This is a genomic window from Halomonas sp. AOP13-D3-9 (genome assembly GCF_052379125.1).
In the GTDB taxonomy this organism is placed as follows: domain Bacteria; phylum Pseudomonadota; class Gammaproteobacteria; order Pseudomonadales; family Halomonadaceae; genus Vreelandella.
Window position 1 is genome coordinate 1 of sequence record NZ_JBQSYH010000015.1, and the last position, 56971, is coordinate 56971.

Below are 56971 nucleotides of genomic sequence, written 5' to 3' on the forward strand. Positions count from 1 at the left end.
AAAGCCTCATATCGAGCAAGCCTTAGGCGACCTGGATGAGGTGACAATTGTTGTATATGAGCCCTCTGACCAGTATTAATTTTGACGTTTTATTGACCCTTTTTTTGACATTTATTGTCAAAAATGTGGTTTTAAATGGTTTTTGTGAATATTGAGTGCTAGATTTTGATCAGTATTGTCATTTTCTAGAGTCAGGGGTGTGTTTGATGCTCATTGAGATGAGTGTGGCCAATTTTCGATCATTTCGTGGGGAGCAGACGTTTAGCTTGGTGAAAGGCAAGGGTGATGAATTACTGTCCACCAATACGTTTGCGTCGACTGCGGTCAACAATATCGAATTGCTGCGTTCGGCAGCTATTTATGGCCCCAATGCCAGTGGCAAATCCAATCTCTTGTTAGCGTTGGGCACCATGAAGCAGGTCGTGCTGGAATCGGCGGCCAATCTGCAGCGGGGCGATAAGTTGCCGGTTATGCCGTTTCGCCTAAGCGCGGAAACGCGCCAACAGCCCAGCGAGTTTGAAGTGACCTTCGTAGTTGGGAGTGTGCGCTACCAGTATGGTTTTGCCGCCAGTACCGAGCGCATTCATGAGGAGTGGTTGTTAGCCTATCCGAAGGGCCGTGCCCAGCGCTGGTTTGGTCGTGCTTGGAACGTTGAAGAACAACGTTATGATTGGGAGCTGGGCAGCAATCTAACCGGGGAAAAGCAGCTTTGGCAAAAGTCCACCCGTGCAAATGCGCTCTTTTTATCTACCGCTGTACAGCTTAATAGTGAACAGCTACAGCCTATTTTCGACTGGTTTAACAATACGCTTCGCCTGGCTAATGTAGGAGGTTGGGGGCCTGGGTTCAGTGCCTCACTGTGCGAAGACAGTAGCAAATCAAAAGTGATGGACTTTTTGCGCGCTGCAGATTTGCATATCGACGATATTGTGGTTGAGTCCAAGCCATTTGATGTTGAAACGCTGCCGGAAGGAATGCCGGAACCCCTACGCGATGTTATCGTTGGCAATATGAAGGATAAAACGATTCTTGATATTAAAACGGTGCATAAGGATAGCGACGGTAAGGCGGTTACGTTTGATTTTGAAGACGAGTCTGACGGCACGCAAAAGCTATTTTCTTTCGCCGGGCCCTGGATCGACTCGCTGACTAACGGCTATGTTCTGTTTATTGATGAGCTTCACGATAATCTCCACCCGCGCTTGGTGCAGTTTCTGGTGCAGCTGTTTCATAACCCAGAGACCAACCCGAATAATGCACAGTTGGTGTTCACTACTCACGAAACATCTATCCTGAACCAAGAAGTATTTCGGCGTGATCAAATCTGGTTCTGCGAGAAGGACGCGAGCCATGCGACAGCGTTGTATCCGCTGACAGATTTTAGCCCGCGCAAGGGGCGCGAAAATTTGGAACTGGCTTATCTTTCCGGGCGCTATGGTGCTTTACCCTTTATTCGGTCGCTAGAGCGGGCCAGTTGATGGGTACGGATAATCTGTTTCATAAACGTAAAGCAAAAAGCGCTAAAGGGTTACAGCGCCGTGCAGCAAAGCGCGATGCGTATGCCAAAGTGCTGATTGTCTGTGAGGGAGAAAAAACTGAGCCTCACTACTTCCATGGTCTTAGAAATTACTACGGGCTGAATACGGCCAATGTAGAAGTGTCTGGTGAAAGTGGCTCAGACCCAAACAGCGTGGTGAGATTTGCAAAGCAACGCTTTCGAGAAGAAAAGGACGCGGGTGATGCCTTTGATAAGGTATTTTGTGTGTTCGATAAGGATACTCACCATCACTATGGTGAGGCGCTGGGTTCAATAGCGGCTGCACAGCCCCGCGACACCTTCATCGCTATTAACTCAGTACCCTGTTTCGAGTATTGGTTGTTGCTACATTTTGTTTATAGCACTAAGCCGTATGTGGCTTTATCGGGCAACAGCGCGGGAAACCAAGTGCTCTCTGAGCTTCAAGCTTATCTGCCAGCTTATGAGAAAGGTTCGGAAGATATCTTTATGAGTTTGCTGGGGCAGTTGGAGTTTGCGAAGAGTAACGCCGAGCGCTCACTGCGCCAAGCGGAGGCTAGTGGAACTGACAACCCGACGACCCGAATACATGAGCTGGTAGGTTTTTTACAGACGATCAATCAACCGATATGACACACAATAATACGCATAGATGTGGGAAGGGTGAACTTGTCTGAATACACAGAAGTAGAACAGCCGTTTCTGCAACAGTTGCTGGCGTTGGGTTGGGACGTCATTGACCAGGGGCAGGAAATTCCGTCCGACCCGACCCGAAGCCATCGCGTCAATTTTCGTCAGTGGTTACTGCCAGAGGTATTCAACCGTGCAGTAGCGGCGCTCAATGTTGGTATCGAAAAGGACACTTGGCTGACTAATAAGCAGCTACTGGATTTGCACGAACAGCTGTTGCGCCAACCGAATCGCACGTTGCTAGAAGCCAATGAGGCCGTGCAGAAGTCGCTGTTAAAAGCCCAGGTAGACGCCAACGAAGAGACCGGTGAACAAGATCCTGTCGTTCGTCTGTTTGACTTTGATTCCCCTGAGAACAATCACTTTCTGGCTATCAATCAGTTTCGTATTGATACCCCCGGCTGCGTCAAACAGTTCATCATTCCGGATGTTGTGCTGTTCGTGAACGGTCTTCCGCTGGCTGTGGTGGAGTGCAAAAAGGGTGGCCCCAATTGTGCTAACCCCATGGCTGAGGCTTATAGCCAACTTCAGCGCTATATGAACCGGCGTGAAGATACCGCTCGCCAGGGATTGAAAGAGGGTGAACCCCGGCTGTTTCATAGCAACCTATTGCTGATCCGCACAAGTGGCGTGAAAGCCGACTACGGCACGATCACCTCCGGCGAGGAGCATTTTTACCCCTGGAAAGTAGGTGATTCAAAAAAGAACAGATCCGGTGAGAATGCCGCAGCCGAGAGTCTGAACCAGCAACAGCAACTGATTAGTGGCATGCTCAATAAAGCTAATCTGCTGCGGATTTTACGTACCTCGTCAGTGTTTATGGATACTGACGAAGGTTCGCGCATTAAAGTGGTGTGTCGCTATCAGCAGTTCCGTGCGGCGAATAAGATCATCGAGCGACTGCGCAATGGCCAAACCGTAGAGGATCGAAGCGGGGTGGTTTGGCACACCCAGGGCTCGGGTAAAAGCCTGACAATGGTATTTGTGGCGCGGATGATTCGTGCCTCGAAAGATTTATACGATTACAAGTTGGTACTTATTAATGATCGCACTGATCTGGAAGAGCAACTGGCAGAAACCGCGGCCTTGATTGGGGGGCGGGTGAATGTGATTGAGAGCCGCCAAGCGTTACGCTGTGACCTAGCCACTGACCAGTCCGACGTTAATATGGTAATGGCGCACAAGTTTCAGGTTGCCGACCAGAGCCTGCCGCTGTCGGTTGCCGAAGCCTTGGGCACGTATCAAGCGATTCCGAGCAAGAGTACGTTCGGTGTGGTCAATTCATCGAGCCGCATATTGCTGATGATTGACGAGGCCCACCGTACTCAAAGTTCAGAGTTGGGCGAGAACATCTTCGAGGCCTTCCCGAACGCTGCACGCATTGCCTTTACCGGCACCCCGTTAATCACCGAGCGTCATGGCGAGAAACGCACGGTTAAACGCTTCGGTGACTACATTGATAAATACAGGCTGATGGACGCAGTAGAGGATGGCACGACGTTGCAGATTCTCTATGAGGGGCGTACTTCGGATGCTGCACTGAACGAGAAGCATGCTTTCGAAACCAAGTTCGAAAATTTATTTAAGGATCGCTCCGAAGAAGAGCTGCTGGCCATTAAGAAAAAGTACGGCGCTACGGGGGACATTCTAGAGGCTGAGCAGCGAATTGAGGCGATAGCGAAAGATATGGTCGCGCATTACCTAGCGCATATTTTTCCGAATGGCTTTAAAGCACAAGTGGTGTGCCACTCCAAACTGGCGGCAGTGCGTTACCAGAAAGCTATTCACCGGGCGCTTGCAGAGACAGTGGCAAAGCTGCGTGCTGAACCTGTACCCGATGAGGAACGAATTCGCCGCATCCAATTCATCAAAGCGGCCGTCGTACTTTCTAGCGATGGCACTAACGAGGCCGCCTACATCTCAGAAGCTCGCAAGCAGGCCCGGGCCTGGAATGCAGTAGAAAATTTCTGTAGACCCTTTGCTTTCGACGACCCGGATAAGCCTTATAGCGGCATCGCCTTTCTGGTCGTGTGCGACATGCTGCTGACAGGTTTTGATGCGCCTATTGAGCAGGTTATGTACCTGGATAAAAAAATTCGTGAGCACACGCTGTTGCAAGCTATTGCCCGAACCAATCGGGTGAAAAAAGGTAAGCAACGCGGCTATGTGGTGGACTATGTAGGGCTAACCCACAGGCTTACCGAAGCATTAACGCTGTATGCCACTACGGATGAGCAGCAGGAACTCGCCAGCGGCCTGAAGAATATCACTTCTGAAATGCCTGTATTGCAAGAGCGCTATCAGCGACTGTTGCAGCTGTTTGCTAATCATCATGTGGCCAGTGTGCAAGCGTTCGTAGAGGGCAAGTTGCCGGATGTTGAAGACGATGCCTCAGTCGTGCATGCGGCTGTTACACTGCTTAAGGACGAGAAGCTGAGAGCGGATTTTGATGTTTACCTGAAAAAGTTCTTGAGCAGCCTGGATATTATTTTGCCTCATCCTGCTGGTCAGGCGTATCGCGTACCTGCCAAACGACTAGGCTATATTCAACGCGTGGCCAAAGAACGATACAAGGACGACTCACTGAGTCTGGGTGATGCAGGACAGAAGGTACGCGATTTAATCAATGAGCACCTTATCAGCTTGGGTATTAATCCTAAGGTGCCTCCGGTGGAGCTGCTGTCTGAAGATTTTCTGGATCAGTTAAACGCACACTCAGGCGATAATGCCGAAGCTAAAGCCAGTGAGATGGAGCATGCTATTCGCAAGCATTGCACTGTGCATCACGATGAAGATCCAGCGTTTTATAAAAGTCTCGCGGAGAAAGTAGAGCAACTGATTGATCGCCACCAAGGCGAGTGGGATAAGCTTGCTGAAGAGCTGGTGAAACTGCGTAAAGTTGCGTCACAAGGCCGACAGGCTGGCGAGGAGGGGATGAGTAAAGAGGCGACCACTTTTTACGAGCACGTTGCCTTGGAGGCTTTCGACGAAGGCAAAATACCTGCCAGTGCACAGCCAAAGGTTAAAGCACTCATGGAAGCGATTGTAGAAACCTTGCAACAGAGCATCGGAAGCATCGATTTTTGGCACAATGCCGACAAGCAGAAGCGTACTAGAAGCGAGATTAAAACGGCGCTTACGCTCACTGGAATCGACGAGTTGAAAACCAGCCGAGAACGCCTTGCGATTGAAATTATGAAATTGGCCAAAAATCGGCACGAGGCTTTACTCAGCGGCGCTAAGAACGAAGGGAATCAGCCATGATCGCAAGAAAAGTAAGGGATATTGAGTATCATCTGCTTCCCAGCAGCACCCGGAAAACCACCGATATTGTGATTGAGCGTAACGGGCAGGTGGTGGTGCGTCCCCCGGTTAACTACTCGCTGGAGCAGGTGGATGCACTGGTGGTCAGCAAGCGGCTATGGATTTACCGCAACCTTGCAGAATGGAGAGATCTAAATGCCACCGCCGTTACCCGTGAATGGGTCAACGGTGAAACGTTTCTGTACCTTGGCGGCGCTTATCGGTTGGCTTTGGTATCACATCAGGATAAGCCGTTAAAACTCAAAGAAGGCCGCTTTTGCCTGAGCCGTGAACTCATCGAAACGGGTGGTACTGCTTCGGCAAGAGCCGCTTTCGAAAATTTCTATAGCGAAAAAGGCCAGCAGCGCTTTACTGATAGGGCGGCTTTTTTCGCCCCCAAAGTGGGCGTCGAAAATCCTGCTATTAAAGTGAAGGATATGGGCTACCGCTGGGCCAGTTGTGGCCGCAGTGGCACGCTGAATTTTCACTGGAAATGCATGATGGCCCCACCACGAATCATCGACTACATCACCGTCCACGAGCTTTGCCACTTTCACCACCGCAATCATTCAGACGCTTTTTGGAATGAGGTTGATAAAGTCCTCCCCGACTGGCGTGAGCGTAAAGAATGGCTTCGCAAGCGCGGAGCAGGTTTAGATATATGAGCGTAGATGTGTTTTTTGGCATTGAGGCTACCCCTTGGCATTGAGGCTACCCCTTGGCATTGAGGCTACCCCACATACATCTATTCTGCATTTTGTTTAAACATCGTATTTTCTTAAATACCGAAAATTTACTATAAATCAGCGCTTATATTGCGTCGGGCAGTAGCCCCGTAGCACATCGGGTGAACGCAATGCGGTATGTTTGGTGGCGCGGCCGGCGACGCGCTTACGCCATAGGCGAAAGGAAGCCGGTTTTAGCTGATCGCGCATCACTTCAATCACATCGGGTTCGGCAAGGCCATAGAGCGTTTCGATGGCTTCAAACGGTGTGCGGTCTTCCCAGGCCATTTCGATAACGCGCGACTGTTCGTCATCTGGCAAGCGGCGAAAGCGCTTAACGGGGGCTTTTGGCATCTTTCAATTCGTTCAATGGGGTTAGGCGGTGTGCGTTGTAGCGTTGTTTAACATACCAGCGCAGCGCATCAATCACGATAAAAACCGCAAGGCTGACGCCCAATACAGGCAGCGCCATGCCCAGCGCAAGAGCGACAAGCAGTACGCTTAGTTTGGCCGTGGTAGGCAGCATTAGCCAGGGCTCAGCCACCGTGGGAAAGCGCTGACCGCTTAGCGTGTGCAGTCGCCGCCATGCCATCAAATAGCCCCATACTATCAATGTCACAAGCCCCGCAGCGACCAATGCCAGCATGACTTGATTAACGATGCCAAACAGCACCCCCATATGCAGATCAATCCCCCAGCGGGTGAGCTTGGCTGCCAAAGGAAACGTGTTGAAGTCGGTTTGATCGGTCACTGCCATGCTATGCGGATCCAGCGCTACTTGGTCTACTTGGGTAGGCCACTGGCGGTCAATTTCGGCTACCCGCCATGCCTGTTGGGGGCCACTTGGGGGTGTTAGCTGGAGTCGTGCAGCGTTGATGCCCGCCTCACGCGCAGCACTCAGCGCCCGATCAAAGTCGTCTAACGTGATGGCTGTGGACACCATGGCCATGTGGCCGCGATGTTCTGCATGTTCATCGTGTGGTTGGGTATCGGTATCGATCAGCGCTGTTGAGGCGCTTGGCGTACTCCAGCCCCATGCATGCCGTAACTCGGCAATATTGCTGCCCGCCCACTGTGACCAAGTAAGCCCTGTGGCGGAAAAGAACAGGACCCCGAGCGATAAGACCCATCCAAGCGTTGCGTGGCGTCGGCGGGCTGTATGAGGCCTTGAACGCGCTTTTAGCGTGCGGCGTTGCCAAATCCACAGCATTACGCCACCCAGCGCGGCAACCCAGAGCCATGAGGCAGCCAGTTCACTATACAGACGGCCCATATCGCCCATTAATAGCTGGCGGTGAAAGTGATCGATTGTGGTGCGCAGTGGCAAGATGCCGCTGGTGCCGTAGACCGTTGTATCACCGGTCACTGCCAGGGAAATGGGGTCAACGAATACAGCACGGTGTTCCGAGGGGCCCAGGCCTGGCTCGCTAAACATCAGCCGGGTGGTGTCGCCTAGCGCCGGAGCTGGACGTACCGCACTGGGTAAGGTGGGGGCGCCTAGATAACGCTGCCCCGCAGCGATCTGTTTGGCAAGCGGTTGAGGCTCACCCTGAGTAACGCCATATAGGGTGTCATGGTAGAACCACTCTTCAAGTGGCGGGCTCAGCAAGTAAGCAATGCCGGATAATGCCGCGATAAGAATAAAAGGACCGATAAAGAGGCCAATATATAAGTGTAGGCGGCTAATTAGGGCAAAAAGCAGTTTACTGGTGCGGGTAGGGGAGCGGGCTGTCATTGGCTTGAATCCGAGTGGTATCGGTAAAATAGTCAGACAGCTTAGGTAGTTTACTTAGCGATCGCTAGCCTTGAGGCAGCGGTAAAAAGTCACACGTTTAACGGCTTGAAGGTGCTGGCTTGGCGGCTAGCAGTGCACGAAATAATCCATTCATCAGCACCGGCTCATCGTGGCGAATCTGGAACCCAGCCTCGCTGAGCAGTGACTGCGCTTGGCGGGTAATATCGGTTGCCAGTGCCGAGGTGAATAGGTTGAGAGTGCGCCTGCCTACACCTGCCAATTGAGCATCGGGTTGGAATTTATCCATTACACACAGTTGACCGCCTACTTTTAGTACCCGGTTTGCTTCGGCCAGCCCTCGCTGTGGGTCAGGCATAACCGCCAGAATCAAGTGCATCACCACTACATCAAAGTGTTCGTCGGGGTAGCTGAGTGCCTCGGCATCCATCACATCACACTCCACATCGCGGCGCAGTGCCTCGGCCCGTTTTGCGGTGCGTTTCACCATGGCAGGTGCAATATCGGTGGCGTGCACTTCGATATCATGGGGCAGAAAAGGTAAGTCTAACCCCGTTCCGGCGCCTACCAATAGCACTCGCATACCGGGCTCCCAGTCCACTTGGCCAAGTGCGATCCGTCGTGGCCGGCGAAACGCACGGGCGGCGACCGCATCGTAGAAGGGGGCGTAAGCGGTATAGCGTAGGCGGTTCCATGCGGTGGTGTTGAACATAACGCCTCTTTGCAGCGCAACGCTGCGATTGCGGAACGGCGGGTGTTGGCTCCTAACATCAGACTACCTATAGCATGAAAGCGATCATTCAACCAATCGCGAGAGCTCATGTTATGTCACTCATTTTATAAGGCCAGTGCTATAAATTTTATATATGTCAGCCATGTTTAATTCACTTTTTAACGTATAAGATGGCAGGGTGTATATCTCTCTATGTAGATATAAATAATGATTTTTAATTTTCATTAAAATAATAATAACGCAAGTTTGTCATTAGCTATCATCACCCTTTCTGAAAGCGTGCGGCTAGGTTTTCAACAATATCTATAACGAGCTTGCGATCATTTTGATTTAAAGGGGCTAAGAGGGTTTTCATTCTACTTGACTGATCATCGATATGAAAACTTGCTTGGCCAAGTAGCTCCGCAGCTTCGCAGTTGAAAATTTCAGCAAGCTCGATTAAGCGCACAATATTGGGTATCACCCGCCCGCGCTCAATGCGTGAAACGGCTTCATTGCCAACACCTAAGCGCTCAGCAACTTCTTCCTGGGTTAATTGACTGCGAACCCGCTGTTTTGCAATGGCCCGGCCAATACTGCCCGCAAGCCGTTTCTGTTCTGTTTTATTCACAATGCCCTCCATTAGACCTAGATGGTTGAGGAACGACCTATTGACATGAAGGACTGTTTAGGTTGAATATCATCTTCTAAGGTTGATTTGGATGCCGATAGTTACTTTCTGTTTCATTAGATTACTCTCTGAAATGTGTGGCGCAGCGATGGGAAGTTAATTGGGTGTCCAAATAAGCATAAGTACTTAGGTGTATATGGCTGCATGGATGAAGAACCTACAGCTATGATTTTAATAGCTGAACGTGTATCGGTAGGCATAATAGTTGAAAGGCTTTAAAGATTAATGTTTGAGTGGTTTTAGTCTTTTGGAAATTTGTTTAAGGGTTTAAGCGCGAAAAATTTTTAAGTATTGAGTGGTTTTTCATTTAGAGGTTCTAGCATTGGATCAGTTGCCGGAAGCGTTAATGGGGCGACAGGTGTGTTTTTTCAAAGAAACTTTTCAGGATGAGCGAGAGAAGCTTGATGTGTAAATCTGAAGGCGCTTAATAACATGCCACCTACTTCTGCACCAGAGATTTTTCGACAGTTGGCAGATAAGTTGTCCTGCGTCAGTGAAGAGGGATTTTTTCAGCACCTTGCGAGATCCTTGGCGGATATCCTTGGGGTTGATCATGCCGTTGTTGAACATGTCGATAGCCACCAGAGCATTGTAACCACGCTGGCAGCATGGTCGCAGGGTGAGTTCATTGAGACGGCTCCGTATGCGCTACGAGGCACGCCATGTCAGCAGGTCGCTGATCACTCACGCCTGTTTGTTGGCTCCCAAGTTTGCGAGCAGTTTCCAGATGATCAGCGCTTGGCTGCCCTGGGGGCGGAGGGGTATTTGGGCCTCTCTATCGCACCCCCTGATGGCGGTGTTTTGGGCGTTATTTCGCTGATGCACTCTTCTGTTTTGGGGCTTCCTGCGTATGCCGATGAAGTGCTACGTATCGCTGCGGCGTTAGCGGGCGTCGAGTTGGCGCGTCAGTTAGCAGAGAGTCAGACGCGCGAACGTCTGCTCTATAATCAGCGGGCGTTGCAGCGCATTGGTCAACGCAATGAAGCACTGATCAACACTATTAATGCTCAGCAACGTTTTCAACATGCCGTTGTCAGCGTAGCGACTGCTGTTTCGGCTGAAAATGGTGAAGCGTTTCTGCATCAGCTGACCATCCATATGGCTGAGGCGTTATCCGCTGAAGTGGGGTTTATTGCACTGCTGGACAAGCAGGATTCCGATATCGCGCGTACCTTAACGCTGTATGTAAACGGCCAGCTCCAGAGCAATTTTGATTACTATCTCCCCGGCGTTCCCTGCCACAAGGTGATGCTGGAGCAGGAGTGTATCGTGCACGAGGGCGCCGCCATTATGCTGCCTGCTGAAAGCAACGGGGCGCTGTCTTGGGTAAACGGCTATGTAGGTCGACGGCTGGATGATAGCCATGGTCAGCCCATGGGGCTGATTGGCGTCATGTTTAAAAAGCCGCTGGACGATGTGGAGGTTGTGCGCAACGTATTGCAGATATTTGCCGCACGGGCGGCGTCCGAACTTGAACGCCAGCAAGACGAAGTACGTATACGCCAACTCGCCTTTTGTGACCCCGGCACTCAATTGCCCAATCGCGCTGCCTTTATGCGTCATTTAGAGTGGGTGGTTGCTGATACCCAGACCTCTGAACTGGCGCTACTGTTGTTAGATCTTAACCATTTCAAAGAGATTAACGACACCGCTGGGCACGACCTGGGTGATTTAGTCCTTAAAGCCGTTGCCGAGCGCTTTGTAGCCGCATTAACGGAGGGGCAGTATCTGGCCCGGTTAGGTGGTGATGAGTTTGTAGTAGTTTGCCCAGGCGTCGAGGCAAACGGCGCGTTAGCCACCGCGCAGCGGTTGTGTGACAGTATCGCGCTGCCGTTTATTGTGGAGCAGCACTCTTTCGAGCTTTCCGTGGGCATCGGCCTCGCGCTTTATCCCCAGCATGCGGCAACGCCATTAGAGCTGCTGAAACACGCCGACATTGCCATGTACCAAGCCAAACGGCAGAAGCTTTCCGTGTGTGTATTTGAGCCTTGGATGGAGCGTGTCGTCGCTGAACAGCTGCATATCGCCAAACGCTTAGCGTTTGCCATTGCAGAAAAACAGCTGAGCCTGCACTTTCAGCCCCAGGTCGATTTACACAGCGGAAGGCTGATTGGTGCTGAAGCCCTTTGTCGTTGGCACGATGAGGAGCTGGGCGACGTTTCGCCGGGTAAATTTATTCCTATTGCAGAGGAGCGCGGCATGATCGTTGCGCTCGGCAGTTGGGTAATAGAGGAAGCTTGCAGGCAGCTGGCTGCATGGCGAGATCAGGGACACACAATGCCGGGACAGTTGGCGATTAATATTGCCGCCCAACAATTTGAAGAGGAGGACTTAGTCGCCAGTGTGCTCAATCGCTGTGTCCAATTTGGCATTGAAGCGTCACAACTGAGTCTGGAAATTACCGAAAGTGGCATCATGGAGAATCCTGAAAAAGCGATTGCTATAACCGAAGTGTTAAAGAGCAAAGGGCTAGGACTGTCCATTGATGATTTTGGCACCGGGTATTCGTCGCTTGCCTATTTAAAGCGCTTCGCTGCTGACAAAATTAAAATCGACATCTCCTTTGTTAGAGATATGCTTACCAGTGACAATGACCGTGTCATTGTGGCGACTATTATTGCCATGGCGAACACGCTAGGCCTTGAGACCATTGCAGAAGGCATAGAGAATCAAGACCAAATCACCGCGTTGCTGGCAATGGGCTGTGCTCAAGGGCAAGGTTACTGCTTTGACCGGCCATTGACAGCCGACCAGTTCTCCCAGCGCTGGCTTCGCTAAATCTGCAAGTCGACTTTGCCTTAAGCATTTGCGAAGAGCCCCGCCAAGCTGCTATCTATACAAGCTGAGCTATACTAGACAACCAAGGAAAATAGCGCCTGTTCACGCGGCTAAGCGACGTGGGCAAGTTCTAATTTTTGCCTCAGTCCTTTCAAAAAGCCCGGTCAGTCAGGGTGCCAAGTAGTCTAGACTCATGCTATACCTAAGCTGTAATCTCATCTTCATATGCGCTCACGGTGTGTGCATTAGCGATGGTGAGCAATAGCAAAAGGACGCATTTAGCTGATCGAATGGACTCTATCGTATGTCGGTTCGGCAAATAAGCGAATTTGAATTCAGTCAAAGGATTGTACAGGAGCATTACGCTAAATGAGTGGATCGACCCCGCGAAATAAACCTTCACGTCGCAAAGGTTTTTTGTCAGTAGCCGTGCTAGGCGGGCTACTGGTTGGAAGTCTCCCTGTTGAGGCTTTGGCGTTTGGCTTCGATGATGTCGCCAAAAAAGCAGAGGAACTCGCCCAGCAGGGCTACCGGGCTCCAGAAACGACGTTACCCAATGAACTGCGCGAACTCAGCTATGCAGAGTATTCGCAAATACAGTACAAGCGAGATCGCGACGTATGGAGCGGTAATAACGCACCGTTTACGCTGAGTTTTATTCATGAAGGGATGCATTATGACAGTGCCATCCAACTCAACAGTATTGACCAGGAGGGCGAGGTTCATGGTTTTGCTTACAACCCAGACGACTATACTTACGGTGATTTAGACATCTCCGACGATGTTAAGCAGAGCGATGGCCTGGGTATCGCTGGCGTCAGAATCAACCACTCACTCAATGGTGTTGATAGTAATGAGGTGATGGTATTTCTAGGCGCAAGTTATTTTCGCGCCGTGGGCAGTGGCCAGGTTTACGGTCTTTCAGGGCGTGGGTTGGCCGTTGATACGGGATTATCTTCGGGCGAAGAGTTCCCCCGTTTTAGCGAAATTTGGATCGTCGAACCAAGCCCAGAAAGTCAGTACTTGACGATTTTTGCCCTGCTGGACTCGCCTAGCGTTACCGGTGCGTACCGCTTCGTGCTACGTCCCGGAGAAGATGCCTTAGTCGACGTACAGTCACGGCTCTATCTGCGTCGGGCAGTTGAGAAGTTGGGAATTGCACCGCTAACCAGTATGTATCTCTACGGCCCGGAGCAGCCCTCATCGACACAACACTATATCCCGGCAATTCATGACTCGAATGGCCTATTAATCGATGATGCCCAGAATGGCTGGCTATGGCGCCCGCTAGCCAATCCGGCCAAATTAATGATGAATAGACATGCAACGCCTCAGTTACGCGGTTATGGCCTGATGCAGCGTGGCCACAACTTTAGCGATTATCAGGATATTGACGCACGTTATGATCTGCGTCCAAGCGCCTGGGTTCAGCCACAAAACGAATGGGGGGCGGGTAGCGTTGAGCTGATTCAGATTCCGACTGACAACGAGACCAACGATAATATCGTTTCGATGTGGCTGTCTGATGAACCCCATGAGCCGGGCACGCCGCTGGCGTTCGATTACCGCCTTATGTTCACTACTGATGAAAGCCGTCATCTTGATCCTCAGCTTGCCTGGGTTGAAGAGACGCGTCGCTCACGGGGCGAGGTGGTTCGCGATGACTTAGTGCGTGAGCCAGACGGTACACTCGCCTTCGTTCTCGATTTTGTCGGGCCCTCGCTTGAAGGTGTCGGCAACGGTGCCAATATGAGCGTAGAAGCAAGCGTTGGCGATAATGGCGAATTGGCTAATAGTCGCGTCGTTCAAAATCCAGCCACTAACGGCTGGCGTGTGTTTGTCAACGTGAAGCGCAATAATGGCAGCCAGCCTTTGGATATCAGGGCCAAGCTAATGCTTGATGGCAAGCCATTATCTGAGACTTGGTACTATAGGCTGCCCGCCAATGGTTGAAACAGTCTCTTCTTCGCAGGCAACGCCAACGGATATTTATTTAGAGCGTTTGGCGTTGGAGACCCAGGATCGTGAGGAGCGCTACAAGTTACTGGTCGGTGATCTTGATAAACACGAAATGGCTTCGCTGCATGCGGCGTTAGGCGGGGCTATTGAAGACCAAAGTGACGACAGCAATGACCCGGCGGCATTATCTGTGGGTCGGCGCTTGGCACTTGCCTATGCAGAGCCGCCGCTAGCGCCGCAGGAAGCACTGTCGACGGACACGTCGGGCATTACACGACTGCGCACTGCGCCAGCGATGAAGCGAACGCCGCTGGCCCCTCAACAGTGGTCGACCAATCCTTTTGTGAATATTGGTCGACGTTTCAAGCGCTGGGCTAACGGTGATTTCCGCCGACGCAAAAGAGCGTCACCCTCCGCGTCTTGGAAGTGGGTCGCCTCAAGGCGTCGTTGGATTTTGCTGGTGCTGATTTTTGGTCAAAGTATCATTGCCGCCAATCAGATGCGCACTGTACTCCCCGGCCAAGGCCTGCAGTGGCTTGAGATCACTATCCTATCGTTGTTTGTGCTGCTATTCGCCTGGGTATCCGCCGGGTTTTGGACGGCCTTGATGGGGTTTTTCCAGCTATTACGCCGCCATGACCGTTACGCCATTGATAGCGAGGTGGGTGACGAGCCGATTGATGATGAGGCACGCACAGCGTTGCTGGTGCCCATCTGTAACGAGGACGTTGCCAGGGTATTTGCCGGAGTGCGCGCCACCCTGGAGTCTTTGCGCAGCACGGGTAATGATCGGCATTTTGACATCTTCATCCTGAGTGATACGTCCGATCCCGATACTGCCATCCAAGAAACCTATGCCTGGTTGGTGTTATGCCGCGACCTAGAGGCCTTCGGGCAGGTCTTCTATCGCCGTCGACAGCGTCGTGTGAAACGTAAGAGCGGTAACCTTGACGATTTTTGCCGGCGCTGGGGGGCACTCTATCGCTATATGCTGGTACTGGATGCCGATAGCGTCATGAGTGGTCAATGCCTTACCCGGCTGGTGCAAATGATGGAGGTGCATTCCAAGGTTGGTATTATCCAAACGGCGCCACGCGCTTCCGGACGTCTCAATTTGTACGCTCGCATGCAGCAGTTTGCGACGCGGGTTTACGGGCCACTGTTTACCGCCGGGCTGCATTTTTGGCAGTTAGGTGAGTCGCATTATTGGGGCCATAACGCGATCATTCGCCTAGCCCCGTTTATGCAGCACTGCATCCTAGCGCCACTGCCCGGGAAAGGCTCCATGTCGGGCGAAATTTTATCCCACGATTTTGTCGAGGCAGCGCTGATGCGACGCGCTGGTTGGGGGGTATGGATTGCCTACAAACTGGAAGGCAGCTATGAGGAAATGCCGCCTAACCTGCTTGATGAGCTAAATCGCGACCGGCGCTGGTGCCACGGCAATTTGATGAACTTCCGGCTGTTTTTCTCGCAAGGCATTCATCCCGTGCATCGGGCCGTTTTCCTGACCGGTTTAATGTCTTATCTTTCTGCGCCGCTATGGTGTTTTTTCTTAGTCCTGTCTACCGCACTTTTAGCCGTGCATACGTTTAGCACGCCCGACTACTTTCCTGAGCCGGGGATGCTGTTCCCTGTTTGGCCACAATGGAACCCCACCTTAGCGGTGGGGTTGTTTGGTGTGACGGCGTTACTGCTGTTCTTGCCTAAGCTGCTCAGCGTATTGCTGGTGTGGATACAGGGTAGCCGTCAATTTGGCGGGCCACTCAAGGTGTTAGCGAGCATGGTGCTTGAGTCGCTATTCTCGATGCTATTGGCGCCAGTCAGGATGCTGTTTCACACCCGCTTTGTACTCACGTCATTGATGGGATGGGCGGTTCAATGGCGCTCACCATCGCGGGAAAACAGTGACACGACGTGGGGCGATGCCTTCCGGGCTCATTGGAGCCAAACCTTAATAGGGGCTGTGTGGGCAGCGGGTGTTTACGTTATGGAGCCGACATTTCTGTGGTGGCTCTCGCCCATCGTTTTCGCTTTGATGCTGTCGATCCCGGTATCGGCGCTGTCGAGCCGTGTCTCGTTAGGGCGGTTCTGCTTCCAAAAGCGGCTGTTCCGAATTCCCGAAGAAACGCAGCCGCCACGGGTGCTGCGGCGCATGGTGAGCTTGCTATCCCGCATGAACACAGGAATGGCGGCACCCTCTTTTGCCCAAGTGGTGGTAGACCCCGTGCCAAATGCATTGGCCACTGCCCTAGGCACATTGCGGCACACCGATGCCGAGCCACTACGCCGACGTCGAGCCGAGCGGGTTGCACGCGGAGTAAGGATGGGGCCAGCGGCAATGAGTCGATTAGAGCGTTTGGATTTCCTCGATGACCCGGTGATGCTGTCGCAACTGCACTATCACATTTGGGACGACCGCAAGGCGCACCACAGTTGGTTTGATTGTGGTCTGCCAGGGCGTGAATCCAAGCACCTACCGACCTTTAACTAAGCTTACTAACGCACGTTTAATAACTACCGCATTTGATCAGGCCGGCTGAGAGGCTGGCTTGTATTGCCTATCGCTATTGTCGAGTTGCTCACAACGCTTTCGCATGCAGCGTCTGTGAAGGAGACTCCCCAAACTGCTGCTTATAGTCGTGGGCGAATTGACCCAGATGCCAAAAACCCCAATAGGTGGCTATGCCGGTTACCGATTGCTCCGGTGACGCTGCTCTCAGCGCCCGACGCACGCGATTCAGTCGTGTCAGGCGTAAAAACTGTAGTGGGCTAATGCCTAGAATAGTCGTAAAGCTGTATTGCAGCGTGCGGCGGCTAACGTGGGTTAGCTGGCAAAGCTCCTCCATGGTCACCGGGCCATCCAAGTGCTCATCAACATAGCGCTTAACGCGATCAACCACTTCCTTGCGGTGGGCGTAGCTGGGCGGCAGCTCAGCGCCAGGCTGCTCGGTTTGTAGCAGTTCCAGCAGCGCCATAAGCAGAATATCTTGATGAATATGGCTAGCGATCGCCAGGGTTTGGCAGGTGAGTAAACGTTCGATAAGAAACGACACCGCATTAAGCGTTGCCTTAGTCGCTTGCCGTCGTGGCCTTGCCTGCCAGCTTTTATCCAAGCTTACGCCCTGCCGTTGGGCGGCCTCTGCTAATGCTGGCAACTGAATCACTAACCCGTAAATGTCGAAGTCCTCTGGGGTGACCAGTTCAAAATCCCGCCCTCCGGGGCGGCACATCACCTCGCCCGTGCTAAGCGCTTGACCATTGATACGCGCCCCCTGGCGAGTGGTGGGAAGCCCGATCCACAGTGAGTTAGGCCACACCCGACAGTCCTGACGTAGTGCTTGCCCAGTATGCTCCTTAAACACCTGCATGGTTTCTAATGCCACTTCATCCAAGCGCCCATAGAAGCTGCCAGGGCTAAGCTGGTCGTACTCCTGCTGCCAGCGCGTCAGGTTTTGCGCGTGCTCATCGGCATCAAACGCTTCCTGGACGCATCTTTTTGGTGCAAATGCGCTGTCGAGCGTGGTCATGGGGGGCTCCTCGAGGCGTTATGCGCGCTCAATACTGCTTGGTTAACGCCTTAACTTTCTGTATTTGTTTAAATTTATAAAATATTACCGGGTTTGCCAAAACTCGATACTCGCTATCTATTGATAACGCTATGGTAGAAACAAGCAAGTTTTATACCTCAACGCGCAGTCAGCGTGATTAAACAGCAGACGTCATATAAAAAAGGAAAGCCCCATGGCGCAGACCTATCACACCACGGTGGGGAGCCGCAGCTACCGCTTCGCAAGCCTAGCCGAGCTGATGGCCAAGGCAACGCCGCCTCGTTCCGGCGACCGTTTGGCCGGCGTAATGGCGGCGAGTGCCGAAGAGCGTGTGGTCGCCCAAATGGTATTGGCCGAACTCCCGCTCACTACCTTTTTAAACGAGGCGTTGATTCCTTATGAAGAGGATGAGATCACCCGGCTGATTATGGATGACCATAATGCCGCCGCCTTCGCTCCTATAAGCCACCTGACCGTGGGCGATTTTCGGAACTGGCTGCTCTCCGATCACGCCACCAGCGAGGTACTCGCGGAGGTGAAAGCAGGGATTACCCCCGAAATGGCCGCCGCCGTCAGTAAACTAATGCGCAACCAGGATCTGATTCTGGTCGCCAAAAAGTGCCGGGTCACCACGGCGTTTCGTAACACCATCGGCCTGCCGGGGCGGCTCTCTACCCGACTCCAGCCTAATCACCCCACCGACGATGTCACCGGCATTGCCGCCAGTATTCTCGATGGCCTGCTCTACGGCAGCGGCGACGCGGTGATCGGCATCAATCCCGCCACTGATAACGTCGCCCAGAGCGTCAAGCTGATGCGCCTGATGGACGAAGTCATTCAGAAATATCAGATCCCTACTCAATCCTGCGTGCTTACCCACGTCACCAATACGCTGGAGGCGATTGAGCAGGGTGCCCCGGTTGATTTGGTGTTTCAGTCAATAGGCGGCACCGAGGCGACTAACCGCAGCTTTGGTTTTGACTTAAGCACCCTGGCGGAAGCTGAAGCGGCGGCGCAGTCGCTTAACCGCGGCACGGTGGGGCGCAACGTGATGTATTTTGAAACCGGCCAGGGCAGCTCGCTCTCCGCCGATGCCCATCACGGGCTCGACCAGCAAACCTGCGAGGCCCGCGCCTATGCGGTAGCGCGCAAATTTAATCCGCTGTTGGTCAATACCGTGGTGGGGTTTATCGGCCCCGAGTATTTGTTCGACGGTAAAGAAATCACTCGTGCCGGGCTGGAGGATCACTTCTGCGGCAAGCTGCTGGGCGTGCCCATGGGCTGCGACGTTTGCTATACCAACCACGCCGAGGCTGATCAGAATGATATGGATAACCTGCTCACGCTGCTCGGCGTGGCGGGCTGTAATTTTATTATGGGCATCCCCGGCTCTGACGACATTATGCTCAATTACCAGACCACCTCCTTTCACGATGCACTCTACGCCCGGCGGGTGCTGGGGCTAAAAGCGGCACCGGAGTTTGAGCGCTGGCTAGAAGAGATGCAGATTTTTCAGGATATCAGCACCCATCGGCTCAACGACCAGTTGCCTGCTGCCTTTGCCAACAGCCTGCGCCACCTGCCCCAGGAGCCTCGTCATGGTTGATAAGCCAACATCGCCCATCGTCGTCGAAAACCCCTGGGAGCGGCTGAATGCGTTTACCGATGCGCGCATTGGTTTAGGACGTGCGGGGGTTAGCCTGCCCACTAGCAAGCTATTGGCGTTTCAGTTGGCCCACGCCCAAGCCCAGGATGCGGTTCACTGCCCGCTGGATGTAGCAGCGCTGGCCACCGAGCTGACGGATACGCTTGGTTTAACCACAGCGCCAATTCGCCTGCATAGCCATGCCCAAGACCGCGCTATGTATCTTCAGCGACCTGACTATGGCCGTCGCCTTAGCGATGAAACCCGCCAGCAGTTGCAGCAAGCGGCTGCTTCTCAGCAGCGTTATGACCTTGCGGTGGTGATCGTCGATGGACTCTCTGCGCTGGCCGTGCAGCAGAACAGCGCGCCGTTTCTTAGCACGCTCTATCAGATGCTAGGCAATGAAGCCGCTGATTGGCAGCTAGCGCCGCTAACCATTGTTGAGCAGGGCCGAGTGGCCATAGGGGATGAGATTGGCGCTCTGCTCAACGCTGACGCCGTGCTGGTGATGATCGGCGAACGGCCAGGGCTAAGCTCGCCGGACAGCCTGGGGCTGTATATGACCTGGGCACCGGAGCCGGGGCTAAAAGATGACCGGCGCAACTGTATTTCCAATGTGCGTCCGGCGGGTTTGCAGATCGAGGAGGCCGCTCGACGCTTCTTTCTGCTGTTAAAAGAGGCCCGTCAGCTCAAGGTATCCGGGGTTAAGTTAAAAGACCGCAGTGAGGACGATGTGCTGGAAGGTGACTCCGCTTCCGGTTCAACACGCAACTTTCTGGTCGCTGATTAACGACCTTGGTACACGGCAACAAGCGTATAACCGCAGACTTATAACAACAAACGTTTAACAATCAGGACGTAACAATTCTCCCATAACAATATGGAACGCAGTAAGCAGCCTATAGCAAAGCACGCCGCTGACGACACTTTCGTTCCACACCATGAGGGCAAAACGATGACACAACCATCAGTTGATCAAGCGTATCTGGCCAAACGCCAGCTGCGCAAAGGCACCGCCGGCTGGATACTGCTGGCAGGGCTTGGGGTTTCCTACGTGATTTCCGGTGACTTCGCCGGGTGGAACTTTGGCATCGCCGAAGCGGGCTGGGGTGGGTTTGCGATTGCCGCCTGCTTAATGGCGTTGATGTACTTAGCGCTGGTGCTGTCGCTGGCGGAAATGTCTGCAGCAATTCCCGCCGCGGGGGGCGGCTACAGCTTTGCCCGCCAGGCCATGGGGCCGGCCGGTGGTTACTTGACCGGACTTGCGGTATTGATCGAATACGCCCTGGCGCCAGCGGCGATCGTGATTTTTATCGGTGCCGCGGTGGAGTCATTGCTGGGCATTAACGGCCCGCTGGTGTATCTGCTGTTTTACGCCGTGTTTATTGGCATCCATCTGGCGGGCGTAGGGGAAGCGCTTAAGGTCATGATGGTGATTAGCGGCTTGGCGGTGTTTGCCATTCTGGCTACCGCGGTAGCGCTGATTGGTGATTTTGACGCCGCCAACCTGTTTGATATAGCCCCCACCGATGCGGTGGGCGCGAGCACCTTTATGCCGTTTGGCTGGTACGGGGTTTGGGCCGCGTTGCCGTTTGGTATGTGGTTGTTCCTGGCGGTAGAAGGCGTGCCGCTAGCGGCGGAAGAAGCCAAAGACCCAGCGCGGGATATGCCCAAAGGCATTATCGGGGCGATGCTGTTTTTGCTGTTCACCGCTTTGTTAGTCGTGGTGCTGCTCGCCGGTGCGGCTGGGGCTGAAATGATCGGCCAAAGTGGCGTGCCGCTGGTGGATGCGCTGAATGCTGCAGGCAATCCTACACTGGCCACGCTGGTCAACGTGCTGGGCTTAGCCGGGCTGATTGCCTCCTTCTTTTCGATTATTTATGGCTACAGCCGCTTGGTGTTTGCGCTCTCCCGGGCAGGCTACTTACCTAAGCAATTATCGCTGACCAGCGGGCGCAAAGTGCCCTATCTGGCGCTGATCGTGCCGGGCGTATTTGGCTTTTTGGTGTCACTCAGCGGTGAAGGTGACCTGATGTTGGGGATGGCCGTGGTCGGTGCCACCATCTCCTACGCGCTGATGGCGCTGAGCCACATTATGCTGCGCGTAAAACAACCCGATCTTCCGCGACCCTATAAAACCCCGGGCGGCGTGGTGACGTCAGGCATTGCGCTGGTGCTTTCATTGGTCGCGCTAACCGGGGTTTACGCCTTTGATCCCCGCGCGTTTAACTACACCATCGTGCTATTTATCGCCGGGGCGGCTTACTACTTCTTCTACAGTAAAAATCATCTGGTGGCGAAAACCGCCGAGGAGGAGTTTGCGCTGGTGTCCGCTTCACCGGAGGAGCTAGACGAGAGCGACCCCGCACCGGCAGCCGCTGCTAAGCTGTAAGCGAGCCAACGATTAGGCTACTGTGATCAGCCCCTGGCGGTAAGACGCCAGGGGCTTTTTCTTATCTATTAACCGTTACGAGGTGGCCTTATGACGCTGACCTTTAATAATCCTGGCGAACAGCAGCGCTGGTACGCGGTTGACGATGGTGTCATGGGCGGTGTTTCCCATAGCGGGTTTAGCGTTATCGAGGGTGAAGGCCGGTTTCATGGCGAAGTGTCGTTGGAAAACGGCGGTGGCTTTGCCTCCGTTCGTCGCGAACCCAACGATTTTGAACCCACGCTGGCGGATGCCCAGGGCATAGCGCTAACCGTGCGGGGTGATGGCCGCACCTATCAACTTCGCCTGAAAAGTACCTCTCTGGGCGATGCTTCCGCTTACCGCGTGAAATTTACCCCTGCCCAGGATACCTGGGAAACGCTGCACTTCCCTTGGAGCGCCTTTGAAGCAGTGCGGCGGGGAACCGTGTTAAGCGACGCCCCCACTATTAAACCGAGTGATATCTACCAACTTGGCTTCTTAATCGCTGACCGCACTGCTGGGCCTTTCTGTTTGCAGGTCAAGCGTATTGAGTCTGTGAGCTAACGCGCTTGGGCTACCCACCAAGGTCGTCTCGCATGTAGTGTGCCGTTACGCGAAGCTGGTAGAAAACATCAGGAGTTTAGCCAGTGAAACACTCACCGGGGCAGCGCTTAGCGATAACGATTTTGCACGGCTTTGACGAGTATCGTGCGCGCTTTAAAGAGATCACCTTTGACGCCAGCCGACGCTTTCGTGACGCTGCGTGGCGTGATGCCCAGCTGGCGTCGGCTGAGCGCATCAATTTGTATAAGGAAAAAATCGACGTCACCCTGGGGCGCTTAAAGCGTACTTTTGACCCGGAGGTGGTTTCTCACTGCGAGTGCTGGCGGGAAGCGCGCAACTACTACGCCGAACTGATCAGCCATCGGCTCGATTATGAATTGGCGGAGACCTTTTTTAACTCGCTGTTCTGCGCCATTTTCCACCACCGCCATATCCGCAACGACTGGATGTTTGTGTATAGCTCCCGGGAGGATGCCGCCCACCGCTCGGGGATTGAACTGTGCCGTCGGCACAAGGTCAACGGCGATTGGCAGGCTGCGCTCAAGTGGGCGCTTCTCGATGCTCCGTTGGATAATCGCTTTGCTGATATAGATCAGGACACCCACCTCGGCGCCAGCTTCTTACAGCAGCACTTACCCGCGGCGATGTTGGAAGCTGATGACACTGAAATCGAGTTGCTAAATAGCGTCTTCTACCGCAATAAAGGCGCCTACCTGGTAGGGCGTATCCGCGGCGGCGGCGAGCAGGTGCCGCTGGTACTGCCTGTGCTTCACGGCGAGGGATTTGGCGAGCAGCAGGGCGGCGACCCCTGCCTGCACCTTGATACGGTGCTCATCGAAACCGACGAAGTGTCGATTATTTTCTCCTTCACCCGCGCCTACTTTCAGGTTGAGGTGCCCGTGCCCAGGGAGTTTGTCGATTACCTGCAGCAGTTAATGCCGCATAAGCCGGAAGGCGAGCTCTATGCTGCCATCGGCTTCTTCAAACATGGTAAAACCGAGTTTTTCCGGGCGCTGAATCGTCAGGTGGCGAAGCGCGAAGATCAGTTTATTATCGCCCCAGGCGTGCGTGGCATGGTGATGGCGGTGTTTGTACTGCCCAGCTTTCGCACCGTCTTTAAGATCATTAAAGATAAATTCGACCCGGCCAAAGACGTGACCCACGCCGTGGTGCGCGAAAAGTATCGGCTGGTAAAGCGCCACGACCGGGTAGGGCGCATGGCGGACACCCAAGAGTTCTCAAATTTCACTGTACGTCAGGATCACTTTTCGCCGGAGTGCCTGGAGCACTTACTGGAAGTGGCCCCCTCCACGGTGATGCTGCGAGACGACAAGGTCATCATCAAGCACTGCTATACCGAGCGGATGATGACCCCGCTCAATATCTACCTGGAACAGTGCAGCGACGACGAGAAAGAGATGGTGCTTAAGGATTACGGCAATGCCATTAAACAGATGGCGGCGGCGAATATTTTTCCTGGTGATATGCTGCTAAAGAACTTTGGCGTTACCCGCCATGGTCGGGTGATCTTCTACGACTACGATGAAGTCTGCTACCTCACCGAGTGCCGTTTCCGGCGTATCCCTAAATCCTACGGCAATGACTTCCAGGGAGGCGACACCTTATCCATTGGGCCTAACGATATTTTCCCAGAGGAATTTGGGCCCTTTATGTTTGCCAATAAAGCGCTGCGCGATATGTTTATGTACCAGCATCCTGAGCTCTTCGACCCGGATTACTGGCTGGAGCTGCAGCAGGCCATTATCGATGGCCGCGTCATTGACGTTTATCCTTACCGTAACAAGCAGCGCTTTGCGGGCAGCATCGGCCAGCTAGTATATTAGGTGGCTATTGTAAGGTGCAGTGAATCATAAACGACGAGGTAATCATGGCAGCAAGCCCGCATTTGGTGGTGTTTACCGGCTCGGGGATTAGCGCCGAGAGCGGGATTAAAACCTTTCGTGCCAGCGATGGCCTATGGGAGAACCATCCGGTTGAGGATGTGGCGACCCCCGAGGCATGGCAGCGTAATCCGCAGCAGGTGCTGGATTTCTATAATCAGCGCCGGGAGCAGATTCGTCGCGCCAAGCCTAATGCCGCCCATAAAGCGCTGGCTGGCCTTGAGCAAGACGGCTTTAACGTCAGCATCATTACCCAGAATATTGACGACTTGCACGAGCGAGCAGGCTCCCGCCAAGTGCTGCACTTACATGGTGAAATCTTAAAAGCGCGCTCCTCCATCGACGAACGCATGCGCTACCCGCTGCTCAAGGGGGGAATTGAGCTGGGTCATGTCTGCGACAAAGGCAGCCAGCTGCGTCCTGATGTAGTCTGGTTCGGCGAGTCAGTGCCGCTATTTGCCGAGGCCTGCGACCTGGTTAGCCAGGCTGACTTTTTGCTGGTGGTCGGTACGTCGCTGGCGGTGATGCCTGCAGCATCGCTGTTATCTTATATTGACTACGATACGCCCTGTGCACTGGTCGACCCAGAGGCGGATAGCCTTAGCCCGCCGGGAGTGCTGGCGATCAATACTACCGCTGGCGAGGGCGTTCCGGCATTGGTTAATCGCTGGAAGCAGCAGGGCAACCTGCTGCTGTCTTAGGACGTTTCCAGTAGAAGATAGTTTCAGCTCGCGACGCTTCAGGCAGTCCACCTGAAAAAAAGGCTGCCCCCTGCTAAGTTCTTATCAGTGGCGTGACGGACACAAGCGTTTTGCATCGGTATGATACACTCGTTGTCAGCCACCCTAATATCACGGTGGGAGGTATTGATTATGATAACAGCTACCCCTAACCCTCTTGTCCAGCACTTGCTCGACGTTGCCTTTGACCTGGTCAACAATGCTGGCCGGCTTATTCAGCGTATTGCAGATACCCGTGAAAGCGCCCAGCCAGGGGACGACACCTTTCAGCGATTGATGCGTAAGGCCCAGGTGTCCTTCGATCAACTGGTCGAAGATGCCGACCAGTACATTCTAACGGTCGAAGAGAGTGGTGACGCCCCGCTTGACTATCGTTCACTGGAGGGGCTTACCGAACGGTTGCGCACGATGGAGCGCGAACTCAAGCGCTTGATGAATGATCCCGAGACGCCCAGCGATGTAACGGTTCTGTTGGAGCAGTGCGGTTTTCGCCGTGCCATCGCCAAGACCCGTAGTCGCATCGCCATGGCAGCCCATGTTTCCAAGCAGCGACAAGTGATTGTCAAGACCTATGAATCGACGGTTACCCCGGAGGCTTACGCCGCTGCTGCTAAGCTCATGTCAGAAAACCTGGGTGAAAAAGTAGGCAAGTCAGGTGATTGAGGTAGCCTTCCATCCAGAGACGGAACACTACTTCGACAGGATCGATGCCACCTTTCCCGGGTTCAAGCAGGAACTGCTGGAAAGTTTTACGGACTATATCGCTTCCAGCAGAGAAGTCGTACCTGACTGCTTCGGCAACGATGCGCCCTACACGCAGCCTCACGGCGCATTTCGTGCGGGGTTAATGCACATCCATATTGCCGTGCCGCCAACGACCTTTCCCAGAAAGCGTCCCCAGGCAGATAGGAAGTGCCCGATGAGCGCACCTGATCAGGATGCGGCCTTGGTGTACGTGCAAGGCGAGTTGGAAGAAAACCACTACTGCCTGCTTGCCATTCTCTACCCGGATGCCCATCAGCGAGCAAGCGATAATCGCACGATTCCCTATCTTGCTCGCCTGGCTCAAGCCTTCAAAGATCGGCACTGAGGCCTCGTCAGTAACCTCTAGGTTCTGATGAAACTAAGGGCTGTCTTTTGCCCTTGTGGGAGGGAGCTTTAGCTCGCGAATGTGTGGGCTCTTAGCCTAACGACACTGTTGCTTCGCTGCAGTTAAACCACGCCTTCATCACGTCGGTAATCTTCGTCATTTCTGCTTCAGAGGTGATGTACGCGGGCATGGTATAAAGCCAGCGGCCTATGGGGCGCAGCCATACGCCGCGCTCGCGGGCGAAGTCGCCTACGCCTTTTAACGCTTCAGCGGAGTGGGCTTCGATCACGGCGGTGGCGCCAAGGACTCGAACGTCAGCCACGGCTGGATGTGTATTCAGCGCTTGGTCTTCAAGTAGCTCACGCTGCAGCTGCTGGCTGAGCTTCGCAATTTTGCCCAGGTAATTCTCCTCCTCGAAGACGCGCAAACTTTCCAGCGCCACCCGGCAGGCCAGCGGGTTGCCCATAAAGGTTGGCCCGTGCATAAAGGCGTGGTGGGGACTATCGCCGATAAAGGCGTCGTGAATTCGATCCGTCGCCAAGGTGGCGGCGTGGCCTAAATAACCGCCGGTCAAGCCTTTGGAGAGCACCATGATATCCGGCGTAACGCCCGCGTGGTCAGCGGCAAACAGCTTGCCGGTGCGGCCAAAGCCGGTGGCCACTTCGTCAAAGATCAGCAGCACATTAAACTCATTGCACAGTGCCCTGGCGCCATCAACATAGGCAGGCGAGGTCATATTGAGCCCGCCAGCCGCTTGTAAAAGCGGCTCCATCAGCAGCGCGGCGACCTCATTATGGTGGCGCTCAAGCACGCTACGTAGGGCGCCAAGATCGTGTTCGACCTGCTCAGCGGTGGCATCAAAAGGCGCCTTGGGCGCTGGGGCGAAATGGTGCTGAGGCAGTAGGCTGGCGAACAGACTGTGCATGCCTTCTTCAGGGTCGCACACCGCCATGCAGCCGGTGGTGTCGCCGTGGTACGCCTTCATCAACGAGAGCATCCGGCTTTTTTCCGGATGGCCAGTAAGTACCTGGTACTGCAGCGCCATCTTCATCGCCACTTCCATGCCCACCGAGCCGCTGTCCGAATAGAAGACGTGATTCAGCCCGGCGGGGGTAATGCGCACCAGCTCGCGGGCCAACTGGTCGGCGGGGTCGTGGGTTAAGCCGCCGAGCATCACATGGCATAGCTGGCCTGCCTGCTCGCGAATGGCCGCCACCAAGCGCGGGTGGCCGTAACCGTGGATCATGCACCACCAGGAGCAGGTGGCGTCCAGCATGCGTTCGCCGCTCTCAAGCACAAAGTGAGCGCCGTCGCCGTTCACTACCTTGGGGGCGGGTGTCTGGGTTTTTAGGTGTGCATAAGGATGCCAAACCGGCGTGTTCATAACGGCTCCAGGGATAGGTAGGGGGCGGCAGTCGCGGCACTGGGGGCATCAAGATGCGGAATAATGCCTAAACAAGGGGCTTCAAGTTTGGCATTTAGATGCGCGATGTTGGCCTCAAAGCGTGCCGCGTTAGTGGCAAAAGCGGAATCCACCACGCTGCCCACCCAGCCGGCGAGTGCCAAGCCGTCGGCACGGATGGCTTCCGCCGTTAAGCGGGCATGATTTAAGCAGCCTAGCTTTAAGCCGACGACCAGAATCACCGGCAGCTCAAGCGCTATCGCCAGGTCGGCGAAATCTTCCTGTGCGTTTAACGGAACGCGCCAGCCACCGGCGCCTTCAATCAGGGTGATATCTCTGGGTGTTTGGCTAAGCGTTTCGCGCAACAAGCTAACGATAGCGCTAACCTCAAGCGGCTGGCCCGCCTCTAACGCGGCAAGATGGGGCGCAATGGCGGGGGCAAAGGCGATGGGGTTTATCGTGGCATAGGCGACCGGCGGCACACTCTGCTGCTGTAACGCCACTGCATCATCATTCCGCAGACCTTCGCTAGTCTGCTCGCTGCCGGAAGCCACCGGCTTAAGGCCCAGCGTGCTCAACTGCCGTTGGCGGGCGGCGTGCAATAAGCCGCTCGTCACTAATGTTTTACCCGCATCGGTATCGGTGCCCGTCACAAACCAAACGTTCATGGCGATTTTTCCAATTGCAGTGTTAAACAGTGGTAGCTCACCGGCAGGCCCTCCGGCTGGCGCAACTGCTCAAAGCGCGCTTTTGCAGCGGCGATATCCGCTCGGGTAAGGCTTGTGTTCGGTCGGGGAAGCTGGGCGCCCACGCCTTTAATAGAGGCCATCACGGCTTGCAGGTCGGGGTAGTAAAAACGCTCAACGATGGCCGTTTGTTGGTTGATGGTTAAGCCGCTTTTACCAATCGCCCGTTCGACGCTGGCGCGATTAGGTGTTTGCAGCAACGCTTCGGGGCGCTGCCAGGCAAAGGCGATTTCCTCCAGGGTGCCGGGTAGCAGCGTAGTGATATGCGCCTGCCCACCGGGAGTGAGAATCCGATAAAGCTGATGCATCACTGCACCAAGTTCACGGCACCACTGCACTGCTAAGTTGGAAAACACCAGATCAAAGTCATGGGCACCAAACGGCAGCGCCGCCGCGTCGCCCTGCTGCCAGTGGATATGGTCACCATAGCGCTGGCGGGCCCGTGACAGCATGCCGGGAGCTAAATCTAACCCGGTCACCTGAGTGCGGGGGTAACGTTCAGCCAACCGCTGAGTCCAGTAACCGGTGCCGCAACCTAGATCGAGTATTTTATAAGCGCTGTTGGGTAGCAAGTCCCACAACCGTTGACCTATTTGCCTCTGTGCGCTGGCGAGCGCATCGTAACTTGGGGCGGCCCGAGAGAATGCGTGAGCAACCCGCGCCTGCCAGTTAGTATCGCTGTTCAGCGTTAGAACGTTCATAAAGCCGCCATATCGGCGTTAGCCATCTGGGTGGCATGGTGGTTAATCGCAGCGGCGAGAGCCTGGGGCTGGGAGAGCATAGGACAGTGGCCAACACCGCTTAAGCGTTCGCTGGCGCTGCGCAGGACAGGGCTGATTAATGGATCGTGTTCACCGGTGAGCCGTACCACCGGGCAAGGGGCCGCCGCTAGGCGCTGGCGATTATCAATCGACGCCAGCCAGTCCAGGCCGGTAGCGAGTGTGGTGATGTCAGCAGGTAGCGTATCACCCAGTAAATCACCTAGCTGCCGATATGCCTGTCGTGGGCTGGGTTCGCCTTGCGCCTGCCAGCGCAAAAAGTGTTGCCAGGTCGCGGTGGGGTCACGCTGAAAGGCACGTCGAAAGGCGCTTAGCTCGGCAGAGGTGACACCGCCGGTTGCGCAGAAGGTGTTACTGGCACCCAATAGAATCAGCCCGCGTGGTGGGGGCAACTCCTTAAGGAGTGCCGTCGCCAGTAACCCACCCAATGACCAGCCGACCCATACCGCATCGCTGGCTAGTGGCCCGGCCATCACCTTCGCGAGCTCTGAAAGCGTAGCGTTATTCCCCAGCGCAGGGGCATCGCCATAGCCAGGCCAATCGATTGCCTGGACAGCCAAGTGGTTAGGCCAGTGCGCGGCGAGTGGCTGCCAGATACGCTGGTCGATTCCCCAGCCGGAGAGCAGTATTAAACGCAGGGACTGCATAACGCCTCTTGATGCTGGCACTGATCGAGCGCGGCTAACAGCTGATCAATATCTTCCCGCTGATGGCGGGCGCTTAGGGTGATGCGCAGCCGGGCTTCCCCTTTGGGCACCGTTGGCGGGCGAATGGCTCCCACGTGAATGGCTCGCTTTTGCAACTGATCCGCCCAGTGTAAAGTGCGCGCTTCATCTCCCAAGATCAGCGGCTGAATCGGCGTGTCGGAGGTGCTTAGTGGAAGCCCTAGGCGCATGGCCTCGCGGCGAAAGTAAGCAATATTGGCGTTGAGCTGAGCGCGGTGTTCAGGTTCACCCTGAACGATCTCCAGCGCTTTGAGGGTGGCGGCGGCAATCGCCGGGGGTTGGGCGGTGGTGTAGATATAGCTGCGTGAAAACTGGATTAAGTGATCGATTAACTCGGCATCCCCGGCCACAAAAGCCCCAGCGGTGCCCAATGCTTTGCCCAGAGTGCCGACCAAAATCGGTACCTCGGTGCTATCCCAGGTGGCCACGCAGCCGCAGCTATTTTCACCCAGTACGCCCACGCCGTGGGCGTCGTCGATCATCAGCCAAGCGCTATGGCGTTGGCAGGTGGCGACCAAGCTGGCGATGTCAGCCACATCGCCATCCATGCTAAACACGCCATCGCTAACCACCAGCTTATGCGCGCACTCACTGCGCCCCAGCAGGTTCTCCAGATCGCTTGTGTCGCGGTGATGAAAGCGCCGTGAGCGGACGCCGCTTAATGCGGCGCCATCGATGAGCGATGCATGGTTCAAGCGGTCGTGGAAGATTGCCGTATGGCGATCTGCTAATGCTTGCAGCACGCCGAGGTTGGCCATATAGCCGGTAGAGAACAGCAGCGCACGCTCGCGGCCTGTCCAGCGTGCCAAGGCGTCTTCCAGGGCATCGTGTACCGCCAAGTGGCCGCTCACCAGATGCGATGCACCGGCACCCGCGCCGTAAAGGCGTGCACCTGCCGCTTGGGCTTCGCTTATTCGTGGGTCTTGAGCCAAACCCAGGTAGTCGTTTCCGGCAAAGTCCAGCGTGCTATTGGCGACTACCTGCCGAGTTCGCCAACGCTGTGCCAGCTGGCGATCAGCGCGGGCAGCGGCTAAGCGCTGTTGCCACGCTTTAGACACTGGCATCTACCGCCAGCTCGGCAACGCGTTCGGCATGCGCTTGCTGCTGGGCTTGTTGGGCGAGCCGTGCCGCTTGAACATCTTCGCTCTCGCAGGTTTCGCGCTTTTCCGGGTGCAGGCCCAGCTTGGCAAATAGGGCGCGGTCGCGATCTACCTGGGGGTTGCCGGTGGTCAGCAGCTTATCACCGTAGAATATCGAGTTGGCGCCCGCTAAAAACGCCAGCGCTTGAGTCGATTCGGTCATCTGCTCACGGCCAGCGGAAAGTCGCACATGGCTCTGGGGCATCATAATACGGGCGACGGCAATAGCGCGGATAAACTCAATGGGGTCTAAATCTTCGACGTTTTCCAGCGGCGTGCCGGGTACTTTGACCAGCATATTGATGGGTACGGACTCCGGATGCGGGTTAAGCTTGGCCAGCTGTTGCAGCAGGGCGCTACGATCCTGGGCATCTTCGCCCATGCCAAGAATGCCGCCAGAGCAGACCTTCATACCCGCATCGCGTACGTTAGAGAGCGTTTCCAGCCGGTCGCTATAGGTGCGGGTGGTGATAATTTCGCCGTAGTACTCCGGCGAGGTATCCAGATTGTGGTTGTAGTAATCAAGCCCGGCAGTAGCCAATCGGCTGGCCTGTTCGCCATCGACCATCCCCAGGGTCATGCAGGTTTCCAGGCCTACGGCTTTCACCTGACGAACCATCTCTTCGACCAGCAGTAAGTCTTTGTCCCGGGGGCTGCGCCATGCCGCACCCATGCAAAAACGGCTGGCACCAGCTTCTTTGGCTGCCTTGGCTTGTTCGACCACCTTTTCAATTTCCAGCAGCTTCTCTTTCTCCAGCTGGGTATTGTAGTGGCCGGACTGCGGGCAGTACTTGCAGTCTTCCGGGCAGGCGCCGGTCTTGATCGACAGCAGGGTAGAGACCTGCACCGCGTTAGCATCAAAGTGGGCACGGTGAACCTGCTGGGCTTGAAACAGCAGGTCATTGAACGGCAGCGCGAAAAGCGCGTTGATCTCATCCAGCGTCCAGTCGTGACGTTGTTCATGAAGGCAATGTTCATGAAGAAGCTGTTCGTGATGCACGGTCATGGTGTAAACCTTTTTACCTTTAATAGTTGACGAGACTTTAGCGGCGTTGCGCTTTGGGTGTCAACGTTGGAAAGTTTTTAGGTTTACGGTGGTGGTAAGGAAATATGCTAGTCTTTATAAAATTAGCGTGTTGAGAAAAGTAGGCAAGGAGAGCGGCTATGCGTTTGAGCGACTATCAGCGACAAATGATCGTCCAGTCAGTGAAAAACTGCTTTGGCGCTCAGGCGCGTGTAAAGCTGTTTGGTTCCCGTACCGATAATGGTCGCCGTGGTGGTGATATCGATCTGCTGATCACCACCGACATACAGGATGTTAACGATATTGTACGAGCCGAAATGCGTTGCCAAGTACAGTTGCAGCAAGCGCTTGGCGAACAAAAAATCGATATGTTGATCGACTATCCAGGTCGAGGAAATTATCCACCTATTTTCAGCCTCGCCGAACAGTCGGGGATTTCTTTATAGATTATTGAATTTAATCTATTAATTAGTGATATTCTTACGGTTATATGGAGTTTTTGTGGCGGATGACGACTACTATGAAGCTGGGTTGAGAATGTATAAAGATGCTAATACGCTGTTTGACGGTGAGCGTTATCCAACCGCCACGCACTTGTACGGATTAGCAGCAGAGTGTGCTATTAAGGAGGTCTTGAAAAGAGTGCCTGGTGGAGAGCGGGAAATACCTCGTAAACATATACCTATGCTCTTGGATGATGCTAAAAAGTGGTTAAGTGGTCGCTCAAGGACTCACTTGTTCAACGTGATTAAAAATCCAGATTATATGAGTGGTTGGGACATTGGAAATCGTTACTGGGCGAGCAATCAGTTTGATGAGCAATCATCTAGAAAAATTAAAAATGATGCATTTAAGGCCCTGAGTGCTTTAGGAGGTGGAATTTGAGTGCCAGTAAAGTAGTCAGGTTTGACGAAAGCCTGCCCCTGGCTGTTCGTTTGATCAGAGAATTAGCACCTGCGGTGGGTGAAGGTAATGTTCGATTTGTGCGAGATATAGAAGGTTATCTGCACGTAGTTATCAAGCATGAAAGTGAAAAATTAATTGTAGATAGAATAGCCGAGAAAATCACACAAGAGTTAGGCAGTTTTGCAGCTAAACCTTACACAGTGGTGGCATGTGAAGACACTCTTGCTGGAAATTACTTGTTTGAACAACCCAGCATAGTGCATTGGGTTGAAGGTTTTCGTGCACATGTGATTGAGCGCCGGGCAATGGGGGTTGACTGGGTTCAGCAACCGACTCTTGAGGATAGTAAACATCCGCCTAGGTTTGTATTCTTTAGTTTAAAAGGTGGCGTTGGACGTAGCACAGCATTGGCTCTATGGGCTCGTGAGCTTTGTAGGCAAGGAAAAACCGTACTTGTCATCGATATGGATTTAGAAGCGCCGGGACTTGGTGCCCAGCTCTTAGAACAACCTGAAAAACCTGCTTATGGTGTAGCAGATTGGTTGGTTAATGATTTGGTCAGTGAGAATACTGGTGAAATCATTCGCGATATGGCACGACAGAGTCCGATAGCTAATGCCGGGTTATGGGTAGTTCCTGCTTTTGGGAAAAAGGCAGATGATCATCCTCAAAATGTTATATCTAAGTTAGCACGAGCTTACTTAGAGAAGGAAGTGGGTGTTCAGCCGCAAGGGTTTGCACATAGGTTGAAAGAGATGATCGCCCTTTTGGAGGCTGAATATAATGCTGATGTAGTATTGATTGACAGCAGAGCTGGTTTGCATGAAACAGTCGCCGTTAGTTTATTACACCTTTCTGCTGAGGTGCTCTGTTTTGCTGTTGACTTGAAGGTTACTTGGCAAGGCTATCAATATTTATTTAGTCATTTGGCTCAATTGGCTCAATCTCAACCTGCGGACAGTGAAATAGAGTGGCGAGAAAGATTCAAAATGATTAATGCGCGTTCGACACTAACGCAAAAAGAGAGTTTTGTTGAAAACTCTTATGCGCTTTGGGTTGATACCTTATATGATTCAGAAGAAAGTTCGCCAGAAAAAAAGTTAGAAGTTGAAGATGATGATGAAATTGAAGGTTTCAGTTTCGATATAAAAGATGAGTCAGCTCCCCATTATCCAGTTACTATTCTGCGATCAGATTTATTTGAAAATTTTGATCCTCAGCTAGATGTGGAGAAGGTAGGCGAGTCACAATTGCAAGAAGTATTTGGTGAGCTTTTTTCCTTTTTAAATGAACGGATGGGGGGAGTAGATGAGCGGAGATAGCATAGCCTTTCAGGCAATCAGCGATTCGCTGTCAGAGATACCTGAAGTGGTGGCTCACTCTGGAAACGAGCCTCCCGTTACCCAGGATATCTTTATGGTTCCTGGCCATGAAAAAGCATTGAATATAGATACGACTATCGTTGTCGGTGATCGGGGCAGCGGTAAAAGCTTTTGGTGCGCTGCATTGAATGCCGATGAATCTCGTAAGCTAATTGGCAGTCAGTTTCCAAGACTAAGGCTTGAAAGGTGCTCTGTTAGTTGGGGGTTTTCGGCAAGACGTGGAGTGAAGGGCTGTCCCTCAAGGCAAGTGTTAAAGAGTTTGGTAGCTAACGACGTCGACACTGAAGTGATTTGGCGAACTGTTATTCTTGATCAGTTAGTAGGGGAAGTTGACAAAAACATTCCTGGCAAAGATTGGTATGAAAAAACTCAATTCGTAGAGGATAACCCGGAAGAAGAAGAAGCACTTCTAGCTGAAGTGGATGAGTTTCTTCTTAGCCAGGGACGTCGATATTTAATTGTTTTTGATGCTCTGGATAGGCTGGGTGAGGATTGGGCCAGTATAAGAAATCTGCTGCAAGGATTGCTGAGAGTTTGCCTTGATCTGAGAAGTTTCAGTGCCATCAGAACGAAATTATTTATGCGTCCTGATATGTGGGAGGATAAAAGTGTTTGGGCGTTTCCTGATGCTTCAAAGTTACATCATAACTGTGTAATGTTAGAGTGGAGAAGAGTTGATCTTTATGGTCTTCTTTGGCATTGGCTTGCTAATCATAGAGAGGATTCAGGAAAGGTTTTTAGAACATGGGTTGAAAAGAATTTAAGTTGTCATTTTTCTTTAGATAGTGTGGATAGTGGGAAAATATATATTGTTCCTCAGTTTCTTCAGTCGAGTGAAGAAAAGCAGGCAGAGTTACTTAATAGTTTTTCAAGTGAATTTATGGGTACAAATAGGCGGAGAGGAAAAACATATACTTGGTTGCCAACACATTTGGCAGATGCTAGAGGGCAAGTAAGCCCGAGAAGCTTTTTGATCGCCATTAAAAAGGCGCACGAGGCTAGTAAGGAAAAGAAGAGTGCCGAGGTGCTTCATTACGATGGTATTAAAAGAGGGGTTATTAAGGCTTCTGATATACGTCTTCAGGAACTAAAAGAGGACTATGTTTGGATTGACAGTGTTTTTGTCCCGCTTAGAGGTTTAAGTGTTCCAGTGGAGCCTGCTGAGCTTAAGAAGAAGTGGAAGGCAGGAAGCGTTATAAATGATATTGAGAAAATGACTGAGATTAGTGCTTCAAGTTCTAATAACGATAATTACTTGCCTCCGCATTCTATGGAAGGGGCTGTTACTAAAGCTGAAAAGCATGATGCGTTGATTCAAGCTTTAATAGATATTGGTGTGGCTAACCGTATTCCTGATGGCCGTCTCAATATACCTGACTTATTTCGTGTAGCTGCTGGCATGGGTAGGAAAGGTGGCGTTAAGCGTTAAAATACAGATATTTATATCTACCCATGTCAACATGGCTTTATATTGTTACTGTAGAGGGCATCGCTTTATACTCTGCCCCTTTTCCGTACTCTGGAGCGCGGATGTCTGCTTTTGATAGCTCTGTTGGCGAGAGCTCTGTGAATGATAGTGCTTCTTATTCCGTCGTCGAGCATCAGCGTCCGCCGCGACGTGAGTTTAAAGCACGCGGCAGTTTTGTCACGCGCTGCGAAGGGTGCAATTTACCGGTGCTTAATTGTTTGTGCCCCTATCAAGTGAAGGCGGAGAGTGTCGCTCAGGTGTGGCTGTTAACACACCCCATCGAGCACTATAAGCCGACCAATACCGGGCGTTTGATTCGCGACGTGATCACCACGACGCAGGTATTTACCTGGTACCGCGTGGCGCCGGATGCCCAGTTAGCCGCGCTGCTAAAAGACCCTCGCTACGCGCCCTTTGTGATTTTTCCGGACGATCAGCCCGACTATGCGGATCGGGTGGTTGGCATAGACGCGGTGCATGCGGCAAAAGCGCAGGCGCGCATTCCGGTGTTTATCATTCTGGATGGTACCTGGCGTCAGGCGCGGCGTATGTTTCGAAAAAGCGCTTACCTGGATGATTTGCCGGTACTGCCACTGAAGAGTGAGCGCGAGACCCGCTATCGGCTGCGCAAACCGGCGTCTAAAGCGCATTTATGTACTGCGGAAGTGGCGATCGAGCTGCTGCGCCAGGGCGGAGATACGGCGGCTGCGGATGTGCTGGATGATTACTTTGAGGTGTTTAACGACAGCTACGCGGCGAGCCGATTGCATCACAAAATCGACCCGCCGACAGCCGCAATGCGGCGCCTAGCCGCCAAACAATGTACCGGCGATTCTGAACCCGGCTACCCAGGTACCCACCGCTGAACCTAGCGTGGCGAGAATAAACACCAGCAGGGTGCGCGATACGCGGTTTTGCCACCAGCCTTTCAACTGGGTGACATCGTGGCGCAGCGATGAAAAATCGCGCACTTTGGGTTTGCGCATATAGAGCTCAACCCCGGCGGCGACAAAACCCGCACCGATGGTCGGGTTTAGCGACGTTAGTGGAGCGGCAAAGAAGGTGGCAATCACGGTCACTGGGTGTGCCAGGGCGATAATTGTCGCGCCGCCAGAGAGAATGCCGTTAATCAAGAACCACTCAAGCACCAGTTGCCAGCCCAGATCGGTGTTGCGCGAGAAACCAATCGCAAAGCCGGTAAGCACTAACGCGGTAATGAGCCAGGGCAGTGCCTTCCAGAGCTTAGAGGGCGGCGGGGTGGCTTCTAGTGACTCACGCTCTACTTTCGGGTCGGCGGGCAGCGGTGATTCCAGATGCTCGCCGGTGCCTTTCAGGTGACCAGCGCCCAGTACCACGAGCACATGCTGGTAACGCCCCGGCGGCGCGTCTTCGGCCAAACGCAGCGCCATATAGCGGTCGCGCTCGCGAATTAGCGGCGTATAGAGCGCTTCAGATTCGGCGGCAAACTCGCTGAAGGTGGCTTCCAGCATATCGCCCTCTTTGAGCTTTTCGATGTCCTCTTTGGAGACATCCTGGCGGGAGAGCACGCTGCCAATCAGCCCTGAAAAGAGCGAGAAACGCTGCCACCAGGGCACATTGCTGTAGATACGCTTTAGGGTTAAGCCCACATCACGGTCGACCAGCAGTAGCGGCAGTTTCCGGCGGCTGGCTTCTTCAACGGCGGCGCGCATTTCGGCCCCCGGCTGAATGCCGGACTGATCGGCAATCCGCTGCTGAAAAGCGCCCAGGGCCAGGCTCGCGGCGACCATGCCCGCCTTGCCTTGCCTAAATACTTGGAAAAGATCCTGCTCGCCCATGGCATCCGGGTTGGACATGCTGTGGTGGCGCGCATCGCACAGCTCAATCGCTACTGCATCGAAAGCACCGCTATCCAACAGCGCACGTACATCGTCGGCGCTTTCCGCCGACACATGGGCCGTGCCCAGCAGCGTGTAGCGGGTTTCACCCACAGTGATCGTTTTTAGCGGCCCGCTAGTGGCTGGAAACGTGGTTGGCGTTGCCGCCATTGGCTCGGTGTTTCCGTGAGACGTATCGTCGTGGTTCATTAACAGCTCTCAAAATCAATAAGTGGGTCTGATGTGAAGGAACTTATGTGAAAGACTTTTGTGAAGGACTTATGTGAAAGACTTAGCGCCGCCAGAAAGCGGGCGTAAACAGCACCAGTACCGTAAAAATTTCCAGGCGACCAAGCAGCATGGCTATGACCAATATCCATTTAGCCAGGCTGGGCATGTCGCCATAGTGAGTGTGGGATTCACCCAGCGCGGGGCCAAGGTTGTTGAGCGCGGAGCCCACTGTCGACCAGGCGGTTACCTGATCAACCCCGGTCGCCATCACCCCCACCAGCATCAAAAAGAACAGCAGAACGTAAACCGAAAAGAACCCCCAGACTGCCTGGGCAATACTGTCGGGAACGCTGACTTTGCCCACTTTGACCGCAATCACAGCGTTGGGATGGATCAGGCGCATAATTTCGCGCATGCCCTGTTTGATGATCAAAATAATCCGAATCACTTTCATGCCACCCCCGGTAGAGCCGGAGCAGCCGCCCACGAAGGCCGCCACAAACAGTAGGAAGGGCAGGGCGCCGGGCCACATGGAGAAGTCAGCAACGCTAAAGCCCGCCGTGGTGGCCACTGAAACAACCTGAAAAACCCCGTGGCGCAGACCGCGCACGGTATCGTAGGTGTCGGTTAACCAAAGGGAAAGCATGGTGACTACGCTCAGGGCGAGCAGAAATAGCATCAAAAAGCGCGCTTCGGGGTCGTGAAAGTAGTGCATCAGGCTTTTTTCACGCCAAGCGATAAAGTGCAGGCTAAAGCTGAACGCTGAAATCAACATAAAGCCCACGCATATCATTTCAATGGCGGCGCTATCGAAGTAGCCGATGCTGGCGTCGTAGGTGGAAAAACCACCGATAGCGACAGTCGAAAAGCTATGACTTAAGGCATCGAACCAGCTCATGCCCGCTAGCATATAGGCAATCATGCAGGCGAGGGTCAGGGTGGCGTAGATGTACCACAGCGCTTTGGCGGTTTCGGTGATACGGGGGGTGAGCTTGGAGTCTTTCAGCGGCCCCGGAATCTCGGTCCGGTAAAGCGCCATACCCCCCACCCCTAGGGTCGGCAAAATGGCGACGGCCAAAACGACGATACCCATGCCGCCCAGCCATTGGAGCTGCTGACGATAATAAAGAATCGATTCGGGTAAAAAATCGATGCCGGTAATCACGGTGGCGCCGGTGGTGGTCAAGCCGGAAAACGACTCAAAGACCGCATCGGTGATACCCAGCGAGCCTTCGCCGAACAGCATCAGCGGCAGCGAGCCGAACAGTGCCAGCACCGTCCAGAACATCGCGGCAATGATAAAGCCATCGCGGATGCGCAGCTCTTTTTGCGAGCGCCGATTGGGCAGGTAGAGCAGCAGCCCGGTGGAGACTGAGATCGCAATGCCGCTAATAAAGGCACTCCACACGCCGTCGCGAAACCACAGTGAAATCAGCGTGGGAGGGAGCATGGTTAGGCTGAACAGCATGAGCAGCAGCCCCAAAATGCGCAAAATAACCCGCAGACTCATGGTTGTCGCATGCTCCTGTTATTAGCTGCCAGTGGCAGTGATTCGAGGGTTATCAAAAGAACGTTAGACCGACTTGGAACAGACGCTCCACATCGCGAATGCGGCGCTTATCGATCACAAACAGAATGACGTGGTCGCCGCTCTCTACCATCACATCGCCGTGGGCGATGATGACCTCTTTGCCGCGTACAATCGCACCAATCGTCGTGCCGTCGGGCAGGTCGATCTCGCGAATCGTACGGCCCACTACTTTAGACGACTGCTTATCACCGTGGGCGATGGCTTCAATGGCCTCGGCCGCACCCCGGCGCAGCGAGTGAACGTTAACGATATCGCCCCGGCGTACGTGGGTGAGCAGGCTGCCGATGGTCGCCTGCTGAGGTGAAATCGCAATATCGATGTCGCCGCCTTGCACCAGATCCACGTAGGCGGCGTTGTTAATCAGCGTCAGCACCTTTTTGGCGCCTAGCCGTTTGGCGAGCAGCGACGACATAATATTGACCTCGTCGTCGTTGGTCAGCGCGCAGAAGATATCGCACTCTTCGATGTTCTCTTCTTCCAGCAAACGCTTGCTCGTGGCACTGCCGTGGAGCACCACGGTGCGATCCAAGCGCTCAGACAGCGTGGTACAGCGCTCCAGGCTGTGTTCGATGATTTTGACCTGGTGGCTATGCTCCAAATGCTCCGCCAGTCGCTCGCCGATATTGCCGCCCCCGGCAATCACGACGCGGCGGAAGTCCCGTTCCACCCGGCGCAGCTCGCTCATCACCGCACGAATATCCCGGCGGGCGGCGAGGAAGAACACTTCGTCGTCGGCTTCGATCACCGTATCGCCGCGGGGAATAATCGGTCGGCTGCGGCGATAGATCGCCGCCACCCGGGTATCCACGTTGGGCATATGACGGCGCAGAAAGGCCAAGTCCTGACCCACCAGCGGGCCGCCGTAGAAGGCTTTCACCGCCACCAGCTGCACCAGCCCTCCGGCAAATTCCAGCACCTGTAGGGCGCCAGGGTGCTCGATCAAGCGGCGCACATGGTCGGTAACCACCTGCTCGGGGCTGATTAGCACATCAATGGGAATGGCTTCGTGGGCGAACAGCCCTTTGCGGGTCAGGTACGCCGTGGCGCGCACGCGGGCAATCTTGGTGGGGGTACGGAACAGCGTATGGGCGACCTGACAGGCGATCATATTGATCTCGTCGCTGTTGGTCACGGCGATCAGCATATCGGCGTCTTCGCAGCCTGCCTGGCGCAGCACAATGGGGTAGGAGCCCGCCCCGGTAACGGTGCGGATATCGAGTTTGGTGTGCAGGTCGCGCAGTTTTTTGGCGTCAGTATCAACGACGGTGATGTCGTTTTCCTCGCGGGCGAGGTGTTCTGCCAGTGTGCCGCCGACCTGGCCGGCGCCGAGAATGATGATTTTCATTGCTGAGCATCGGTTCCATTAAAAGCGCCAGCGCAATATCGTTAAGACCAGCAGGCGGTCTTAGGACTCAGTCCTGACGTTGAAGACGTAAATTGTCGTTCAGGTACGTCTATCATGCGCTGCAATAAAGACGGCGGCCAGTGTAAACCAGCCGCCGCCGAAAAGCAGGTGGGGATTATTCTAGCGTAAAGCCCACTTTAACGGTGACCTGCCAATGGGCGACCTGACCATCTTCAATATGGCCGCGGGTATCGACGACTTCCAGCCAGCGCATGTGCTTAATCGTTTCTGATGCTTTGGCCAGTGCGTTCTGTACCGCTTCCTCAATGCCCTTCTCGGAAGAGCCGGTTAGCTCTACGTGCTTGTAGGTGTGATGACTCATAAATGTCTCCTTCCTTGTCATAAATTCACTGCCCCCGGCATCAGTTAGCGCCTAGGCAGTGCGCTTCTCTAGTCTGGCATAAAAAAATCCATCGTGGCTGCTCTGGGCAGGAAACAGTTGGCGACCCGAACCGCTGGTGATTCCCCAGGCAACGTCGTTAGGCGTGGTGACATGCGCATCCGGCGTGCGGGCTAGAAACGCCTCAATCTGCTCAACGTTCTCTTCAGGCAGCACCGAGCAGGTGGCGTACAGCAGGGTGCCGCCTTCGCGTAGCATCGGCCAGAGGTTATCCAATAGCTGGCGCTGAAGCTTGGCCAGCGGACGGATATCGTCCTTGCGGCGTAGCTTTTTGATATCGGGGTGGCGGCGGATGACACCGGTGCCCGAGCAAGGGGCGTCGAGCAGAATGGCATCAAACGGCGTGCCGCTCCACCAGTCGCGCTCGGTGGCATCGGCGTGTTCGAGTACCGCCTCGACGCCTAAACGGCTGAGCGTGTCTTCCACCCGCGCCAAGCGCTGGTTATCGCTATCGATAGCCGTCAGCGCAATATCAAACTGCTCTAGCAAATGGGCTGTTTTACCGCCTGGCGCGCAGCAGGCATCGAGTACACGAGCCCCAGGCCGTGGCGCGAGCGTGGGGCCAAGTAATGCCGCCGAGAGCTGAGCAGCCTCATCCTGAACGCTCACATGGCCCTCTTCAAAGCCGGGCAGCGCGGTGACATCGCAGGGCGTTTCCAGGGTGATGGCGTCTGGGGCATGGGGGCATAAATGGCCGTTCAAGCCCTGCTCGGTGAGCATGCCCAAATAGGCCTCGCGGTCGTTGTAGCGTTGGTTCACCCTTAACGTCATCGGGCCTGCGTGATTGTTGGCTTCAATGATATCGCGCCACTGCTCTGGCCACGCCTGGCGCAGCGCGTTAAGTAGCCAGGGGGGATGCTCCAGAGCGACATGCTCATCCCGGTCTACCTGGGTTTGGAGCGCCTCGGATTCGCGCTGCAGGCGACGCAGGCAGCCATTTAAAACGCGGGTGGCCCACTCCTTCTTTAGTAAGCGTGCAGCGCCAGCGGTTTCGCCTACCGCCGCGTGGGCCGGAATGCGCATATACAGCAGCTGATAAATCCCCACCAGCAGGAGCGCCTGAACATCGCTGTCGCGCTTTTTAAACGGTTGCTTAAGCAGCACGCCTGCAAGGGCTTCCAGGCGCGGCAAACGGCGGCAGGTGCCGAAACAGAGCTCTTTGAGCAGCCCGCGGTCACGGGCGACCACGCTGTGTTCATCAAGTCCCGCCAGTGAGCCTTGATCGCTGAGCACCGGGGCCAGCGCACGGGCTGCAGCGGCGCGGACTTCCTGGCCACTGCCGCCTTGGGGGGAGCGCTTTTGGCTCATGGTGTTTCTCCTTCGCTGGCCTGAGCCGTAGAATCTTCAAAACGAGCACCAAGACGAGTGCCAGTCGCCAGGCGCGCATGGCGTGCATTTAATAAGTCACGTACGGCCATGGCTTTACCGCCGGGCAGCTGCGCACTGGTCACGCACAATACGTCGCGGCCATCTTGCCCGCAGGCAATACGCAGATGATCGTCGCCGTGATCAAGTAACGTGCCGGGTGCGCTAGGCGGATGTTCGCCTTCCTCTACGCTGGCCATTAACAGGCGTAGGCGATCATCGCCTAGGGCGCACCAGGCCACCGGCCAGGGGTTAAAGGCGCGAATCTTGCTGGCTAACTGCTGAGCGGGCTGGGTAAAGTCGAGCTCGGCTTCCGCTTTGCTCAGCTTGGCGGCATAGGTAACGCCCTCTTCCGGCTGAGGCGTGGCGTGAGCGGTGCCTGTGGCCAGATCATCCAGGGTGTTAATCAACGCATTGGCACCTTGAATGGCGAGCCGGTCATGCAAATCGCCGCCGGTGGTGCGCTCTGTAATAGGCGTACGCACTTCCGTGAGCATCGCGCCGGTATCCAGGCCAGCATCCATCTGCATAATGGTCACGCCAGATACCTTGTCGCCAGCTTCAATCGCGCGCTGAATCGGCGCCGCGCCGCGCCACCGGGGCAGCAGTGAGGCGTGAACGTTAACGCAGCCTAAGCGCGGTATATTCAATACAGCCTGGGGCAGCAGTAGCCCATAGGCGACGACGACCATAATGTCGGCGTTGAGCGCGGCTAACTCGGCTTGAGCAGCGGGCTCTTTCAGCGTCTGAGGCTGGTAGACCGGCAGTTCGTGCGCCAAGGCCAGCTGCTTGACCGGGCTGGGCGTTAATTTACGGCCGCGACCGGCGGGGCGGTCGGGTTGGGTATACACCGCCACCACCTCGTGCTGGCTTTCCAGCAGTGCGGCAAGGCTGGAGGCGGCGAATTCAGGCGTGCCGGCAAAAACAACGCGCAATCTTGACATAGAGAGAGGGCTACCTGGCTTAGCTGAAATGTAAGTAGGAAAAAGGCTTAGGCGTCCTGCATCTGCTTATGGCGTTTCTGCATCTTTTTGCGGATACGGTCGCGCTTTAGCGGCGACAAGTAGTCCACAAACAGCACGCCCTCAAGGTGGTCGTACTCGTGCTGGATACAGTGTGCCAGCAAGCCCTCCGCCTCTAGTTCGTAGGCATCGCCATTGCGATCCAGCGCGTTGAGTTGCACTTTCAGGTAGCGCGGCACTTCGGCGTAATGCTCGGGAATCGACAGGCAGCCTTCCGATAGCAGATCTTTCTCGTCGCCAATCGGGGTATAGCGCGGATTGATAAGCACCAGCGGTTGGGAGTTATCGTCGCTGACGTCCATGACGACGACGCGGCGATGGACATCGATCTGGGTCGCGGCTAGGCCGATACCCCGTGCGTCATACATGGTCTCCAGCATATCGTCGACGAGCTGGCGTACCTCATCATCGACGCTTTCCACCGCAGCAGCCTTGGTGCGCAGGCGCTCATCGGGGAATTCAAGAATAGGAAGTTTGGCCATGACGTTACAATCACCGTTATGCTGAGTCTAAATTAAGTCAAGCTAGGCAGTGACGAGCGTCGCTTAACCTAGGTACTTTATGATGGGCCACTATATCATGCTGTCAACGTTTCTGGGCATAGGCGCATAGCGGCTTATCGTCAGCACAATAATCATACTATTCACCTTTTAGGGGAGAGCAGGATGGCGGCAAAACAACACGCCTACCGAGGGGGATTAAGTGCTTTGCTGCTGATTGCAGTGATGCTGGTGAGTAGCGAAGCCGCCGCATGGAAGCGTGATCAGCAGGTGATTAAACTCTCGCCGCAGGTGCGCACCTTACCCCATCGTGAAGCGATTGAGCCCATCGCCTTGGAGGAAGCGCAGGCCTTTCTTCGCCAACACCGCGTTGTGGACGATGCCGAGGCGCTGAAGGAGCTGGCTTATGTAGTAGCAGGGGATGATCGCCGTTTAATTAGCGGCGCAGGGGATAAGGTGTACGTGCGTGGCGACGTACCGCGCCACGGTCAGGTGGGCATCTATCGTCAGTCGGAATCCTATCTAGCCATGGATGGCACGCCTCTTGGTTTGGAGCTGATTAACGTGGGCGTTGCCCGCCATGTCAGCAGTGAGGACGATATTGCGCAGCTTGAAGTGATTAGTTCCCACCAGGAAGTGCGTGTTAATGACATCATCCTGCCGTTGGAAGAGCGCGAGCTAAGCAGCGAACTTGTCCCGCGCGCGCCGCTGAATCCTATCGAAGGCCATATTATTGCCGTCCCCGGCGGGGTGCGCTTTATTGGCCGATTGCAGATCGTTACGCTGGATCTCGGCACTCTGGATGGCTTGCAGGCAGGGCACGTGCTGCGGGTTAATCAACAGGGGGAGTTAATCAACGACCCGCGTAGCCAGGAGCTGGTTCAACTACCTAGCACCGAGGCGGGTACTGTGATGGTATTTAAGCCCTATGATCGTGTCAGCTACGCCTTGGTGATGCAGGCATCCCGAGTGCTAGAGGTTGGCGACCAAGTTGAGTCATCGGCGGATTAGCGGGCGGCAAAGAACGTATTGATAAGGAGGTATTATGGACGCCCAGGCGTGGCTGGTGGTCAATGCCTTGCCCGGTATGGGGGCGCTGCGTATCGCGCAATTAGTAGCCCGTCAGCCGCAGTGGCCGGAAGGGTGGCTGGCCGCGCTGCCCAGTCGTGCAGCCAGCGAGTTGCGCCTGTGGCTTGAACATCCAAAGCGCAGCCCGCTGCAAAGGGTGATTGATGAAACCCAGGCGTGGCAGCAAAGCGGCCCAAGCCGCCACGTACTACATCGCGACCACCCCGCTTGGCCTGAACTGTTAAATGAGTTGCCTGACCCGCCCGTGGTGCTCTGGGCCCAGGGTGATCTTGGTGCTCTGGAGGGCCCCAAGCTTGCCATGGTAGGTACTCGTCGCCCCACCGGCGAAGGCACCCACAATGCCCAGACCTTCGCCCGGGATCTCTCTCGTCGCGGCTGGTGTGTGGTTAGCGGTATGGCATTAGGGGTGGATGGCGTTGCCCAGCGCGCAGCTCTGCATGCGGGCGGGCGCACGATCGGTGTCCTTGGCTGCGGCGTGGATGTGATCTACCCAGCCTCGAATCGTGATCTGTATGAGCAGCTTAGTCGCCTGCCCGGCGGGCTGCTGTTGTCCGAGCATCCCCCTGGTACGCGTGCCCGTCCGGCATTTTTTCCGCGCCGTAATAGAATCGTTACCGGCCTCTCGCTCGGCACTTTGGTGGTCGAAGCGACCGAAAAAAGCGGCTCGTTGGTCAGTGCGCGGCTCACCTTAGAGCAAAATCGTGAGCTGTTTGTGCTGCCTGGTTCATTGCACAACGTCCAGGCCCGCGGCTGCCTGACACTGCTACGCCAGGGCAGTGCCCACTTGGCCTGTAACGTCGACGATATCATTGCCGATCTTGGCCACTGGGCGGAGGCGTTCATACCGCCCGACGCCGCTATTCAGCAACACTTGCCGGAAACGGCAGAAAAACCGCCTAACGAAGAGCCATTGACGGATAGCTTACCCGATTCATTATTAACGTCTCTATCGGCCACACCAACGCCTATCGACACGCTGGTAGCGATTACTGGCACATCGGTCAGCGACTGCCAGCAGCGGCTGCTTATGCTTGAGTTGGCGGGCTGGGTAAGCCAGCAGGCAGGAGGCTGGGTGCGGTTGCCGCGGCCATGATAGGATAAAACCATTAAAGGCCTGTTAGCCGTGAGGAGAGAGCATGAGTTTGGCGACCGATCTAACCCCTGCGATTAGCGCTTTACGTGCCGGTGGGGTGATTGCCTGTCCCACTGAAGCGGTTTGGGGGCTTAGCTGCGACCCCGAAAACGACGCAGCCTTGGCCCATCTAATGCGCATGAAAGAGCGCGACCCTGCCAAAGGCGTCATCCTCGTCGCTGCGCACATTGAGCAGTTCCAACCCTGGTTGAGCCAGCTCCCATTAGCGATGCACGCCCCCCTTGCGGCAAGTTGGCCGGGGCCTAATACCTGGCTAGTGCCTGACTATGGCCGCAGCCATGGGTTGGTACGAGGCGCCCATGAGCGGGTAGCGCTACGCGTAACCGACCATCCGGTGATGAAAGCCCTATGCGAAGCCTTTGGTGGCCCGCTGGTTTCCACCTCGGCCAATCGTTCGGGAGAGCCACCCGCCATGAGCGCTGCTGAGATCAATGACATCTTTGGCGATGAAGTTGCCCATGTGGTGGAAGGTACGCTCGGTGGCAACGCCAAACCCAGCACCATCAGGGATTTAGCCACCGGTAAAATCATGCGCTCCTAGCTGTCGTTCAACTCACCATTCACTATTCACCGATTACTACTCACTATTCACCCATTACGACTCACCAATGACCCCTCAGGAGTTACTGTGGCCCACGAACACCTTGATGACGTTAAACGCTACCTTCTTGATCTCCAGGAGCGGCTCTGCGCTGGACTGGCTGAGGCCGATGGCGCTGCCCAGTTTCAAGAGGATAGCTGGGAACGTGAAGAGGGCGGCGGCGGACGTTCGCGGGTGATGACCCATGGTGGCGTGTTTGAAAAGGGCGGCGTTAACTTTTCCCATGTCTATGGCGCCCAACTGCCGCCTTCGGCCACCGCCGCGCGCCCTGAACTGACCGGGCGCAGCTTTCACGCGGTAGGGGTTTCCTGGGTGCTGCACCCAGAAAATCCCCATGTACCCACTAGCCATGGCAACGTGCGCTTCTTTATTGCCGAGAAAGTCGGCGAGCCGCCGGTGTGGTGGTTTGGTGGCGGTTATGACTTAACGCCATTTTATCCTGTGATGGAAGACGTTGTTCACTGGCACCAAGTGGCAAAAGCCGCCTGCGATCCTTTTGGCGACGACGTTTACGACCGCTACAAAGCTTGGTGTGACGAGTACTTCTATCTTAAACATCGCGATGAAACCCGCGGTGTGGGCGGACTGTTTTTCGACGATTTAAACGACGGCGAGTTTGCCGACTGTTTTGCCATGCAGCGTGCGGTGGGCGACAGCTTCTTAGCGGCGTATTTGCCCATCGTCGAGCGGCGTAAAAACGACGCCTGGGGCGATCGTGAACGCGACTTTCAGCTCTACCGTCGTGGTCGTTACGTGGAGTTCAATCTGGTGTGGGACCGCGGAACTTTGTTTGGTCTACAGAGCGGCGGGCGCACCGAATCCATTTTGATGTCCATGCCGCCGCTAGCACGCTGGGAGTACGCCTTTGAACCCGAGCCCGGCAGTGCCGAAGCGCGCTTGCAGGCGTTTTTACAACCTCGTGACTGGCTTGGTGAATTCGCTGAGGATGCCGTTCACACCAATAGCGGAGAGCCATCATGACCGATCGCTACTGCGTGTTTGGCAACCCGGTCAAACACTCCAAATCTCCGCAGATCCACGCTGAGTTTGCCCATCAAACGCAACAAGCGCTTGAGTACTCCGCCGAAGCGCCGCCGCTGGATGGCTTTGCCGGTGCTTGGCGCGCCTTTAACGACGCAGGCGGGCGTGGCGCCAATGTGACCGTGCCGTTCAAAGAGGATGCCTTCGCGCTGTGCGATACCTTAAGCCACCGCGCCCGTCGTGCAGGGGCGGTGAATACGCTGATACTCGGTAGCAATGGCCGCACCTACGGCGATACCAGTGACGGTATTGGCTTAGTGCGTGATTTGGCCTATCACCGCGTAGCGCTAGCGGGGAAGCGTATTTTGGTGGTAGGCGCCGGTGGCGCCGTGCGCGGCATTCTGGAGCCTTTGCTTGCCGAGCAGCCCAGTGAGGTCGTCGTGGTTAACCGTACCGCCGCCAAAGCCGAGCAGTTGTCCAGCGATTTTGCTGATCTTGGGCCTATCCACGGCGGTGGTTTTGATACCGTTAACGGCACTTTTGATGTAGTGATTAACGGCACTAGCGCCAGCCTCAGCGGCGATTTACCGCCGCTGCCGGATGCGCTTTTTGCTCCGCATGCCTGGGCCTACGACATGATGTACGGATCCGAACCGACCGTGTTTTTACAATGGGCTGGCCCCCGCGGCGCAAAACTGCTCGATGGCCTAGGCATGCTGGTCGAACAGGCCGCCGAGTCGTTTTTTCTGTGGCGCAATGTGCGCCCTGATACGGCACCCGTGCGTGAAATGCTGCGTCAATCGCTTAACTATTCATAACCGCATCAGTTAACGCTGCTAAAAAAGCGGGGGCGGATAATGTATCCGCCCCCGCTTCTTATTTATGCCGCTAAAAATGCTTCAATTAGCGCGCTTAACGTACAACCCCACCGTGCACATCACCAGCCCCACCACCGAAAGCAGCATGCCGCCATTAACTAACAGCGGCGAGCGTTGGAGCCAGGATACGAAGGGCTGCGGTGTATCGCTACAGACGCTTTCGATATAGTCCCAGTGACCGCCATCAAGCTGGCAGGCGCGCACGTCGTTGAGCTCCCAGAAATACACACCCATCAGCACAAACAACGGTAGTACCAGCAGCAGTAATCCCAGCTTAATCATTTAAACCTCAAGCAAGCCATTAAGGGCGCGGGCAGTTGGGTGTACGGCCATTGCTGCGGGCTTGTTCATAGATAGCCAGGGCTTGGTCCATATTGCCTTGTAGTCCCTGAATACGTTGGCCTTGGCCGGGGTGGGTCGACATCCACTCGGGAGGGGCGCCGCCGCCTGAGGCGGCCTGCATATTTTCCCACAGGGTCACGCTTTCACGTGGGTCGAAGCCTGCTTGCGCCATTAGATCCAGGCCAATCACATCAGCCTCACTCTCGTGAGCCCGGGAGAACGGCAGCACGATGCCGTACTGGGCACCCATGCCAAGTACGCCCATGAGCTGCTGGCCACCAGCGGACTGCATGCCCGAGGTGCTGGAAATCACCGACAGGCCTAGCGAGGTAGCGCTTTCGGTAGAGGCGCGTTCATTGGCATGGTTGGCCAGTACATGACCAATTTCGTGTCCCACCACGGAGGCCAACTGGTCTTGGCTAGTGGCAATATCCAGCATGCCGGTATTCACGCCCATATAGCCGCCGGGTAGGGCGAAGGCGTTGGGCTGCTCTGATTCAAACACGCGTATTTGCCAATCTAGCTGTTGCTGCTGTGCGGGGAGTTCCGCCACGATGGCATCGGCTATGCACTGGACATAGCGATGACTGGCTTGGCCGGCCGTAGGCAGTTCCTGCTGATATTGAGTGAACGCTTGGCGGCCCATTTCATTTAGTTCGCTATCAGAGAGCAACAGCAATTGAGAACGGCCGGTAGGCGAGGTAGAACAAGCGGCGATAGACGCGCATAGCGCGGTAACAGCGAGAGGGCGAAGCCAGCGCATGAGTCGGTTTCCTTATAGACGAAAGAATTTCTTGCACACAAGATAACCGCTGATAGCAGTAAATCAATCCCCCATCATAACCCACCTTGAGGATGAGTATGGGGGCTGAATTGAGCCACCGTTTAATGCGCTGGTTGGTGTATGTCGACGACTGGCTGCCGGGCGATATTTATCCAGTGTCAGCACTAAAACTGAACATGCTTTGTCACATCTAGAAATGGGTGTCATACATCGCTATGTGCGAGCGAGCTGTTGCCATTTGTCGGGTGCTTGCTTCGGGTGGAAAACTGCAAGAACCAGCAAGAACTCGCCTTCGTCACGGTACAGCACCCCATGAGGAAACGTTTCGAGAGGCCCGCGCCTCACTTCATGGCTAATAATCTGCATCGCTAAAGGTTGAGCTGCGGCAGCTTTAACCGCGACCTCCACCGCCTTTTGAAAGCTTCGAGCTAACTCAGGGCTGATAGTGCGGTAATAGCTCTTTCCCCGGCGAACATCCTCACGGGCAGATTCAAGAAAACGAACAGGTTTCAACGATCGTCTGCCCTTAGATCCACAAACACCTCTTCAGCGGGGATTGAGTGCTCTTCGCCACGAAGATAGGCTTGATATCTACGATCCGCCTCGGTCACCCAAGCACTCTCCACTTGTCGAGGATCCAAGCTAGGTCTCTCATCAATGCTCTCTAACAGATGCATTACCAAACGAGTCTTCTCCTCTCTAGAAAGAGAAAGAGCTTCTGTTTCAATAACTTCTGCGGGAATAGCCATAAGGAGCCCTCATGCGATGCATTTCAAAATATTCTACTACTGTGGGGCAAAGAATTGAAGTCAGTTGAACGCTTAACCTTGCGGTACCAACTGCCCATCGGCGCCGACGTTCAGGCGAATGGTCGGCGTTAATAATCCCGCCGGAAGCCGCATGCCTAAACCGCGTAGATCCCCAGGTGTGATGGCCAACTGACTGCCGGCCGGTAGCTCGCCTTGAGACGCCAACTGGCTGGCAAGCTCCAGCATGGGGGCCATGCGCTGGGTGTCGGTGGCAAGTACATCAAAGGCTACCGGTAGGCGTAAATTGGCATCGTCACCGGAGGTCAGTGTGACGTCTTGCTCATAGTTACCCTCTACAGGATCAACCCCAGGCATATCCAGCGACCAGCGAAAGCCTGACATTTCCACCGGGGGCATACCCGCGGGTAAGCCCAACCCCATGGCAATGGTGGCCTGAACCGGCAGGCTGCCAGCGCCAAGGCTAGACGCAATCAGGCTGGTTAAATCGCTGGTGTCTAGCCCTGCATTAATGCTGTAAGGCCCAATGCGAACATCCTCGACCCCCAGGGAGGTCACCGCCAAGCGAAACGCAAACAGGCCGGTTTGAGGCAGGGCGAGGCAGCCCGTGAGCAGGCTGGCAAGGCCAAACAGGGTCAGCCAGCGCCAGTAGCGAGCAATATAAAACATAAGACTCCCCTTAAGTAGGGCGTAAGTAGTGGGGTAACGATGCTGAGGGTTAGGTGCTGATGTTAGCTTGCTAGGTTGGTGATAAGCGCGGCTATTTGAGGGCTGAAGCTATTTTCTGTCAAGACAATTTGCGCGTTCAGGCGCTGGTGTAAGGCTAGAACCAAAACGCCCGCTTGACGATACAAGCGGGCGAATTCAAACAGCAGTGACTAAAGCCATTTAGCGTCGGCTTTTGCGCGCCTCTTTGGTGCGGTTGAGCTCGCGCTTTTTCGCCTTCTCTTTGTCGCTGGCGCCGGCCATGTCGTCGAACGGGTTACTACCTGAGCGGAACTCAAAGCGAATCGGCGTGCCGCGCACCTTGAGCACCTTGCGGAAGGTGTTGGTCAGGTAGCGACGGTAGGCTTCGGGTAGCGACTCGGTTTGGTTGCCATGGACGACGATAATCGGCGGGTTGCTGCCACCCTGGTGGGCCATACGCAGTTTAATGCGGCGACCGTGTACCATCGGTGGTGGGTTTTGGCTGACCGCGTCCTGGAGCAGGGTAGTGAGGCGGTTGGTCGACCAGTGGGCGTTAGCGGCGTCAAAGGCGCGATCAATGGAGGGGTAGAGATCCCCCACCGCCGTGCCGTGCAGGGCAGAGATAAAGTGCAGCTCGGCGTAGTCGGCAAAGCCCAGGCGGCGCTTCACCTCGGTGCGCATTTTATCCTTGGCTTCGGTTTCCAGGCCGTCCCACTTATTCACCGCCAGTACCAGCGCACGACCGGTGGTCAATACGTAGTCGAGCAGGTGTAGGTCTTGTTCCACCAGACCGCTGGAACCATCCAGCACCATGATCACCACATGGGACTCTTTGATCGCATCCAGGGTCTTGATGATGGAGAATTTCTCGGCAATTTCGCGCACGTTCTTGCGCCGCCGAATACCTGCGGTATCGATCAGTACATAGGGCTTGCCGCGGCGCTCAAAAGGAATCTCAATGGCATCGCGGGTAGTGCCCGCTTCATCAAAGACCACCACCCGGTCTTCACCCAACAGGCGATTGACCAGGGTGGACTTGCCCACGTTGGGGCGACCAATCACGCCGATGCGAACGCCTTTGCTGCCGGTGTCGGCAGGAATGCTGGCATCGCGCTCGGGAAACGGTTCGAGTACCACGTCAATCAGGGTAGAAACGTTGCGCCCATGGGCGGCCGCAATGGGCCAGGGGTCGCCGAGGCCGAGCGACCAGAAGTCGCCCATCGCCGAATGCTCTTCCAGCCCGTCGGTTTTATTCACCACCAGCCAGGTTTTTTTCTGGTTAACCCGCAGGTGGTTGGCAATCGCCTGATCCGCGGCGATAAGGCCGGCGCGGGCGTCGACCATAAACAGCACAATATCGGCTTCATCAATGGCGGCGAGGGACTGCTCGGCCATGGCGGCGTCGATACCCTCTTCGTCACCGCTGATACCGCCAGTGTCGATAACCGTATAGACCTTATCGCCCAGCATGCCATTGCCGTACTTACGGTCGCGGGTGAGGCCAGGAAAATCGGCCACCAGTGCATCACGCGAGCGCGTTAGGCGGTTAAACAGCGTCGATTTGCCCACATTGGGGCGACCGACTAGAGCAATGACGGGTGTCATGGAGTGACTTCCAGGGTTTCCAGGCGACCATTGTTGGCCTGGACATGAATGGTGCTGCCTTCAGTGACCGGACGAACGCTAATGCCCGAGCTGTGCACGCGAGTGCGGCCTACGATGTTGCCTTCACGAGCATCGATCAGGTGGAGATAACCTTCAAAATCACCGAATACTAAGCTGCCACCCGCAAAGGCGGGCGCCGTCAGCCAACGATCCTGAAGATCATCATTGCGCCAGATTTCGCGGCCGCTGTTAGCGTCGAGGGCGACTACTTGGCTGTCGTCGGTGACTACAAACAGGAAGTCGCCGACCAGAATGGGTGTATGGCGACTCGAGAGATCCGCCTCCCAAAGTACGTCGCCTTGGGTTGCTTCCAACGCTACCACACGGCCGTTGTAGCTGGTTACAAACAGGCGGCCATCGGGGCTGATAATCGGCTGGCCAGAAAGGTCAACCAGACGCTCTACTTCGCTACGACCGCGTGGTGTAGCAATCTGCATATCCCATAACGGCTGACCACTACGGTTGTCCAGCGTGGCCAGGCGGCCGTTAGCTAAGCCAACAAAGCTGACCGGATCAATCACCATCGGCGTACCAGTGCCGCGTAGAGTGAGTGACGGCTGCGAACTGGTGTATACCCAGCGCTCTTCGCCAGTGGCTCGGTCCAAGGCAGTCACGCGGCCATCGACACTTTGCACGACCAGTAGTTGCTGATTGGCCTGGGGCGCGGCCAGCACTTCGCTGGACACCCGTGAGCGCCAATTTTCGCTGCCGTCACGCTGATCCAGAGAGATGACTTCGCCGTTACCGGTGGCCAAATAAACCTGCCCGGCAATCGCCGTTAGCGCGCTGGAAATAGTGGTATCCAGGTCGATTTCCCACTCGACGTCGCCGCTATCGGCATTCATCGCCATCACCACTCCTTCCGCGTCCGCAGCGAACACGCTGTCGCCCTCACGGTCAGGTGCAATGGGGTAGCGTGAGTGACCAAAACCATCGCCCACCTTGCGATCCCACTGAGTCACTAGCGAGGAGGTTTCGTCGAAACTCGTTAGCTCTTTGGGGGTATAAGCAGGCTCGCCTTTACTCGCGCAACCGACCAGCAGTGCCAGCGATAGTGCGCCTATGCTTGCGCGTACTAGCTGTTTTGTTGGGATACCAAACGTCATTGTGTCGCCTCCTCAGCGCCGAGATCGTCAAGCTTGAACTGCACGCCGTAAAGCGGCTGGTCTTGGGTTTGTGCCAGTTGTAAGGCGGTTTCCCATGCCTCACGGGCCGCCTCGCTGTCGCCCTGGGCAGCGAATGCATCGCCGCGTACATTAGCCCGCTGGGCCGCTAGCGCGTCGCTAATCGGCTCGTCGAGCAGCGCCAGTGCCTGGGTAGGATTGCCGTCAGCGAGCTCAACACGGGCCAGACGCAGCCATGCAAGGCTTTGTACATAGCGGCGCGAGGAGTCGGCAGCGCTTTCCAGCGCGGTCCGCGCAGCTTCCAGATCGCCTTGTTGCACCGCCAGGCGTGCATCCAGCAGTAGCGCGAGTTCCGCGTAGAGGGTATCGCCATGCTCGTCGGTCAGTTCGCTGACCATTCCCCGGGCGCTGGCTAGCTGATCTTCGTCAAGCTCGTTGCCAGCGGTCATATTGACCAACTGTTGGTAGCGCATTGAGGCTGCTTCGGCTTGGCCCTGTTGATAGTTCTGCCAGGCGTTCCAGCCGAAGACCCCAGCCGCTGCCAGGACAGCGCCTGCAATTAATGACATGCCGTTCTCTTTCCACCAGCGCTTGACGGCGTCTAGCTGCTCTTCTTCGCTTCTCAGCTCCACCACGGGCGGGCTCCTATTCTTCTACAATCGTATGTTTAGACCGTCGCATGCGAGCAGGCGGCTAGCCTGCAAAGCTTATGCGCTAGCCGTCAAAAACTCACGCAGCGTGCGGCCTAATGCTGCTTGCGGGACGCTCTGCTGTTCGCGGTCATCGCGCAGAAATTTGACGGTTGCCGACTGCGCCGCGATTTCATCTTCACCGATCAGAATGGCCATTGTGGCGCCGCTCTTGTCGGCTTTTTTGATCCGGCTTTTGAAACTGCCGCCGCCGCAGTGAAGCTGCAGACGTAGCTCAGGCAGTTCACTACGCAGTTGTTCGGCCAACGTAATGGCCGCCGTGGTGGCGCTATCGTCCATTGGCAGCAGATAAACATCACAACCGCCGAGGGCATCATCGGGAATCAACCCAAGGGTTTCGAGCAGCAAAATCAGCCGCTCAATGCCCATAGCAAAGCCGACTGCTGGGGTCGGTTTGCCACCCAGCTGTTCGACCAAACCGTCGTAACGCCCGCCTGCGCAGACGGTCCCCTGGCTGCCCAGTGCCGTCGTGGTCCACTCGAACACGGTGCGGCAGTAGTAATCGAGCCCACGCACTAGTCGAGGGTTGATCACATAGGCAATACCCGCCGCTTCAAGCATCTTCGTGAGTTGCTCAAAGTGCTCCCGGGACTCGTCATCCAGGTGATCCATCAGCTGCGGCGCGGCGTCGAGCATCTCCGCCATAGCCGGGTTTTTGGAGTCGAGAATACGCAGCGGGTTACTGGTCAAGCGGCGCTTGGAGTCTTCATCGAGGACGTCATGGTGCTGCTCGAAGTAGCTCACCAGGGTGTCTCGGTAGGCCGCCCGTGCTTCCGATGAACCCAGCGAGTTAAGCTCCAGTGTTACGTGCTCCATCAGCCCAAGCTCTTGCCACAGGCGTGCCGAAAGCAGGATCACCTCAGCGTCGATATCCGGGCCATCAAAGCCGAAGGTCTCTACGCCGATCTGGTGGAACTGGCGGTAACGGCCTTTTTGCGGGCGCTCATAGCGAAACATCGGCCCCTGGTACCACAGCCGCTGGGTCTGGTTATACAGCAAACCGTGTTCCATGGCCGCGCGCACGCAGCTGGCGGTGCCTTCAGGGCGTAGCGTCAGGCTTTCGCTGTTGCGATCATCGAAGGTGTACATCTCTTTTTCGACGATATCAGTGACTTCACCAATAGAGCGCGCAAACAGCGCGGTTTGTTCAACAATAGGCGTGCGAATTTCATTAAAGCCGTAGCGCACCATCAGCTGGCGTACCTTGGCTTCAAAAAAATGCCAGCGCGGACTGTCGCTGGGCAGTAAGTCGTTCATACCACGGATGGCTTGAATCTTTTTAACGGCGGACTTGCTCAAAGAAAACTCCTTATTCTGCCATCAGGCGTTGCTCACCCAGGCTGGCAGCCAGCCCCAGCGTTAAACGCTGCGGGCAATCATAGCGTCTTGCTGCTGCTGTTTTTCACGCACTTTATCGCGAATCAGCTTTTCTAGATCATCGACCAGGTGATCGTTGCGCAGCTTACTGGTTGGTTTGCCATCGATATAAATCAAGTTGGCGGGGCTGCCGCCGGTCAGGCCGATATCGGTTTCTTTGGCTTCGCCGGGTCCGTTGACCACGCAGCCGATCACCGAAACGTTGAGCGGCGTCATCACGTCTTCCAACCGCTCTTCGAGCTGGTTCATGGTGCTGATAACGTCGAAGTTCTGGCGCGAGCAGCTGGGGCAGGCGATAAAGTTGATGCCTTTCGAGCGCAGCTTGAGGCTGCGCAGCATATCAAAGCCGACTTTGATCTCTTCCACCGGGTCGGCCGCCAGCGAGACGCGAATCGTGTCGCCAATGCCATCCATCAGCAGCATGCCCAGACCAATCGATGACTTGACCGTGCCCGAGCGCAGACCACCGGCTTCGGTAATCCCTAAGTGCAGCGGCTGCTCGATGCGCGCGGCAAGGTCGCGATAGGCGGCCACGGCCATAAACACATCCGAGGCTTTGACGCTGACTTTGAAGTCGGGAAAGTCGAGGCGATCCAGGTAATCAATATGGCGCATGGCGGACTCCACCAGCGCCGCTGGGGTAGGTTCGCCATACTTCTTCTGCAGGTCTTTTTCCAGTGAACCGGCGTTGACGCCAATGCGGATTGGAATGCCATGGTCGCGGGCGGCGCTCACTACCGCGCGTACGCGATCTTCACGGCCAATGTTGCCTGGATTAATGCGCAGGCAGTCGACGCCGAGTTCAGCGACACGTAGGGCTATTTTATAATCAAAATGGATG

General features: G+C 55.1%; 53 protein-coding genes (1 of these 53 cut by a window edge). 25 read left to right on the forward strand and 28 right to left on the reverse strand.

The window, feature by feature from the left end:
- The first annotated feature begins 206 nt into the window (after nt 1-206).
- Genes ACT3UM_RS16515 through ACT3UM_RS16530 form a run of 4 tightly spaced genes read left to right on the forward strand, consistent with a single transcriptional unit; the run spans nt 207 to nt 6174 of the window.
- Nucleotides 207-1478: an AAA family ATPase gene (locus ACT3UM_RS16515; protein WP_498900543.1), complete on the forward strand. Its 1272-nt coding sequence runs from the start codon at nt 207-209 to the stop codon at nt 1476-1478.
- Complete coding sequence (locus tag ACT3UM_RS16520; protein WP_498900545.1) at nt 1478-2149, forward strand: RloB family protein; 672 nt, start codon at nt 1478-1480, stop codon at nt 2147-2149. The genes ACT3UM_RS16515 and ACT3UM_RS16520 overlap by 1 nt, the downstream gene beginning before the upstream one ends.
- 36 nt (nt 2150-2185) lie before the next feature.
- A complete protein-coding gene (locus ACT3UM_RS16525; protein WP_498900547.1) occupies nt 2186-5470 on the forward strand; it encodes a type I restriction endonuclease subunit R in 3285 nt (1094 codons plus the stop codon).
- Entirely contained in the window at nt 5467-6174 is a 708-nt protein-coding gene (locus tag ACT3UM_RS16530) for a M48 family metallopeptidase (protein ID WP_498900549.1), read from the forward strand. Before ACT3UM_RS16525 ends, ACT3UM_RS16530 begins: the two co-directional genes overlap by 4 nt.
- Nucleotides 6175-6312: 138 nt before the next feature.
- Here ACT3UM_RS16530 and ACT3UM_RS16535 read toward each other — a convergent pair whose 3' ends face one another.
- From ACT3UM_RS16535 to ACT3UM_RS16550, 4 genes are all read right to left on the reverse strand, one after another.
- On the reverse strand, nt 6313-6588 hold the full coding sequence (locus ACT3UM_RS16535) for a TIGR03643 family protein (RefSeq protein ID WP_498900551.1): 276 nt from the start codon (nt 6586-6588) through the stop codon (nt 6313-6315).
- On the reverse strand, nt 6569-7969 hold the full coding sequence (locus ACT3UM_RS16540) for a PepSY-associated TM helix domain-containing protein (RefSeq protein ID WP_498900553.1): 1401 nt from the start codon (nt 7967-7969) through the stop codon (nt 6569-6571). Before ACT3UM_RS16540 ends, ACT3UM_RS16535 begins: the two co-directional genes overlap by 20 nt.
- Nucleotides 7970-8066: 97 nt before the next feature.
- The gene (locus ACT3UM_RS16545; RefSeq protein ID WP_498900555.1) at nt 8067-8699 is read right to left on the reverse strand and encodes a class I SAM-dependent methyltransferase; all 633 of its coding nucleotides are present in this window, start codon (nt 8697-8699) and stop codon (nt 8067-8069) included.
- Between the two features lie 283 nt (nt 8700-8982).
- Nucleotides 8983-9330: a helix-turn-helix domain-containing protein gene (locus tag ACT3UM_RS16550; protein WP_498900557.1), complete on the reverse strand. Its 348-nt coding sequence runs from the start codon at nt 9328-9330 to the stop codon at nt 8983-8985.
- Between the two features lie 492 nt (nt 9331-9822).
- Here ACT3UM_RS16550 and ACT3UM_RS16555 point away from each other — a divergent pair, with 492 nt between their 5' ends.
- The 3 genes from ACT3UM_RS16555 (at nt 9823) to mdoH (ending at nt 16621) form a co-directional block, all read left to right on the forward strand.
- Nucleotides 9823-12168: a putative bifunctional diguanylate cyclase/phosphodiesterase gene (locus ACT3UM_RS16555; protein WP_498900559.1), complete on the forward strand. Its 2346-nt coding sequence runs from the start codon at nt 9823-9825 to the stop codon at nt 12166-12168.
- Between the two features lie 369 nt (nt 12169-12537).
- Nucleotides 12538-14121: a glucan biosynthesis protein G gene (locus ACT3UM_RS16560; protein ID WP_498900561.1), complete on the forward strand. Its 1584-nt coding sequence runs from the start codon at nt 12538-12540 to the stop codon at nt 14119-14121.
- Nucleotides 14114-16621 carry a glucans biosynthesis glucosyltransferase MdoH gene (gene mdoH, locus ACT3UM_RS16565; protein ID WP_498900563.1) on the forward strand — a complete coding sequence of 836 codons (2508 nt, stop codon included), beginning with the start codon at nt 14114-14116 and terminating at the stop codon, nt 16619-16621. The genes ACT3UM_RS16560 and mdoH overlap by 8 nt, the downstream gene beginning before the upstream one ends.
- Before the next feature lie 88 nt (nt 16622-16709).
- On the opposite strand, the gene ACT3UM_RS16570 is transcribed toward mdoH, so the two are convergent.
- Nucleotides 16710-17657: a helix-turn-helix domain-containing protein gene (locus ACT3UM_RS16570; RefSeq protein WP_498900565.1), complete on the reverse strand. Its 948-nt coding sequence runs from the start codon at nt 17655-17657 to the stop codon at nt 16710-16712.
- Nucleotides 17658-17871: 214 nt separating this feature from the next.
- On the opposite strand from ACT3UM_RS16570, the gene ACT3UM_RS16575 reads away from it, so the two are divergent.
- The 8 genes from ACT3UM_RS16575 to ACT3UM_RS16610 all read left to right on the forward strand — a co-directional run bounded on the left by ACT3UM_RS16575 (nt 17872) and on the right by ACT3UM_RS16610 (nt 26031).
- Nucleotides 17872-19284, forward strand: coding sequence for an ethanolamine ammonia-lyase subunit EutB (locus ACT3UM_RS16575; protein WP_498900567.1), 1413 nt, complete (start codon nt 17872-17874; stop codon nt 19282-19284).
- Entirely contained in the window at nt 19277-20113 is an 837-nt protein-coding gene (gene eutC / locus ACT3UM_RS16580) for an ethanolamine ammonia-lyase subunit EutC (protein WP_035576633.1), read from the forward strand. Before ACT3UM_RS16575 ends, eutC begins: the two co-directional genes overlap by 8 nt.
- A gap of 165 nt (nt 20114-20278) precedes the next feature.
- Complete coding sequence (gene eat / locus ACT3UM_RS16585) at nt 20279-21715, forward strand: ethanolamine permease (protein ID WP_498900569.1); 1437 nt, start codon at nt 20279-20281, stop codon at nt 21713-21715.
- 90 nt (nt 21716-21805) lie between these two features.
- Nucleotides 21806-22300, forward strand: coding sequence for a CIA30 family protein (locus tag ACT3UM_RS16590; RefSeq protein ID WP_498900571.1), 495 nt, complete (start codon nt 21806-21808; stop codon nt 22298-22300).
- 83 nt (nt 22301-22383) lie between these two features.
- Nucleotides 22384-24144 carry a bifunctional isocitrate dehydrogenase kinase/phosphatase gene (gene aceK, locus ACT3UM_RS16595; protein WP_498900573.1) on the forward strand — a complete coding sequence of 587 codons (1761 nt, stop codon included), beginning with the start codon at nt 22384-22386 and terminating at the stop codon, nt 24142-24144.
- A gap of 44 nt (nt 24145-24188) precedes the next feature.
- Nucleotides 24189-24902 carry an SIR2 family NAD-dependent protein deacylase gene (locus ACT3UM_RS16600; RefSeq protein ID WP_498900575.1) on the forward strand — a complete coding sequence of 238 codons (714 nt, stop codon included), beginning with the start codon at nt 24189-24191 and terminating at the stop codon, nt 24900-24902.
- A gap of 171 nt (nt 24903-25073) precedes the next feature.
- Complete coding sequence (locus ACT3UM_RS16605) at nt 25074-25604, forward strand: hypothetical protein (RefSeq protein WP_498900577.1); 531 nt, start codon at nt 25074-25076, stop codon at nt 25602-25604.
- Nucleotides 25597-26031 carry a type II toxin-antitoxin system YafO family toxin gene (locus ACT3UM_RS16610; protein WP_498900579.1) on the forward strand — a complete coding sequence of 145 codons (435 nt, stop codon included), beginning with the start codon at nt 25597-25599 and terminating at the stop codon, nt 26029-26031. Before ACT3UM_RS16605 ends, ACT3UM_RS16610 begins: the two co-directional genes overlap by 8 nt.
- 91 nt (nt 26032-26122) lie before the next feature.
- Here ACT3UM_RS16610 and bioA read toward each other — a convergent pair whose 3' ends face one another.
- From bioA to bioB, 6 genes are read right to left on the reverse strand one after another with little or no spacing between them, the layout of a single operon-like run.
- Nucleotides 26123-27415, reverse strand: a complete 1293-nt coding sequence (gene bioA, locus ACT3UM_RS16615; RefSeq protein ID WP_498900581.1) for an adenosylmethionine--8-amino-7-oxononanoate transaminase — start codon at nt 27413-27415, stop codon at nt 26123-26125.
- Nucleotides 27412-28101, reverse strand: a complete 690-nt coding sequence (gene bioD, locus ACT3UM_RS16620) for a dethiobiotin synthase (protein WP_144810609.1) — start codon at nt 28099-28101, stop codon at nt 27412-27414. Before bioD ends, bioA begins: the two co-directional genes overlap by 4 nt.
- Entirely contained in the window at nt 28098-28880 is a 783-nt protein-coding gene (gene bioC / locus ACT3UM_RS16625; RefSeq protein ID WP_498900583.1) for a malonyl-ACP O-methyltransferase BioC, read from the reverse strand. The genes bioD and bioC overlap by 4 nt, the downstream gene beginning before the upstream one ends.
- A complete protein-coding gene (locus ACT3UM_RS16630; protein ID WP_498900585.1) occupies nt 28877-29605 on the reverse strand; it encodes an alpha/beta fold hydrolase in 729 nt (242 codons plus the stop codon). Before ACT3UM_RS16630 ends, bioC begins: the two co-directional genes overlap by 4 nt.
- Nucleotides 29587-30747, reverse strand: a complete 1161-nt coding sequence (gene bioF, locus ACT3UM_RS16635; RefSeq protein WP_498900587.1) for an 8-amino-7-oxononanoate synthase — start codon at nt 30745-30747, stop codon at nt 29587-29589. The genes ACT3UM_RS16630 and bioF overlap by 19 nt, the downstream gene beginning before the upstream one ends.
- Nucleotides 30734-31828, reverse strand: coding sequence for a biotin synthase BioB (bioB, locus tag ACT3UM_RS16640; protein WP_498900589.1), 1095 nt, complete (start codon nt 31826-31828; stop codon nt 30734-30736). Before bioB ends, bioF begins: the two co-directional genes overlap by 14 nt.
- A gap of 158 nt (nt 31829-31986) precedes the next feature.
- On the opposite strand from bioB, the gene ACT3UM_RS16645 reads away from it, so the two are divergent.
- The 5 genes from ACT3UM_RS16645 to ACT3UM_RS16665 all read left to right on the forward strand — a co-directional run bounded on the left by ACT3UM_RS16645 (nt 31987) and on the right by ACT3UM_RS16665 (nt 36468).
- Nucleotides 31987-32292 (forward strand): nucleotidyltransferase family protein, encoded by a 306-nt coding sequence (locus tag ACT3UM_RS16645; RefSeq protein WP_498900591.1) that lies wholly within the window; start codon nt 31987-31989, stop codon nt 32290-32292.
- A gap of 55 nt (nt 32293-32347) precedes the next feature.
- Nucleotides 32348-32731 (forward strand): hypothetical protein, encoded by a 384-nt coding sequence (locus ACT3UM_RS16650; RefSeq protein ID WP_498900593.1) that lies wholly within the window; start codon nt 32348-32350, stop codon nt 32729-32731.
- Nucleotides 32728-34074 (forward strand): tyrosine-protein kinase family protein, encoded by a 1347-nt coding sequence (locus ACT3UM_RS16655; RefSeq protein ID WP_498900595.1) that lies wholly within the window; start codon nt 32728-32730, stop codon nt 34072-34074. Before ACT3UM_RS16650 ends, ACT3UM_RS16655 begins: the two co-directional genes overlap by 4 nt.
- Complete coding sequence (locus tag ACT3UM_RS16660) at nt 34061-35563, forward strand: hypothetical protein (RefSeq protein ID WP_498900597.1); 1503 nt, start codon at nt 34061-34063, stop codon at nt 35561-35563. Before ACT3UM_RS16655 ends, ACT3UM_RS16660 begins: the two co-directional genes overlap by 14 nt.
- A 101-nt stretch (nt 35564-35664) precedes the next feature.
- On the forward strand, nt 35665-36468 hold the full coding sequence (locus tag ACT3UM_RS16665) for a tRNA-uridine aminocarboxypropyltransferase (protein ID WP_498900599.1): 804 nt from the start codon (nt 35665-35667) through the stop codon (nt 36466-36468).
- On the opposite strand, the gene ACT3UM_RS16670 is transcribed toward ACT3UM_RS16665, so the two are convergent.
- The 7 genes from ACT3UM_RS16670 to def all read right to left on the reverse strand — a co-directional run bounded on the left by ACT3UM_RS16670 (nt 36409) and on the right by def (nt 43954).
- Complete coding sequence (locus ACT3UM_RS16670) at nt 36409-37668, reverse strand: TraB/GumN family protein (protein ID WP_498900601.1); 1260 nt, start codon at nt 37666-37668, stop codon at nt 36409-36411. The two genes, ACT3UM_RS16665 and ACT3UM_RS16670, sit on opposite strands and share 60 nt — an antisense overlap.
- Before the next feature lie 82 nt (nt 37669-37750).
- Complete coding sequence (locus ACT3UM_RS16675) at nt 37751-39199, reverse strand: TrkH family potassium uptake protein (protein ID WP_498900603.1); 1449 nt, start codon at nt 39197-39199, stop codon at nt 37751-37753.
- A 52-nt stretch (nt 39200-39251) separates the two neighbouring features.
- Nucleotides 39252-40625 carry a Trk system potassium transporter TrkA gene (gene trkA, locus ACT3UM_RS16680; protein WP_035576649.1) on the reverse strand — a complete coding sequence of 458 codons (1374 nt, stop codon included), beginning with the start codon at nt 40623-40625 and terminating at the stop codon, nt 39252-39254.
- 175 nt (nt 40626-40800) lie between these two features.
- Nucleotides 40801-41007: a dodecin gene (locus ACT3UM_RS16685; RefSeq protein WP_008959783.1), complete on the reverse strand. Its 207-nt coding sequence runs from the start codon at nt 41005-41007 to the stop codon at nt 40801-40803.
- 51 nt (nt 41008-41058) lie between these two features.
- Complete coding sequence (gene rsmB / locus ACT3UM_RS16690) at nt 41059-42393, reverse strand: 16S rRNA (cytosine(967)-C(5))-methyltransferase RsmB (protein ID WP_498900606.1); 1335 nt, start codon at nt 42391-42393, stop codon at nt 41059-41061.
- Nucleotides 42390-43394 (reverse strand): methionyl-tRNA formyltransferase, encoded by a 1005-nt coding sequence (fmt, locus tag ACT3UM_RS16695; RefSeq protein ID WP_498900608.1) that lies wholly within the window; start codon nt 43392-43394, stop codon nt 42390-42392. The genes rsmB and fmt overlap by 4 nt, the downstream gene beginning before the upstream one ends.
- A 47-nt stretch (nt 43395-43441) precedes the next feature.
- Nucleotides 43442-43954, reverse strand: a complete 513-nt coding sequence (def, locus tag ACT3UM_RS16700; protein WP_498900610.1) for a peptide deformylase — start codon at nt 43952-43954, stop codon at nt 43442-43444.
- A 183-nt stretch (nt 43955-44137) separates the two neighbouring features.
- On the opposite strand from def, the gene ACT3UM_RS16705 reads away from it, so the two are divergent.
- The 5 genes from ACT3UM_RS16705 to aroE all read left to right on the forward strand — a co-directional run bounded on the left by ACT3UM_RS16705 (nt 44138) and on the right by aroE (nt 48614).
- Complete coding sequence (locus tag ACT3UM_RS16705; RefSeq protein WP_498900612.1) at nt 44138-44983, forward strand: peptidoglycan-binding protein; 846 nt, start codon at nt 44138-44140, stop codon at nt 44981-44983.
- Nucleotides 44984-45017: 34 nt separating this feature from the next.
- On the forward strand, nt 45018-46154 hold the full coding sequence (gene dprA, locus ACT3UM_RS16710) for a DNA-processing protein DprA (RefSeq protein ID WP_498900614.1): 1137 nt from the start codon (nt 45018-45020) through the stop codon (nt 46152-46154).
- Nucleotides 46155-46197: 43 nt separating this feature from the next.
- The gene (tsaC, locus tag ACT3UM_RS16715; RefSeq protein ID WP_498900616.1) at nt 46198-46755 is read left to right on the forward strand and encodes an L-threonylcarbamoyladenylate synthase type 1 TsaC; all 558 of its coding nucleotides are present in this window, start codon (nt 46198-46200) and stop codon (nt 46753-46755) included.
- Nucleotides 46756-46842: 87 nt separating this feature from the next.
- Nucleotides 46843-47796 carry an oxygen-dependent coproporphyrinogen oxidase gene (gene hemF / locus ACT3UM_RS16720; RefSeq protein WP_498900618.1) on the forward strand — a complete coding sequence of 318 codons (954 nt, stop codon included), beginning with the start codon at nt 46843-46845 and terminating at the stop codon, nt 47794-47796.
- Nucleotides 47793-48614 (forward strand): shikimate dehydrogenase, encoded by an 822-nt coding sequence (aroE, locus tag ACT3UM_RS16725; RefSeq protein WP_498900620.1) that lies wholly within the window; start codon nt 47793-47795, stop codon nt 48612-48614. The genes hemF and aroE overlap by 4 nt, the downstream gene beginning before the upstream one ends.
- Before the next feature lie 81 nt (nt 48615-48695).
- On the opposite strand, the gene ACT3UM_RS16730 is transcribed toward aroE, so the two are convergent.
- From ACT3UM_RS16730 to ispG, 10 genes are all read right to left on the reverse strand, one after another.
- A complete protein-coding gene (locus ACT3UM_RS16730) occupies nt 48696-48956 on the reverse strand; it encodes a hypothetical protein (protein WP_498900622.1) in 261 nt (86 codons plus the stop codon).
- Nucleotides 48957-48975: 19 nt separating this feature from the next.
- Nucleotides 48976-49779 carry a M48 family metallopeptidase gene (locus tag ACT3UM_RS16735; RefSeq protein ID WP_498900624.1) on the reverse strand — a complete coding sequence of 268 codons (804 nt, stop codon included), beginning with the start codon at nt 49777-49779 and terminating at the stop codon, nt 48976-48978.
- Between the two features lie 234 nt (nt 49780-50013).
- The gene (locus ACT3UM_RS16740) at nt 50014-50313 is read right to left on the reverse strand and encodes a type II toxin-antitoxin system RelE/ParE family toxin (RefSeq protein WP_498900626.1); all 300 of its coding nucleotides are present in this window, start codon (nt 50311-50313) and stop codon (nt 50014-50016) included.
- Nucleotides 50310-50549, reverse strand: coding sequence for an addiction module protein (locus ACT3UM_RS16745; RefSeq protein ID WP_498900628.1), 240 nt, complete (start codon nt 50547-50549; stop codon nt 50310-50312). Before ACT3UM_RS16745 ends, ACT3UM_RS16740 begins: the two co-directional genes overlap by 4 nt.
- Before the next feature lie 72 nt (nt 50550-50621).
- Nucleotides 50622-51236, reverse strand: coding sequence for a hypothetical protein (locus ACT3UM_RS16750; protein WP_498900630.1), 615 nt, complete (start codon nt 51234-51236; stop codon nt 50622-50624).
- A gap of 219 nt (nt 51237-51455) precedes the next feature.
- Nucleotides 51456-52859, reverse strand: a complete 1404-nt coding sequence (gene der / locus ACT3UM_RS16755) for a ribosome biogenesis GTPase Der (RefSeq protein WP_071695367.1) — start codon at nt 52857-52859, stop codon at nt 51456-51458.
- Nucleotides 52856-54025: an outer membrane protein assembly factor BamB gene (bamB, locus tag ACT3UM_RS16760; protein ID WP_498900632.1), complete on the reverse strand. Its 1170-nt coding sequence runs from the start codon at nt 54023-54025 to the stop codon at nt 52856-52858. Before bamB ends, der begins: the two co-directional genes overlap by 4 nt.
- Nucleotides 54022-54678, reverse strand: a complete 657-nt coding sequence (locus ACT3UM_RS16765) for a YfgM family protein (RefSeq protein ID WP_498900634.1) — start codon at nt 54676-54678, stop codon at nt 54022-54024. Before ACT3UM_RS16765 ends, bamB begins: the two co-directional genes overlap by 4 nt.
- A 72-nt stretch (nt 54679-54750) precedes the next feature.
- On the reverse strand, nt 54751-56052 hold the full coding sequence (gene hisS, locus ACT3UM_RS16770; protein ID WP_498900636.1) for a histidine--tRNA ligase: 1302 nt from the start codon (nt 56050-56052) through the stop codon (nt 54751-54753).
- Between the two features lie 60 nt (nt 56053-56112).
- Nucleotides 56113-56971, reverse strand: the 3' portion of a protein-coding gene (gene ispG, locus ACT3UM_RS16775; RefSeq protein ID WP_035576671.1) for a flavodoxin-dependent (E)-4-hydroxy-3-methylbut-2-enyl-diphosphate synthase. It continues 257 nt past the right edge of the window; only the last 859 of its 1116 coding nucleotides appear in the window; its start codon lies off the right edge, out of view — the gene reads right to left on this strand; its stop codon occupies nt 56113-56115.

What these genes read in the sequence shown, in the direction of transcription:
- ACT3UM_RS16515 (WP_498900543.1), top strand. Translation starts at nt 207, where the DNA reads ATGCTCATTGAGATGAGTGTGGCCAATTTTCGATCATTTCGTGGGGAG.
- ACT3UM_RS16520 (WP_498900545.1), top strand. Translation starts at nt 1,478, where the DNA reads ATGGGTACGGATAATCTGTTTCATAAACGTAAAGCAAAAAGCGCTAAA.
- ACT3UM_RS16530 (WP_498900549.1), top strand. Translation starts at nt 5,467, where the DNA reads ATGATCGCAAGAAAAGTAAGGGATATTGAGTATCATCTGCTTCCCAGC.
- ACT3UM_RS16535 (WP_498900551.1), bottom strand. Translation starts at nt 6,588, where the DNA reads ATGCCAAAAGCCCCCGTTAAGCGCTTTCGCCGCTTGCCAGATGACGAA.
- ACT3UM_RS16540 (WP_498900553.1), bottom strand. Translation starts at nt 7,969, where the DNA reads ATGACAGCCCGCTCCCCTACCCGCACCAGTAAACTGCTTTTTGCCCTA.
- ACT3UM_RS16545 (WP_498900555.1), bottom strand. Translation starts at nt 8,699, where the DNA reads ATGTTCAACACCACCGCATGGAACCGCCTACGCTATACCGCTTACGCC.
- ACT3UM_RS16555 (WP_498900559.1), top strand. Translation starts at nt 9,823, where the DNA reads ATGCCACCTACTTCTGCACCAGAGATTTTTCGACAGTTGGCAGATAAG.
- ACT3UM_RS16560 (WP_498900561.1), top strand. Translation starts at nt 12,538, where the DNA reads ATGAGTGGATCGACCCCGCGAAATAAACCTTCACGTCGCAAAGGTTTT.
- mdoH (WP_498900563.1), top strand. Translation starts at nt 14,114, where the DNA reads ATGGTTGAAACAGTCTCTTCTTCGCAGGCAACGCCAACGGATATTTAT.
- ACT3UM_RS16570 (WP_498900565.1), bottom strand. Translation starts at nt 17,657, where the DNA reads ATGACCACGCTCGACAGCGCATTTGCACCAAAAAGATGCGTCCAGGAA.
- ACT3UM_RS16575 (WP_498900567.1), top strand. Translation starts at nt 17,872, where the DNA reads ATGGCGCAGACCTATCACACCACGGTGGGGAGCCGCAGCTACCGCTTC.
- eutC (WP_035576633.1), top strand. Translation starts at nt 19,277, where the DNA reads ATGGTTGATAAGCCAACATCGCCCATCGTCGTCGAAAACCCCTGGGAG.
- eat (WP_498900569.1), top strand. Translation starts at nt 20,279, where the DNA reads ATGACACAACCATCAGTTGATCAAGCGTATCTGGCCAAACGCCAGCTG.
- ACT3UM_RS16590 (WP_498900571.1), top strand. Translation starts at nt 21,806, where the DNA reads ATGACGCTGACCTTTAATAATCCTGGCGAACAGCAGCGCTGGTACGCG.
- ACT3UM_RS16600 (WP_498900575.1), top strand. Translation starts at nt 24,189, where the DNA reads ATGGCAGCAAGCCCGCATTTGGTGGTGTTTACCGGCTCGGGGATTAGC.
- ACT3UM_RS16605 (WP_498900577.1), top strand. Translation starts at nt 25,074, where the DNA reads ATGATAACAGCTACCCCTAACCCTCTTGTCCAGCACTTGCTCGACGTT.
- bioA (WP_498900581.1), bottom strand. Translation starts at nt 27,415, where the DNA reads ATGAACACGCCGGTTTGGCATCCTTATGCACACCTAAAAACCCAGACA.
- bioD (WP_144810609.1), bottom strand. Translation starts at nt 28,101, where the DNA reads ATGAACGTTTGGTTTGTGACGGGCACCGATACCGATGCGGGTAAAACA.
- bioC (WP_498900583.1), bottom strand. Translation starts at nt 28,880, where the DNA reads ATGAACGTTCTAACGCTGAACAGCGATACTAACTGGCAGGCGCGGGTT.
- ACT3UM_RS16630 (WP_498900585.1), bottom strand. Translation starts at nt 29,605, where the DNA reads ATGCAGTCCCTGCGTTTAATACTGCTCTCCGGCTGGGGAATCGACCAG.
- bioF (WP_498900587.1), bottom strand. Translation starts at nt 30,747, where the DNA reads ATGCCAGTGTCTAAAGCGTGGCAACAGCGCTTAGCCGCTGCCCGCGCT.
- bioB (WP_498900589.1), bottom strand. Translation starts at nt 31,828, where the DNA reads ATGACCGTGCATCACGAACAGCTTCTTCATGAACATTGCCTTCATGAA.
- ACT3UM_RS16645 (WP_498900591.1), top strand. Translation starts at nt 31,987, where the DNA reads ATGCGTTTGAGCGACTATCAGCGACAAATGATCGTCCAGTCAGTGAAA.
- ACT3UM_RS16660 (WP_498900597.1), top strand. Translation starts at nt 34,061, where the DNA reads ATGAGCGGAGATAGCATAGCCTTTCAGGCAATCAGCGATTCGCTGTCA.
- ACT3UM_RS16665 (WP_498900599.1), top strand. Translation starts at nt 35,665, where the DNA reads ATGTCTGCTTTTGATAGCTCTGTTGGCGAGAGCTCTGTGAATGATAGT.
- ACT3UM_RS16670 (WP_498900601.1), bottom strand. Translation starts at nt 37,668, where the DNA reads ATGAACCACGACGATACGTCTCACGGAAACACCGAGCCAATGGCGGCA.
- ACT3UM_RS16675 (WP_498900603.1), bottom strand. Translation starts at nt 39,199, where the DNA reads ATGAGTCTGCGGGTTATTTTGCGCATTTTGGGGCTGCTGCTCATGCTG.
- trkA (WP_035576649.1), bottom strand. Translation starts at nt 40,625, where the DNA reads ATGAAAATCATCATTCTCGGCGCCGGCCAGGTCGGCGGCACACTGGCA.
- ACT3UM_RS16685 (WP_008959783.1), bottom strand. Translation starts at nt 41,007, where the DNA reads ATGAGTCATCACACCTACAAGCACGTAGAGCTAACCGGCTCTTCCGAG.
- rsmB (WP_498900606.1), bottom strand. Translation starts at nt 42,393, where the DNA reads ATGAGCCAAAAGCGCTCCCCCCAAGGCGGCAGTGGCCAGGAAGTCCGC.
- fmt (WP_498900608.1), bottom strand. Translation starts at nt 43,394, where the DNA reads ATGTCAAGATTGCGCGTTGTTTTTGCCGGCACGCCTGAATTCGCCGCC.
- def (WP_498900610.1), bottom strand. Translation starts at nt 43,954, where the DNA reads ATGGCCAAACTTCCTATTCTTGAATTCCCCGATGAGCGCCTGCGCACC.
- ACT3UM_RS16705 (WP_498900612.1), top strand. Translation starts at nt 44,138, where the DNA reads ATGGCGGCAAAACAACACGCCTACCGAGGGGGATTAAGTGCTTTGCTG.
- dprA (WP_498900614.1), top strand. Translation starts at nt 45,018, where the DNA reads ATGGACGCCCAGGCGTGGCTGGTGGTCAATGCCTTGCCCGGTATGGGG.
- tsaC (WP_498900616.1), top strand. Translation starts at nt 46,198, where the DNA reads ATGAGTTTGGCGACCGATCTAACCCCTGCGATTAGCGCTTTACGTGCC.
- aroE (WP_498900620.1), top strand. Translation starts at nt 47,793, where the DNA reads ATGACCGATCGCTACTGCGTGTTTGGCAACCCGGTCAAACACTCCAAA.
- ACT3UM_RS16730 (WP_498900622.1), bottom strand. Translation starts at nt 48,956, where the DNA reads ATGATTAAGCTGGGATTACTGCTGCTGGTACTACCGTTGTTTGTGCTG.
- ACT3UM_RS16735 (WP_498900624.1), bottom strand. Translation starts at nt 49,779, where the DNA reads ATGCGCTGGCTTCGCCCTCTCGCTGTTACCGCGCTATGCGCGTCTATC.
- ACT3UM_RS16745 (WP_498900628.1), bottom strand. Translation starts at nt 50,549, where the DNA reads ATGGCTATTCCCGCAGAAGTTATTGAAACAGAAGCTCTTTCTCTTTCT.
- ACT3UM_RS16750 (WP_498900630.1), bottom strand. Translation starts at nt 51,236, where the DNA reads ATGTTTTATATTGCTCGCTACTGGCGCTGGCTGACCCTGTTTGGCCTT.
- der (WP_071695367.1), bottom strand. Translation starts at nt 52,859, where the DNA reads ATGACACCCGTCATTGCTCTAGTCGGTCGCCCCAATGTGGGCAAATCG.
- bamB (WP_498900632.1), bottom strand. Translation starts at nt 54,025, where the DNA reads ATGACGTTTGGTATCCCAACAAAACAGCTAGTACGCGCAAGCATAGGC.